At 64.5% G+C, this 57,671-nt stretch carries 39 protein-coding genes and 3 tRNA genes (2 of these 42 only partly in view); 33 read left to right on the plus strand and 9 right to left on the minus strand.

Going from position 1 to position 57,671, the window contains the following annotated elements; translation table 11 throughout:
• From NZU74_02260 to NZU74_02310, 11 genes are all read left to right on the plus strand, one after another.
• A protein-coding gene (locus tag NZU74_02260) for a 3-deoxy-7-phosphoheptulonate synthase (GenBank protein MCS6880131.1) crosses the window boundary here: on the plus strand, positions 1–891 show its 3' portion. Its footprint begins 183 nt before the window's first position; only the last 891 of its 1,074 coding nucleotides appear in the window; its start codon lies off the left edge, out of view; the stop codon is at positions 889–891.
• A 246-nt stretch (positions 892–1,137) separates the two neighbouring features.
• Positions 1,138–1,422: a hypothetical protein gene (locus NZU74_02265; protein MCS6880132.1), complete on the plus strand. Its 285-nt coding sequence runs from the start codon at positions 1,138–1,140 to the stop codon at positions 1,420–1,422.
• 204 nt (positions 1,423–1,626) lie between these two features.
• The gene (locus NZU74_02270) at positions 1,627–3,516 is read left to right on the plus strand and encodes a polysaccharide deacetylase family protein (protein ID MCS6880133.1); all 1,890 of its coding nucleotides are present in this window, start codon (positions 1,627–1,629) and stop codon (positions 3,514–3,516) included.
• 27 nt (positions 3,517–3,543) lie between these two features.
• Positions 3,544–5,445, plus strand: a complete 1,902-nt coding sequence (locus NZU74_02275) for an ABC transporter permease (GenBank protein ID MCS6880134.1) — start codon at positions 3,544–3,546, stop codon at positions 5,443–5,445.
• A complete protein-coding gene (locus NZU74_02280; GenBank protein MCS6880135.1) occupies positions 5,442–6,674 on the plus strand; it encodes an ABC transporter ATP-binding protein in 1,233 nt (410 codons plus the stop codon). The genes NZU74_02275 and NZU74_02280 overlap by 4 nt, the downstream gene beginning before the upstream one ends.
• A 120-nt stretch (positions 6,675–6,794) precedes the next feature.
• Positions 6,795–7,691, plus strand: coding sequence for a class I SAM-dependent methyltransferase (locus NZU74_02285; protein ID MCS6880136.1), 897 nt, complete (start codon positions 6,795–6,797; stop codon positions 7,689–7,691).
• A gap of 18 nt (positions 7,692–7,709) precedes the next feature.
• Positions 7,710–9,518: a glycosyltransferase family 4 protein gene (locus NZU74_02290; GenBank protein MCS6880137.1), complete on the plus strand. Its 1,809-nt coding sequence runs from the start codon at positions 7,710–7,712 to the stop codon at positions 9,516–9,518.
• Positions 9,519–9,598: 80 nt separating this feature from the next.
• Positions 9,599–10,609: a glycosyltransferase family 2 protein gene (locus tag NZU74_02295; GenBank protein ID MCS6880138.1), complete on the plus strand. Its 1,011-nt coding sequence runs from the start codon at positions 9,599–9,601 to the stop codon at positions 10,607–10,609.
• Positions 10,606–13,707: a glycosyltransferase family 4 protein gene (locus tag NZU74_02300; protein ID MCS6880139.1), complete on the plus strand. Its 3,102-nt coding sequence runs from the start codon at positions 10,606–10,608 to the stop codon at positions 13,705–13,707. The genes NZU74_02295 and NZU74_02300 overlap by 4 nt, the downstream gene beginning before the upstream one ends.
• 60 nt (positions 13,708–13,767) lie before the next feature.
• On the plus strand, positions 13,768–16,260 hold the full coding sequence (locus NZU74_02305; GenBank protein MCS6880140.1) for a YfhO family protein: 2,493 nt from the start codon (positions 13,768–13,770) through the stop codon (positions 16,258–16,260).
• Positions 16,261–16,375: 115 nt separating this feature from the next.
• A complete protein-coding gene (locus tag NZU74_02310; GenBank protein ID MCS6880141.1) occupies positions 16,376–18,331 on the plus strand; it encodes a PQQ-binding-like beta-propeller repeat protein in 1,956 nt (651 codons plus the stop codon).
• Between the two features lie 132 nt (positions 18,332–18,463).
• Here NZU74_02310 and NZU74_02315 read toward each other — a convergent pair whose 3' ends face one another.
• A complete protein-coding gene (locus tag NZU74_02315) occupies positions 18,464–19,309 on the minus strand; it encodes an alpha/beta fold hydrolase (protein ID MCS6880142.1) in 846 nt (281 codons plus the stop codon).
• A 158-nt stretch (positions 19,310–19,467) separates the two neighbouring features.
• Here NZU74_02315 and NZU74_02320 point away from each other — a divergent pair, with 158 nt between their 5' ends.
• From NZU74_02320 to NZU74_02345, 6 genes are all read left to right on the plus strand, one after another.
• Positions 19,468–20,646 (plus strand): PatB family C-S lyase, encoded by a 1,179-nt coding sequence (locus NZU74_02320; protein MCS6880143.1) that lies wholly within the window; start codon positions 19,468–19,470, stop codon positions 20,644–20,646.
• Between the two features lie 225 nt (positions 20,647–20,871).
• A tRNA-Trp gene (locus NZU74_02325) sits at positions 20,872–20,947 on the plus strand.
• 25 nt (positions 20,948–20,972) lie between these two features.
• Positions 20,973–21,059: transfer RNA gene (locus tag NZU74_02330), tRNA-Ser, on the plus strand.
• Positions 21,060–21,079: 20 nt separating this feature from the next.
• Positions 21,080–21,169, plus strand: a tRNA-Ser gene (locus tag NZU74_02335).
• A gap of 86 nt (positions 21,170–21,255) precedes the next feature.
• A complete protein-coding gene (locus NZU74_02340; GenBank protein ID MCS6880144.1) occupies positions 21,256–22,206 on the plus strand; it encodes a hypothetical protein in 951 nt (316 codons plus the stop codon).
• A gap of 246 nt (positions 22,207–22,452) precedes the next feature.
• Complete coding sequence (locus tag NZU74_02345) at positions 22,453–23,907, plus strand: leucyl aminopeptidase (GenBank protein ID MCS6880145.1); 1,455 nt, start codon at positions 22,453–22,455, stop codon at positions 23,905–23,907.
• 219 nt (positions 23,908–24,126) lie between these two features.
• Here NZU74_02345 and NZU74_02350 read toward each other — a convergent pair whose 3' ends face one another.
• On the minus strand, positions 24,127–24,300 hold the full coding sequence (locus NZU74_02350; GenBank protein ID MCS6880146.1) for a hypothetical protein: 174 nt from the start codon (positions 24,298–24,300) through the stop codon (positions 24,127–24,129).
• Positions 24,297–25,181 (minus strand): methyltransferase domain-containing protein, encoded by an 885-nt coding sequence (locus tag NZU74_02355; GenBank protein MCS6880147.1) that lies wholly within the window; start codon positions 25,179–25,181, stop codon positions 24,297–24,299. The genes NZU74_02350 and NZU74_02355 overlap by 4 nt, the downstream gene beginning before the upstream one ends.
• 169 nt (positions 25,182–25,350) lie before the next feature.
• On the opposite strand from NZU74_02355, the gene NZU74_02360 reads away from it, so the two are divergent.
• From NZU74_02360 to rimO, 3 genes are all read left to right on the plus strand, one after another.
• On the plus strand, positions 25,351–26,193 hold the full coding sequence (locus NZU74_02360) for a DUF4115 domain-containing protein (protein MCS6880148.1): 843 nt from the start codon (positions 25,351–25,353) through the stop codon (positions 26,191–26,193).
• A gap of 158 nt (positions 26,194–26,351) precedes the next feature.
• Entirely contained in the window at positions 26,352–26,849 is a 498-nt protein-coding gene (locus NZU74_02365) for a YajQ family cyclic di-GMP-binding protein (protein MCS6880149.1), read from the plus strand.
• A gap of 154 nt (positions 26,850–27,003) precedes the next feature.
• A complete protein-coding gene (gene rimO, locus NZU74_02370; GenBank protein MCS6880150.1) occupies positions 27,004–28,404 on the plus strand; it encodes a 30S ribosomal protein S12 methylthiotransferase RimO in 1,401 nt (466 codons plus the stop codon).
• A gap of 105 nt (positions 28,405–28,509) precedes the next feature.
• On the opposite strand, the gene NZU74_02375 is transcribed toward rimO, so the two are convergent.
• Entirely contained in the window at positions 28,510–28,935 is a 426-nt protein-coding gene (locus NZU74_02375; GenBank protein ID MCS6880151.1) for a BlaI/MecI/CopY family transcriptional regulator, read from the minus strand.
• Between the two features lie 271 nt (positions 28,936–29,206).
• Between NZU74_02375 and NZU74_02380 the strand changes: the two genes are divergently transcribed.
• From NZU74_02380 to NZU74_02400, 5 genes are all read left to right on the plus strand, one after another.
• Complete coding sequence (locus NZU74_02380; GenBank protein ID MCS6880152.1) at positions 29,207–30,238, plus strand: polyprenyl synthetase family protein; 1,032 nt, start codon at positions 29,207–29,209, stop codon at positions 30,236–30,238.
• 57 nt (positions 30,239–30,295) lie between these two features.
• A complete protein-coding gene (locus NZU74_02385) occupies positions 30,296–31,462 on the plus strand; it encodes a glycosyltransferase (GenBank protein ID MCS6880153.1) in 1,167 nt (388 codons plus the stop codon).
• Between the two features lie 249 nt (positions 31,463–31,711).
• Entirely contained in the window at positions 31,712–33,922 is a 2,211-nt protein-coding gene (locus NZU74_02390) for a GAF domain-containing protein (GenBank protein ID MCS6880154.1), read from the plus strand.
• 486 nt (positions 33,923–34,408) lie between these two features.
• Positions 34,409–37,261 carry an ATP-binding protein gene (locus NZU74_02395; GenBank protein MCS6880155.1) on the plus strand — a complete coding sequence of 951 codons (2,853 nt, stop codon included), beginning with the start codon at positions 34,409–34,411 and terminating at the stop codon, positions 37,259–37,261.
• Positions 37,209–39,299, plus strand: coding sequence for a hypothetical protein (locus tag NZU74_02400; protein ID MCS6880156.1), 2,091 nt, complete (start codon positions 37,209–37,211; stop codon positions 39,297–39,299). The genes NZU74_02395 and NZU74_02400 overlap by 53 nt, the downstream gene beginning before the upstream one ends.
• A 210-nt stretch (positions 39,300–39,509) precedes the next feature.
• On the opposite strand, the gene topA is transcribed toward NZU74_02400, so the two are convergent.
• Both topA and NZU74_02410 read right to left on the minus strand, forming a co-directional pair.
• Positions 39,510–41,900 (minus strand): type I DNA topoisomerase, encoded by a 2,391-nt coding sequence (topA, locus tag NZU74_02405; GenBank protein MCS6880157.1) that lies wholly within the window; start codon positions 41,898–41,900, stop codon positions 39,510–39,512.
• A 418-nt stretch (positions 41,901–42,318) separates the two neighbouring features.
• Entirely contained in the window at positions 42,319–42,783 is a 465-nt protein-coding gene (locus tag NZU74_02410; GenBank protein MCS6880158.1) for a GIY-YIG nuclease family protein, read from the minus strand.
• Between the two features lie 154 nt (positions 42,784–42,937).
• Between NZU74_02410 and purD the strand changes: the two genes are divergently transcribed.
• The 7 genes from purD (at position 42,938) to NZU74_02445 (ending at position 53,179) form a co-directional block, all read left to right on the plus strand.
• The gene (gene purD / locus NZU74_02415; GenBank protein MCS6880159.1) at positions 42,938–44,188 is read left to right on the plus strand and encodes a phosphoribosylamine--glycine ligase; all 1,251 of its coding nucleotides are present in this window, start codon (positions 42,938–42,940) and stop codon (positions 44,186–44,188) included.
• Between the two features lie 233 nt (positions 44,189–44,421).
• Positions 44,422–45,081 (plus strand): phosphoribosylglycinamide formyltransferase, encoded by a 660-nt coding sequence (gene purN, locus NZU74_02420; protein MCS6880160.1) that lies wholly within the window; start codon positions 44,422–44,424, stop codon positions 45,079–45,081.
• Positions 45,082–45,397: 316 nt separating this feature from the next.
• Complete coding sequence (locus NZU74_02425; GenBank protein MCS6880161.1) at positions 45,398–46,264, plus strand: DNA adenine methylase; 867 nt, start codon at positions 45,398–45,400, stop codon at positions 46,262–46,264.
• An 836-nt stretch (positions 46,265–47,100) separates the two neighbouring features.
• Positions 47,101–49,032: a polysaccharide biosynthesis protein gene (locus NZU74_02430; GenBank protein MCS6880162.1), complete on the plus strand. Its 1,932-nt coding sequence runs from the start codon at positions 47,101–47,103 to the stop codon at positions 49,030–49,032.
• Between the two features lie 213 nt (positions 49,033–49,245).
• The gene (locus tag NZU74_02435; protein MCS6880163.1) at positions 49,246–49,770 is read left to right on the plus strand and encodes a TIGR00725 family protein; all 525 of its coding nucleotides are present in this window, start codon (positions 49,246–49,248) and stop codon (positions 49,768–49,770) included.
• Between the two features lie 242 nt (positions 49,771–50,012).
• Positions 50,013–51,806 (plus strand): hypothetical protein, encoded by a 1,794-nt coding sequence (locus NZU74_02440; protein ID MCS6880164.1) that lies wholly within the window; start codon positions 50,013–50,015, stop codon positions 51,804–51,806.
• Between the two features lie 107 nt (positions 51,807–51,913).
• Entirely contained in the window at positions 51,914–53,179 is a 1,266-nt protein-coding gene (locus NZU74_02445; protein MCS6880165.1) for a cellulase family glycosylhydrolase, read from the plus strand.
• Between the two features lie 145 nt (positions 53,180–53,324).
• Here NZU74_02445 and NZU74_02450 read toward each other — a convergent pair whose 3' ends face one another.
• From NZU74_02450 to NZU74_02460, 3 genes are all read right to left on the minus strand, one after another.
• A complete protein-coding gene (locus NZU74_02450; protein ID MCS6880166.1) occupies positions 53,325–54,008 on the minus strand; it encodes a hypothetical protein in 684 nt (227 codons plus the stop codon).
• A gap of 2 nt (positions 54,009–54,010) precedes the next feature.
• Positions 54,011–54,502, minus strand: coding sequence for a crossover junction endodeoxyribonuclease RuvC (gene ruvC / locus NZU74_02455; protein MCS6880167.1), 492 nt, complete (start codon positions 54,500–54,502; stop codon positions 54,011–54,013).
• A gap of 91 nt (positions 54,503–54,593) precedes the next feature.
• Positions 54,594–55,349: a YebC/PmpR family DNA-binding transcriptional regulator gene (locus NZU74_02460; protein MCS6880168.1), complete on the minus strand. Its 756-nt coding sequence runs from the start codon at positions 55,347–55,349 to the stop codon at positions 54,594–54,596.
• Positions 55,350–55,526: 177 nt separating this feature from the next.
• Here NZU74_02460 and NZU74_02465 point away from each other — a divergent pair, with 177 nt between their 5' ends.
• On the plus strand, positions 55,527–57,671 hold the 5' portion of the coding sequence (locus tag NZU74_02465; protein ID MCS6880169.1) for a cyclic nucleotide-binding domain-containing protein. Its footprint extends 51 nt past the window's final position; the window shows 2,145 of its 2,196 coding nt (coding positions 1–2,145); its start codon is at positions 55,527–55,529; the stop codon falls past the right edge of the window.

Here is a 57,671-nt window from a genome sequence, read left to right on the forward strand (position 1 = left end):
GTGGTCATTGGCCCGTGTTCCATCCATGATCCCGAAGCCGCCCTGGAGTACGCCCGCCGCCTGCGCCGCATCCAGGATGATCTCAGCACGCAACTGGTGCTCATTATGCGCGCCTACCTGGAGAAGCCCCGCACCACCGTCGGCTGGCGCGGTCTAATCAATGACCCGCATCTGGACGGTTCGTTTGATATGCAATCCGGACTGCACATCGCTCGCCGCTTGCTGATGGAGATCAATGAACTCGGCATCCCGGTGGCTACCGAGATGCTCGACCCGATCAGCCCGCAGTACCTGGACGACCAGATCAGCCTGGCCACCATCGGCGCGCGCACCAGCGAGGCCCAGACCCACCGGGCGCTGGCCAGCGGCGTCTCGATGCCGGTAGGCTTCAAGAACGGCACCGACGGCGGCATCGAGGCGGCGGTCAACGCCTGCGTCTCCGCCGCTGCATCCCATAGCTTCCTGGGCATTGATGATCGCGGGCGCAGCGCGGTGGTGAAGACCACCGGCAACCCTGATAGCTTTGTCATTCTGCGCGGGGGGCGCCACGGCCCCAATTACTACCCCGAATATGTTGTGCGGGCCGCGCGCCTGATGCGTGAAGCGTCGCTCCGTCCCGCCGTGATGATTGATTGTAGCCACGGCAACGCTGGTGGAGACTACCGGCGCCAGGAGACGGTCTGGTACAACGTCGTCGAGCAGGTAATTCACGGGCCAACCCCGATCATCGGGATGATGGTCGAGAGCAATCTGGAGGAGGGCAAACAGCCATTTGTGGCCGATCGGTCGAAATTGCGCTACGGCGTCTCCGTGACCGATGGCTGCGTGGGCTGGGCCGCCACGGAGTTGATGCTCCACGAGGCGCGCCTGGCGCTGGAACGGGCGCGGTAGCGGCCATCAGGCGGCGGAGGCGGTCGCCCCTGCCTGATCCGGCCCTGGACCACGGGTCGCGGCAAGACAGAAGGCTGCCCGGCATAACTATGTTTTGACATAACGCGCAATCATGTAACTGTCAGGGGTATACTGGAGAGGAATGCAGCACGCAACCGGCAAGTCTGGTTGCACATTTTTTGTTGGAAGAGATTCTCCCAGTACAATCGCAACTTGCAGCGATAAACCATTTGCTTAGAATATGCTATGACCGACGAGCCACGATCGAACAAGCCGCCGGAGAGCAACGCCCTGGCCTACTGGGCGATTATCGGCACCTCGGCGTTGCTCTGCTTCGCCTGGCTGCTTACCGGCAGTCTGATGTTGACCCTGGCGATCATCGCGCTGGGCCTGTTGCACCTGGCGCGCCACTTCCCCGAAGCCGAGCAGTTTGTGCAGTCCGATCCCGTCCTGATATGGTTGCGTCGCATGTCGCCGCTCATCGTGATCGGGATCGCCACCCTGGTGCTGGCAACGCGCTATCTGCGCTAGCCGGCTTCGCTGCGCTGTCGGGAGCAGAAACGAGCGTTCCTGAGAAACGCAGCCCTTGCCGAATCTCCCAGCGGACATCATCCCTTCTTCACCTCGCCCTCAGCCGGGCGTCGTCCGGCGACGCGCTGATCCGTGCTAGAATTGGGCGTTTACGCGAACGGCCCATGGCTGTTCGCGCCTTGAGCACCGATGGCGGCTGATGCCATGGTTTCACGACGACTGCTTCTCGGCGCGACGATGGTCAGTCTGCTGGTTGGCGTCCTGGGCGCGCTGATCTACGTGCAACAACGGGTCGCCCGGTGCGCCTTCGTGCCTATTGTTGCCGCCGAGTTGCTGCCTAATGCCGGCCTGGTCCCCGCTGAGGCCACAGGTATGCCCGCTGGCTGGCAGCGCCGCTCCGGGGGGGTGGAACTGCGCGGCCCCGCGGTTGACGGGCAGGGCTTTGACCTCGACGGCGACGGGCGGGCCCTGCAGTTGCTCGGCATCGCCAATTACGTGCAGACTCCGCCCATTCCGGTGCAGCCCGGCGAACGCTACTGTTTCAGCGGCTTCTCTCTCACCGACTCCGAGCAGCGATCCCCTACCCGCGCGCGCCTGGTCTTCGACTGGCGCGATGCTTCCGGGGCAACCGTCGGCGAGGCGGCGACTCTCTGGCAGCCCGTGACCCTCTGGACGCCGGAGGCGCCACCCCGCGACTGGTCGCGGCTGCAGGGCAGTTTCGTCGCCCCGCCCGAGGCGCGTTCCCTCGTGGTGCGCATCGAGCCGGCTTCGGATGACCGGATCTACCTCGATGCAATGCGCGCCCGCCGTGGGGGCGCCGCCCTCGCCGGTCTGGCCGCGCCCGCGCCCGCGATCGCTGCCGAGCCGCCCCGCGTGGCGGCCTGGCCCCTGGGCCGTCAGGCCGCTGTGGCCTTCACCTTTGACTGGGAAACCGCCATGGGCGGTCTGATCCACTCGCGCTCGGTCGGCGACCCCAACTACGATAAGGACCCCGAGGCGCGCGGGCTAAGGATGCGCGAGGGGGTCACCACCACGCTGCAACTCTTCCGGCCCTACGGCGTGCGCGCCACCTACTACGCTACTGGCTATAACTTCCTCACCGGCAATCTCGAGCGCCGCCGTTTCATGGGTGACCCGGTGTTCGCCTGGGCCAGTCCGGCCAATGGCTGGGTCACCGATCGCTGGACGTATACGCCCTGGTTCGCTGATGATCCCTTCGGCACCTATCGCAGCCATCCGGCCTGGTACTTCGGCGACCTGATCCAGTCCCTGCGCGATGCCGGCCATGAGATCCAGAGCCATACCTTCAGCCACCTCTATGGCGGTCTGGCCGACGCGGCCACCTGGGCGGCCGACCTGCAAGCCTGGAACCAGGCGGCCGCCGAACGTGGCGTCGCCCCGGCCACCTCCCTTGCCTTCCCCTGGAGCGGCAGCGCTGGCATGAGCGACGCTAACTGGGACGTGCTCGAACGGGGCGGAATCCGCAGCGTTACCCGGCTGAGTAACCAGATGCAGTACAATCTGTTTCCGACCGATGCCGACGGCGTGACGCTCGAGCCGCGCTGCCGCTGGCTGCCGGGCCGTGAGGAACGCATCCTGGCCTGTCCCGACTTCTACCTGACCCCTGAGCGCGTTGGCCTGGCCCTGCGACAGATCGAACGCGCCGTCGCCGCCGGGGGCGCGATTGACCTCTGGGCGCACACCGAGGAGGTCACCTCGCCCGAGCAGATCCGGGCATGGGAAGAGGTGGTAGGGCGCGTTGCGCGCGACCGGCGCCTCTGGGTGGCGCCCCTTGGCGAAATCGCCGCCTGGCAGGCCGCCCTCGCCGCCGTGAGGGTCGAACCGGTCGCCGCGCAGCCGGACGAGGAAGGCGTCATTACCGTGCGTCTCATCAATCCTGGCGCCGCCGATCTCGCCAATCTCGCCCTGCAACTGCCCGCGAACACACGGCGCGTGACGGTCAATGGCGATGAGTTGGTCCGCTACGAACAGGGGCTTCCCGCCGGACGGGGATGGTGGCTCGCTGCTGGCCTTGCCGCCTTCGATCTGCCCGCCGGACAGACGGCGGAGGTACGGATATGGGTGACGCCGTGAGTTCGTGTCATCAGCGTGAGGCTCGCCATGGCCAGGACGTTTGAGCAAGGCGCGGGTCCCCTGGCGCGTCTGCGCGCGAGTTTCGGGTTGCTTGGCGCGCCGCTGCTGGGCATGAAGCTGTACCACTGGCTATGGCTCCTGCTGGCAATCACCGGCACCCTCGCCGTCGCCGCGCCACGGGCGCTCTCCCAGCCGGTGATCTACGTCGCCCAGGCCGAGACGCGCTTTGACCTGCAGCGCTATGGCCCGATCTACGAGCCGGTGGCCCCGGGAGTCACGGGGTTGGACATCGCCATCAACGACGCCACCGAGTCCATGCGCCAGGACCGGCTGGCGCGGGCCGATGTGCGCTTCGGGCGCCCGGACTTCCGCGTTATCTTCACGCCGCGCGAACCAGGCGTGGTGGAGGTGCGTGGCCTCGGCCCCACTGCTGCCGAGGCCCAGGACCTGGCCAATGCCGGGGCCGAGGCCCTGGCGCGGCATGTGCGCGCTGCCGGCGGGCGCGAGATCCTGCGCAACATGCTCGGCTGGGAACTCTGGCTGGCCCTGGAACCCGAAGGCCGCCCCGCGCCCGCGCCCTTCGATGCGCTCCTGCGTGACATCCTGCGCCTGAACGCCTTCCCCATGTCGCGCGACCTGGAACCGGTATCTACCCCGCGGCTGATCGCCGACTTGCCCCGCGAAGAACTCAGCGACCTGGCCCGCGCCCTGGAGGCGCGCTACGACCTGTGGCGCTTCGCCATCAATACGCGCAATGCCACCCTCGACGCCCTGTGCGGCACGAGCGGGGCGAGTGGCACCGCGGCGCGCGAGCAGGCCCTCGACATCTGCGCCCAGGCCGATGCCAGGGCGCGTGTCGAACTGATTGAGCGGAACCGCGAAATCGCCCGTCTGCGGGCTATTCAGGCCGCCCTGGATTACGTCCTTGTCACCTACGGGGCGCGCTTCGACCCCGACCAGCCTTCGGCGGCCCACCGCGTCGCTGCGACCCTGCCTGCGGCGCCCGAACCACGTTACGTGCCCCACCTCCTGGCCCTGGCGGCCCTCTTTGGCCTGGCCATCGGCGTGGCCGGCGTGGCGATGGACCGTAGCGCCGGCATCGCTGCCCGCGTCAGCGAGATCCTGGGCTACCGTGAACTGATCCGCAACCTCGTCCTGCGCGACCTGCGCGCGCGCTACAAGGGCAGCGCCCTCGGCTATCTCTGGACGCAACTGGCGCCGCTGGGAATGATGCTGGTGTATGTGCTGGTCTTCAGCCTGCTGCTGCCGGGCAGCATCGCCATGTTTCCGATCTTCCTCATCGTTGCTCTGCTGCCGTGGAACTTCACCGCCGAGGCGGTGACGGCCGGCGCCCGCAGCGTGATTGATAACGCCGCCCTGATCAAGAAGGTCTACTTTCCCCGCGAGGTGCTGCCTCTGACGGCGGTCTTTTCGAGCATGGTCAACTATCTGCTCTCCCTGCCGATGATGCTGCTGCTGATGATCGTGGTGCAACTCCTGACCATCGGCCGGCTCAACTTCGCCTGGACCTTCGCCTACCTGCCGGTGCTGCTCATCATCCAGGTGATCATGCTCTCCGGCATGGCCCTCTTCCTGGGCGCCGTGGCGGTCTTCTTTCGCGACGTGGTGCATCTGGTGGGCATTCTGGTAAGCATCTGGTTCTTTCTGACGCCCGTGATCTACCCGCTGGGCGTCTTCGGCGACGGCCTGGCCGCTCGCCTGGTGCGCTGGCTGAACCCCATGGCTTCGCTGATCGAGTTCTACCGCGAAATCCTCTACGGCAACCCGGTTCCCACAGGCCAGATCCCCACGCCGGGCCTGCCGGCCCTCGATAGCGTACTGCGCGTGAGCATCACCGCGGGCCTGTTCCTGGTGATCGGCATGTGGGTCTTCCAGCGCGCTGCGCGCAACTTCGGAGAGGCGCTGTGAGTCCGGTGATCGAGTTCGAGCAGGTGAGCAAGTACTTCGTTCGCCACCGGATTGAGCGCCGGACGGTGCAGGAGTGGGCCATCGGGCTGTTTCAGCGGCGCCCGCCGGGCGCCGATGCCTTCTGGGCGTTGCGCGATGTCAGCTTCTGTGTCGAGCAGGGGCAGAGTTTCGGCCTGATAGGTCACAACGGCGCCGGCAAGAGCACGGCCCTGAAGCTGATCATGCGCATTCTCGAGCCGAACAGCGGCGCAGTGCGCACGCGGGGTCGCATTGCCGCGCTGCTCGAACTGGGGAGCGGCTTCCACCCGGAGTTGACCGGCCTGGAAAACGTGTTCCTCTACGGTTCGCTGATGGGCCTGAGCCGGCGCGAGATGGAACGCCGGCTGCCAGAGATTGTCGCGTTTGCCGACATCGGCGATTTTCTCGAGACTCCGATCAAGCACTACTCGTCGGGGATGTACACGCGCCTGGCCTTCTCCGTAGCCACCGCGGTTGACCCCGATGTGCTGATCACCGATGAGGTGCTGGCAGTGGGCGATGAGGCCTTTCAGCGCAAGTGCCTGGAGCGCATCTATAACTTCCGTCGCGCAGGCAAAACGATCATTTTCGTCTCGCACGCCCTGGAAGTGGTGCGCTCGCTGTGCGATGTGGCCCTCTGGCTCGATCACGGCGAGGCTCGCGCCTGTGGCCCCGCCGGGAAGGTGATCGACGCCTATCTGGCCGACGTGAACCGCAAGGAGCAGGAAAGTCTTGCAGCGGAGCATCCCGACCTGCGCGCGCCTGCAACGGAGGAGGAGGTCTTCCGGCGCGGCAGCCGCGAGGTGGAGATTGTCCGCGTCCAGCTCCTCGATGCTGCGGGGGAAGAGCGCAGCGTTTTTCACACGGGCGATTCCATGACTATACGGATGTATTATCAGGCCCATGAACGGATCAACGAACCGGTGTTCGGCGTGGGCATCTTTCACGAAAATGGCACCTGGCTCAGCGGACCCAACACTGGCTTCGACGAGGTGCCAATCCCTGCCATCGAAGGGTGCGGGCAGATTGACTACCATCTGCCATCATTGCCACTGAACACGGGGCGCTTTCAGATCAGCGTCGCCGTGGTTGACCGGACCCAGACGCACGTCTACGACTTTCACGATCGCCTCTATCCGTTCGTTGTGCATGGTTCGGGCCGCGATCGCTATGGGATGGTCGCCATTCCGGGGGAATGGCGTGTGCATTAAACGATCGGCAGCCGGACGATGTAGCGCAACCCTCCGGGTTGAGCCCACGGAAAGCCTATGGAAACCGGGTGCCCCTTCACCGGATTTTGAGCGAGCTTCAACCAGGGGAAAAGGCCAGAAGTGAACCTTCTTGACTACGGGCGCCTGTTTGACGCGCATTACTTCGCCACCGGCCTGGGCGCGCCTTACCGGCGCGACGAGCACTGGATGAGCTTCTTTGCCGGCATCGCCGAGCGCATCGTCGCCGAGATCGGCCCGGCCTCGGCCCTCGATGCCGGGTGTGCGATGGGGTTGCTCGTCGAGCAGTTGCGCCTCCGCGGGGTGGCGGCTGAAGGGGTGGACATCTCCGCCTATGCCATTGCCAATGCTCCTGAGGCGGTGCGCGAGCATGTGCGCGTCGCGTCGGTGGTTGAGCCATTTGGTCGGAGCTACGACCTGATCATCTGCATCGAGGTGCTGGAGCATCTGCCCCGCGCCGAGGCCGAGCGGGCCGTGGTCAATCTGTGCCGCCATAGCGACGACGTGCTGTTCTCCTCCTCGCCGCTCGACTACAAGGAGGCCACCCACTTCAACGTCAATCCGCCCGAGTACTGGGCCGATCTGTTCGCCCGCCAGGGCTTTTTCCGCGACCTTGACTTCGATGCCGCCTTCATTACGCCCTGGGCGGCGCGCTTTCGCCGCCGCGCCGACCCGTCCCACCGGATTATCCGCGACTACGAGCGCCATCTGTGGGAACTGCGCCGCGAGAATGCCGACCTGCGCCGGTTGGCCCTCGAACAGCGCGAACAGCTTGCCGTGGCGCATGAGCGGGCCACCGAGGCGACCCGGCAGCTCCAGCGGTTCGAGCAGTCTACCGGCGACCTGGCGGCCTACGCCGCGCGTCTGGAAGCTGAACTGGCCCGCAAGAACGCCCACATTGCCCATCTGGAGCGCCTGATTGAGAGGATCGAAAACGGACGGGTCCTCCGCCTGCTGCGGGCGCTGACCGGGGCGCGTGGCGGACGCCGGCAGGGATAGCGAGGGAGCAAAGGCTCGATGCGTCTGTTGCTTGTCAGTCACGATGTCGTCGGCGCGCGCATGGCCGGTCCGGGCATCCGCTACTGGGAACTGGCCCGCGCTCTGGCTGCCCACCACGAGGTGCGCCTGATCGCGCCGCAGCCGGTTGACCTGCAGCATCCGGGAGTCGCCACCGGCGCCTATCGCTGGGGCGAGGCGGCTTCACTGGCCGCCCATACCGCTCAGGCCGAGGCGGTGCTGGCTAACGGCTACGTGCTGGAGGCTCACCCCGAGCTGGCTGATGTTTCCGCCCGGCTGATCCTCGACCTTTACGATCCCACGCTGCTGGAGAACCTGGAACTGCTGCGCGACCGGCCCGAGAGCGAACGGCTGGCGCGACACCAGCGCGATGTGGCTCTGTTGCAGCGTCAACTGGCCGCTGGCGACCTGCTGCTCTGCGCCACCGAGCGCCAGCGCGATCTGTACCTCGGCGCGCTGATGGCTGCCGGGCGCATCACGCCGGCCCTGACCGACCGCGATCCTCTCGCGCGGACCGTGATTGACGTCTTGCCCTTCGGCCTGCCCGCCGAGCCACCTGCGCGCGGCGGGGAGGCGCTGCGCGGCGTAGTCGCCGGCATCGGGCCTGATGACCCGCTTATCCTCTGGAGCGGCGGCCTGTGGGACTGGATGGACCCCCTGACCTTGCTGCGGGCGATGCCCGCCGTGGTGGAGCGGCACCCCCGGGCCCGGCTGGTCTTCCTGGCCGGACGGCATCCCGGCGTCACGGACCATCCGCGGGCGGGGGCGCAGGCGCGGGCCCTCGCCGCTGAACTGGGACTGCTTGACCGTCACGTGTTCTTCTATGAGGAATGGGTCCCCTACTTCCGGCGGGCCGACTTTCTCTTCGAGGCCACGGTGGTGGCATCACTGCACCGCCAGCACCTCGAGACCGCGTATGCCGCGCTGCGTTCGCGCTTCCTCGATTGTCTCTGGGTGGGTGTGCCGGTGGTGTGGAGCGACGGAGATGCTGCCGCCGCCCTGGTGCGCGAACATGACTGCGGCCTGGTCGTTCCTCCTGAGGACCCGACTGCCGTGGCCGCGGCGCTGGAAACGTTGTTGTCCGACGACGCTTTGCGGACTGGCAAGGCCATGCATGCTCGCGCGCTCGCTCCGCGTTTCGCCTGGCCGGAGCTGATCCGTCCGCTGTTGGAGTGGCTTGCGGCGCCGCCCCCGCGCGCTGCAACGAGGACGCCCCCACTCGCGACTGCGCCGCCCGAAGCGGCCCCGCCGCCCACCGATGTCACCCTGGTCGAGCGCGGCAACCTGATCCTGGCAACCCGTAACGCCGCGCTCCAGGCCCTCGATGCCACCTGGCGCCTCGATGGGCTGAGCGACTCGCTCGCCGGGCGCTTCGCCGCCCTGCGCCGCCGGTTGCTGGATCAGGTGGTCTGGCCCATGCTCTACCCGCTGCTCGCCCGCCAGCAGGAACAGAACGCCGCTGTAATCCGCGCGCTGTACGCCAGCGCCGAACACGGCGACTATCTGGCCCAGAGCATCGCCCAGCTCAAAGGTCAGTTGGATCTCACCGCCCGGCGCCTGGATCACCTCGATCTTCTCGATCTCCGTATCGATCATCTACGAGAAGGGTTGTCCGAATTGAGCGAGCACGTGCGCGAAGTTGTGACGAAACTGAGCGAACAGACGGTTCGTGAGCGCCACTTGCTGAGCCAGCAGGTGCGCGATTTTGCTGAGCAACTGGCGGGCCTGGAAGAGTCCGAGATGCAGTTGCGGGCCCTGCTCCGCGGCGATACGCCTCCCGCTCCCAGAGACGAGGAAGCCCGGCGATAGGATTTTGGATTTTAGATTGGTAGAGCGTACTGATGAGACCTGGGGATGATGCGCGTGGACGGTGGACAACGGGAACTGGTATGAGCAGCGCGGTGCTGGTGCTAACCTGGAACGGCGGCGAGGCGGCAATGCGCTGCCTGGAGGCCGTGGCTGCCCTCGACCCGCCGCCGGCGCGCGTGCTAGTGGTTGACAACGCCTCGTCCGACGGCACCGCCGCGCGGGTGGCGGCGCGCTTTCCCGCCTTCGATCTGATCCGCAACCCGCGCAACCTGGGCTTCGCCGCGGGCATGAATGTCGGGATCAAGGCGCTGTTGAGCCTTGATCGGCCTCCTGAGAGCATCGCGCTCCTGAATCAGGATACGCTGGTTGATCCCGGCTGGCTGGGGGCCATCACCGCGCCGCTGGCCGAAGACGCGCGCGTCGCCGCGGTGGGCTGCAAGATCCGCTATGCCGACGGGAGCATCCAGCACGCGGGGGTGCGGCTCGACTGGCCGCGGGCGGTTGTACACCACATCGGCTGGCGCGAGGCCGACACTGGCCAGTACGATGCTCCCTGCGACGCGGAGTACCTCACTGCCGCGGCCATTGCCCTGCGCGCTGCCGCCCTCGCTGCGGTCGGGCTGTTCGACGAGGGCTTCTGGCCGGCCTATTTCGAGGATGTTGACCTCTGCTGGCGCCTGCGTCGGGCGGGCTACCTGCTTCGCTACGAACCGCGCGCGACGCTGGTGCACGCCGAGTCGCTCTCGCTGCGCGACCCGCTGACCCGTAGCGCCTACTACAATCGCGGGCGGCTGCGCTTCGTGTTGAAAAGTTATGCCCTGGACGATCTGGAAGGGCCGTTCGTCGCCGCCGAGCGCGCCTTCCTGGCCGAGCACGGCCACAACCCTGAGGGCCGCGCTTTGCGCTACGCCTACAACGAGGGTCTCGCCGCACTGCCCGACATCGTTGCCGCGCGCCGCGCGCTGGAGCCGGATCTGCCTCCCGAGGCCGCCGAGCGCCTGCGCGACATGCTGCTTTCCCTGCGCCGCGAACTGGCCGGCGTGCTCTACCGGCGCGCTGCCGCCTGCGCCGCCGAACTCTACAGTTTATGACCGCTCTGGTTGATCCTCCGTTGCTTGACGCTGCGTATCATCTGGACGCGCCGCTGCCCGCCGGGCTGTACGCTGGCGAGGCGCTGATCGTCGAAGTGACCCTGCGAAACACCGGGCGCGCCCCCTGGCTGACCGGCGGGGCGCATCCTGTGCGCCTGGGCTACCGCTGGCTGAACGAGCTTGGCGCGCCGGTGGTGGCCGACGGGGGCCGCGCCCTGCTCCCGGCCCCCGTGCCGCCGGGCATGGTCGCGCGCGCCGAGATCCGCGTCGAGTCGCCACCCGCAGCAGGCCGCTACGTGCTGGAGGTTGAACTGGTCGAAGAAGGCGTCGCCTGGTTCAGCCAGCGCGGCGTGGCGCCGTTGCGTCTGGAGGTGGCGTTCGCTCCTCCCGCTGCGCCCCGCGTGGCCATTATCAACGGCAACGTCGTCGCCCGCGACGCGGTCGGCGGCCACATCATCGCCCAGCTCCAGACCCTGCGCGCCGCCGGGTACCACACGCTGGTGCTGACCGGCTTCGTTGATAGTCGTCTGCCCGCCGATTTGCGCCGCAGCATGGCCATGGTCAGCCTCGAACACCTGCGCGATCCGGCGAGCGCCTCGCCAGCCGCCGCTCACTTTCGCCAGGCTGACCTGGTGATAGTGAACTATTCCAACTACTACGACCTGGTCGAACTCATCCGCGAGGTGCGCCGCGGCATAGTTATCTTCGATTATCACGGCGTCACCCCGCCCGAACTGTGGGGGCCGGAGTGGCCTGGCTACCAGGATGTGGTGCGCGGGCGCGACAATCTGAACCTGGTGCGCTATGCCGATTACGCCATCGGCCATAGTCGCTTCACCTGCGATGAGCTGATCGCCACCGGATGCATCGCCGCCAGCCGCGTGCGCCTGATGCCCTACGCCGTGGTCGAGAACAGTGGCTATGCCGGGGCGCCCGACCCGGTGGTGGTTGAGCGTTTCGGCCTGGCCGGACGGCACGTGCTGCTCTACGTGGGCCGCATCGCGCGGAACAAGCGCGTGAGCGACCTGGTCGAGGCGCTGCCGGCGATTCTCGAGCGCCACCCTGCGACTGTCCTGCTGATCGTCGGCGACGACCGGGCGCCCGCCTACCGCGCCTACGCCGACGAGGTGCACGCCCGCGCCGCCGCCCTGGGCGTCGCCGAGCACGTGCGCTTCACCGGCCAGGTTGACGACGCGACGCTGGAAGAGTTGTACCGCGCCTGCGCGATCTTCGTCAGCGCCAGCATCCACGAGGGCTTCGGCATGCCCCTGGTCGAGGCCATGGCCCGCGGTCGTCCGGTAGTGGCCGCCGACAGCACCGCCGTGCCGCACACCCTTGATGGCGCCGGATTGCTCTTCCCGCCCGGCGATTGCAAAGCGCTGGCCGCCCAGGTCTGCCGCCTGCTCGATGATCTGCCGCCACCTGACGAGCACCGCGATCCCCTGGCACTGCACCGCCTGGCCCCCGCTGGCGCGACCGAGCTGGCGGCGCTGCGCCGGGGCAAGATTGCCGTCGTGACGCCGCGCTATGGCCCTCAGGTGCTGGGAGGGGCTGAAACAGGCCTGCGAAGCTGGGCCGAGCAACTGGCCGCCCGCGGCTATCAGGTCGAAGCCCTGACCACCTGCACTGTGGATATGGCCGACTGGAGCAATCACCTCGCCCCAGGCGTCGAACAACTCAATGGCGTTACGGTGCGGCGCTTCGCCACGATGCCGGTCGAGGCGTCTGTCTTCCATCGCCTGTTGCAGAAGGCAAACCGTGGCGAACGCCTGCGTTACGCCGAGGAGCAGCGTTTCATCGTCAATAGCCTGCGCAGCGCCGACCTCGAACGCTACATCGCCGAGCATGCCGAGGAGTATGTCTGTTTTATCGCCGCGCCGTACCTCTTCGGCACTTCGTACTGGCCGGCGCTCAACGGCGCCGCGCCGTGGCTGCTGGTTCCCTGCCTGCACGACGAGCCGGTGGCCCACCTGACGATCTTCCGCGAGTTGCTGGAGCGCAGCGCCGCGTTGCTCTTCAATACGCCCGCCGAGAGCGACCTGGCCTCGCGCGGGCTGGGGGTCGCCAATCCCTATCGGGACTGCCTGGGCTTCGGGTTCGCCGACGACCCGCCCGTGGGCGATGCGGCGGGCTTTCGCGCCCGCACAGGCCTTTCCGGGCCGTTCATTCTCTACAGCGGGCGGCTGGAGCCGGCGAAAAACGTGCCCCTGCTGCTGGAGTGGTTTGCGGCCTACAAGACTGAACGCCCCGGTCCCCTCACTCTGGTGCTTACCGGCACGGGCAGCGTGACGCTGCCGGAACGTCCTGATGTGCTGAGCGTCGGCCATCTCGACGACGGCGACCTCCACGCCGCCTACGCCGCAGCTACGGCCCTCTGCCAGCTTTCGTTGAATGAAAGCTTCTCAATCGTTCTGATGGAAGCCTGGCTTCAGGGCTGTCCGGCGATTGTCCACGCCGGCTGCCCGGTCACTCGCGAGCACGTCGAGCGTAGCGGCGGCGGCTATGCCGTGGACGCCTACCCTGCCTTTCGCGCCGCCCTGGACGCGCTGCTCTCCGACCTCGAGCGGCGCGCCGCGCTGGGCGCCCGTGGACGGGCCTACGTGCGCGCCGAGTATAGCTGGAGCGTGCTCCTGCCGCGCATCGAAGAGGCCCTGGCGCGCTTTAGCCGTCCCCGTGGGCTGTACGCGCGCCTGGCCCAGCGCGGCGTGGCTCGCGCGCTCGCCTTTACCCGGCGGCGCTTCGCCGACGAATTGCTGACCCTCGTGGAACAGGCGCTGGCGGAATGGCCCGCCTCGTTCATCGCCGTGCGCCAGGAGACCCTGCGCCACGTGGCCCGCGTCGCGCGCCCGGATTACCAGGTGCGCTCGCGTGTGCCCGTCGTCGGCCCGCTCATTGTCTGGGCGCGTCGCCAGCTTACCGCGCATCTCAAGGAGCCGTACCTCGACCCGGTGATCGCCAGCCAGGAACGGTTTAATCGCGACCTGCTGGAGACCTTGCTGCCCCTGCTGGACGCCAGCCTGCGTGAACAGCGCCTCCTGCGCGCTGAGGTCGAGCGATTACGTGAACGGTTGAATGACCATCAGCGAGAAGAGATGTGACACATCCGCGCCCTTACAAAGGTGTCCAGGAGGGGGCGGCCCTTCCAGGAAAACGTTGCTATGACCACCCGCTCTGCAACACGCCAGGCCATCTTCTGGCAGGACATCGTCTCCTGGCGGCGTCGGCTGGCCGCGCCTCTGGCGGTGCTGCTGGTAGTCGCGACGTGCTGCGGCTGGTACCTGAGCACGTCGCCACTGGCCAGCCGCGAAATCCTGCGACTGGGGGGCATATCATCACTGCGTCTGAGCGGCTTCTTTTCGGCAGAGACCAGCGCCGAGGGCCGCGGCTTTCGCTGGACCGACGGGCAGGGGACGATCACCCTCGATGCGCGGGGATCGGGGCCGCATCTGCTGGCGGTGACCCTGAGCGCACCGCGGCCCGAGGGGCCGCAAACGGTGCCGGTTACCATCGCGATGAATGGGACGGCCCTGGTGCAGGTAACCCAGGACGGCGCTCCGCGCCGCCATCATCTGCTGGTCGCCGCCGATCAGGTGCGCTGGCGCGACAACCGTCTGACCCTCGCCAGTCCCACCTTTGTCCCCGCGTCCGTCGCCGGACCAGCGGATCGCCGTAGCCGGCTGGGCCTGGCGGTCTTCGAGGTGCGCTGGGAAAGCATTGCGACGCCGCGCTGGCTGGCGCCCCTGCAGGCGCTGGCGATCGGTCTCGCGGCGATGCTGCTGACGCTGCTGCTCCGGCGGGCCGGAATACCGCTTCTGGCCGGCCTGATCGCCGTCTTCCTGTTCGTAGCGATCCAGGTGGCGATGCGCCACAGTGATCCACGCTTCAGTTACCGTATCACTGCGTTGCTCCTCACGGGCGGCCTGGCGGCGCTGGCGGCCCTCGCGGCGGCGCTGGCGCGCCCGCAGCCCGCCGATGGGCCGCTTCCTTGGCGTGAGTGGTGGCGGGCGCACCGGGCGGCCCTTGCCAGCTTTGTGGCCCTGACCGCGCTGATGCACCTGCCGCTGCTGCTGCGGTTCTCGACCCATATTCCCGGCCATCCCGGCGACGCATTTGAGTATCTTTGGAAGTTAGAGATCTTCAGCGACTACCTGGTTGATCGACGCCAATCACCAACGTTCCTTCCTGAATTGATGCACCCTGAGGGATTCGAACTGGCCCTGAGCGAAATCACCCCGGCCAATACGCTGCTGGGCCTGCCGATCACGCGCGTGTTCGGGCCGATTGTGAGCTTCAACAGCCTGAACTTACTCTCCTACGTCCTGTCAGGCTTCTTTACGTACCTGCTGGCCCGGCGCCTGGGCGCGCGGCCCCTGGCCGCCTGGGTGGCCGGCATCATCTTTGCCTTTGCCCTGCGCCGCTTCTTTCAGATGAGCGCGGGCCATCTGCCGCTCATGCCCACCCAGTACCTGCCCCTCGCGCTCTACGGCCTGCACGGGCTACTGACCCGCCAGCGCAACTGGGACGCCTTCGTGGCCGCCGCCGGTCTGGCTCTGGCGACGTGGGCCTCGCTCTACTACGGCACAACCTTCGCCCTGTTCATGGCCGGGTATGCCCTGCTCCTCATCGGCCCGCGCAGATTGCTCGGTTTCATACGAGCGACGTGGCGCCCGCTCACCACCGGCGCAGTGGTCCTGCTCGCCCTGGTTGTTCCCTTTGCTCAGCCATATCTGGAGGTGCGCGCCCAGGGAATGGAGATGACCCACAGTATCGTTCACCTGTACGTGCACGCGGCGCGCCCGGGCGATTTTCTGCTTCCCAATCCCTACCATCCTCTCTGGGGCGCCTGGGCGGGACCGTTCCAACGCCGCGATGGGGGAGAGCATATAGTTTTCCTCGGCTACACGGTCATCCTGCTGATGCTGATGAGCATCTGGGCGTTGCGTCGCCAGCGCCTGACACATACCCTGGTCGTGCTCAGCGCGATTGCCTTCGTGCTTGCCCTTGGTCCTGAGTTACGGCTGCCTGGAGGGGCCGCGCTGCCGCTGCCGACGCTGTTCATCTACGAGCACGTGCCGGTTCTGAACGGGATCAGGATCTGGAACCGCGTCATGCTCTACATCGTGCTCGCTGCAGCCCTGCTGACCGGCCTGGGACTGAGCACCCTGGCCCCCCGCCGCCGGTTCTACCGCGCGGCGACCCTCGGCGCCGCGTTACTGCTGATCGGCGAACTGGCCGCAGTGTCGCGCTTTACCACGGCTGAACCGCGAGCGGTCGATCTGTGGTTGGCCGCGCAGCCCGGACAGGGCGCGGTGATCGAACTGCCCATCGGCACGCCCGATTACCCGCTGCCAGGCGGCAGCAGCCTCTACTACTCGCTCTTTTATCGCAAGCCAAGCAACATGTGGTACGGCACTTTCAACCCGCCCCTGTACGCCGAACACGTCCACGCCCTGCGCGAGTTTCCCGCGCCCGATGCCGTGCGGGCGCTGCAGCGCCTCGAAACCGAATACCTGATCGTCCATGCGCCCGCCCTGACGGCGATCTGGTCCGATTGGAAGCAAGCAGTTGCTGCCACGCCCGAACTGGAGCAGGTGTATGACGATGGATATTACACGGTTTTCCACTTGCGTCAGCGATTTCGTCCATGGTAATTCGCCCATGGTAAGATGTCAAAGCTTCTGATGCCATCCATTAAGGTGTTTCGTCACAGTCTCGAAGGTCCTACATCTGAGCAACCATGCACCAGTACACCAACAGGGCAGCTTTATGCGAACAATCAGCCTCCTGTTCCTTCTGCTCATCTGCTGCGTGCTGATCGCCCCACCTGTGAGCGCCACCATCCGCGACCCCTTCCCGGCTCTCCCGGGCTGGACGCGCGCGACCCCTTACCAGGACGACTCGCCGGATCGCAATGGCATCTTGCTGTCGGGCCGGCCGATTGGTCGTGGCTCGCCGGTAATCGCCGATCTTGACGGCAACCCGGCCAATGGCAACGAAGTGGTCGTCGGCGGCGAGGATGGTCGGGTCTACGCCTACCGGGCCAATGGAACGCTGCTCTGGGAACGGGATGTGCCGGCCGCCGGCTGCCATCCCTCGGCCCTGATCAACGGCAGGGCGTCCGTGGGCGATCTCTTCGGCAACGGCGTGCCCCATGTCGTGATCGGTTACGGCTCGATAGAGAATGTCGGGCGGGCCTGCGACGGCGGGGTCATCGTGTATCGCGGCCCCGACGGCCAGCCGGTCTGGAACTTTAGCCAGCGCGACTTCGATGCCAGGACCGTGGAAGGCCCCGAGAACATCTACGGCGTGATCACTGTTCCGGCCCTGGCCGACGCCGATGGCGACGGGCGCCTGGAGATCGCCTTCGGCGGTCTGGATCGCAATGTCTACCTGCTGAATGCCGACGGGTCGTTGCGCTGGTACTACCACGCCGCTGACACAGTCTGGTCCACCCCGTTATTTCTAAACATTGACGCCGATCCGGCGCTCGAACTGATCGTTCCCACGGATGTCACCGCCAACCGTAACCTCGTGCCACCGACGCAGGATGGAGGATTCCTTCACGCCTTTAAGACAGCGCCGGTCCCCGGCGGGCGTATTCCGTTCCAGACCGGCTTCATCTGGCGCGTTTTCTTTGATCAGGTGCTGCACTCTTCGCCGCTGGCCGCCGATCTGCTGCCCGACAACCCCGGCCCGGAGATCGCTATTGGCTCGGGCTGCTTCTTCCCCGTCGGCAGCGCCGACAAGCGCGGGCGCTGGATCAAAATCGTCCGCCCCAGCGATGGCGCGGTTCTCCAGACCCTCAACGCGCCGGCCTGCGTCCAGTCATCGCCCGCGGTTGGCGATATAGACAACGACGGGCAACTCGAGATCGTCGCGACAGTGAACGGCGCGAGCGCGATCGGCGGTGACGGACAAAGCCGCATCGTCGCCTGGGATCCCGCCAACCCGCAGCCAAAGTGGTCCACGGTCCCCCGTGACCCGAACTCCGGCTCGAACGACCCCTACGGCGGCGATGTGCAATCTGCGGTGATCGCCGACCTCGACGGCAACGGCTCGCTGGAGGTCATCGCGGCGAACTTCTGGTCGGTCCACGTGCTGGATGGTGCAACCGGCGCGCCGTTGACCTGCCAGAACCCGCAGTGCGGCCCGCTGCCGACTATGTTCGCCTGGTTTACCTTGAAATCAACCCCCGCCATTGGTGATATCAACGGCGACGGCCAGCTCGACCTGGTGATCGGCGGGAGCCATGTGTATAATCCCTCCCGCGGCCATCTCTACGCCTGGACGGGCTTTGCCGGGAGGTTGAACAGCCCCGCGGGCCCGCAGCCTCCCTTCAGGGCCCCCTGGCCGCAGTTCCGCCGTGATGCTCGCGGCAGCGGCGTTATCGTAGCGCCCGGCATCCTGACCTCCACGCGCGACCTTACGGCTATGATCAGTTGTCATCAGTCGCGCAGCGTCATGATCGGAATAAGATCTCAAGACGGCCAGCCGCTCGATTGGCGCGTGGCGTCAATAACCGGTGCGGCAAGCCAGCTCCTCTCGGTTCGAACCGAACGTGACACCCTGCTGGTCAGCTTCAACGGCTGCGGCGCTAATCCGGGAAGCTACACCGGCAGCCTCGAACTTCAGGCCCAGGGCGTGCCCCCGGTCACCATCCAGGTGACAGCCATTGTTGTGGACAGAGTGTTTGAGGTCGCGGCGCCGTTGATCAGGCGCTGAGGCCGGGTTCGGACCTGGATGTCCCGCCCTGGCTATTCCCCCACGGGGTCTCACGTCACCAGTATGTGGAGGTGTAGAGGTGTGGAGGTGTGGAGATGTGGAAAAACACCTCCACACCTCCACGCGAGCCGGTCACCTATCGAGAAACTCCCGTAGCAGGCGATGGTACTCCTCGGGCTTCTCAACCATGGGCAGGTGACCGCACTGTTCGATCCACACCAGCCGGCTGTTGGGCGCCAGACGGGCCACCTCCGGAGTGCCGGGAGGGGGCATTATTTTATCCTGGCGCGCGCCGATCACCAGCGTGGGGCAGCGCACGGCCTGGAGGGCCTGATTGATGTGCGGATCGCCCGCATTGGCCGCGGTCTCCAGGGCCGTGCGGCGATCCATCTTCAGAAAATCCTCGAAACTCTCGCGCAGGATGGCGTCGTCGGCAGGGAGGCGATGAAAGAAACGCGAGGCAATCGCCCGATAGATGAAGCGCCGCCGGGCCATCCAGGGGCGCCGCAGGGCCATCCACAGGGCCAGCACGTTGTGGATCTGTTCGACCACCCGCCGCTCGAACTCGCTGCGAAAGGTGCTCATGCAGGTCAGCACCAGCCGGCGCACCCGCTGCGGGTAGCGTTCGGTGACATAGACGGCCACGCTGGCGCAGAATGAATGGCCGTTGAGGTCGAACTGCTCCAGGCCCATGGCATCGGCAAAGGCGATGACCAGTTCGGCCAGGCGGTCGGCGCTGGCAGGGCCGCGCAGCGGCGGTGACGCGCCGAAACCGGGCAGATCAGGGGCCAGCACGCGGCGATCAGATCCCAGGGCCGCCAGGGTGGCCCGCCAGTAGCGTGATGAACCGCCCCAGCCGTGGAGCAGCAACAGGGGCGGGCGCGGCCCCGAATTCGCTTCCCGGTAGAAGACCGGCCCATCCCAGATGGTCACCGGCCCTTGCAGCGCGAAGTTCTCGAATGTGGTGGCTGTATTCATTGCCTTGCACTCCGTATACGGTACCCGGGCGGAACGGCCTCGCTGCGTTGACTGATTGTAGCACACGCGGGCAGAGCTCTTGACTATGCCTGCCCCGTAGCTACAATTGTGGGAGTTTCGGAGGGGGCGGCTCTCCCGACATATTTGAAGGTTGTCGCATGGATTACGACTTCGACACCATCATCCCCCGCCGGGGCGCCGGCAGCGCCAAGTGGGAGCGTTACCCCGCCGATGTGTTGCCCATGTGGGTTGCCGATATGGACTTTCGTTCGCCCGAACCGGTCATCCGCGCCCTGCGCGAGCGCGCCGAACAGGGCACGTTCGGCTACACGCTGCCCCCGCCGCGCCTGGCGGAGGTGATCTGCGAGCGCCTGGAGCGCCTGTATGGCTGGAAGGTGACGCCCGAACAGATCGTATATGTGCCGAGCCTGGTAGTAGCGATCAATCTCCTCTGCCGCGCTTTTGGTGAACCGGGCGACCATGTGCTGACGCTTACCCCCGCCTACCCGCCTTTTCTCAGCGCCCCTGGCTTCCACGACCGCGTCTGCGACACCCTCGAACTGACCTGCGAGGTGCAGGAAGATGGGACGCTCAGGTATCGTCTTGACCTCGAGGCTTTCGCTGGCGCGCTCCATGCCCGCACCCGCATGTTCCTCCTCTCAAACCCCCACAACCCCGTCGGTCTGATGTACGACGCGGCGACCCTGCGGGGCATGGCCGAGGCCTGTCTGCGGAACGGCACGCTGATCTGCTCCGATGAGATCCACTGCGATCTGCTGCTGGGGACGAAGCGCCACATCCCGATGGCCACCCTCGGCCCCGACATTGCCGCGCAGACGATCACCTTGCTATCGCCGAGTAAGAGCTTCAACCTCCCCGGTCTTGGCTGCGGGTTCATGGTAGTGCCCGGCGCGGAGTGGCGCGCGCGCCTGGCCCGGGCAGGCGCGGGGATCGTGCCCTTCGTCAATGCCATGGGCTATGCTGCCGCCCTGGCCGCCTACGAAGAAGGCGATTCCTGGCTGGAGGCCCTGCGCGCCTATCTCGGCGCCAATCGCGATTATTACCTGCGTTACCTGCGCCAGCACCTGCCCCGGCTGCGCACCACCGTTCCCGAAGCCACCTACCTGGCCTGGATTGATTGCCGCGAAGCCGGCATCGAGGGTAATCCCTACCACTTCTTCCTTGAACGCGCCAGAGTGGCACTCTCGGATGGAACGGCCTTCGGACCAGGCGGCGAGGGCTTTGTGCGGCTTAACTTCGGCTGCCCGCGGGCGCTGCTGGTCGAGGGCCTGGAACGCATGCGCAACGCTCTGGAGGGCCAGGACGCGCTATCTTAGGCGTTGTTTCTGAAAGATTGATGCAACGGCGCAAAGGCGCAACGTGGTTGCGGTAGACGTCATTCTTGACACAATCATTTTTTCGCTGGTGTTGATGCTGTAGACGCCAAAACCAGCGAAAAACGCGGGGTTTGGGCCAGGTCCCGGAGCCCTGGCAGCAGCCATGTCGCGTCGCGCGCGGCGGTTGCAAAGCGCCGTCGGGTGTGGTATTATCGAAAGGTGTGAAGGCGGGTAGCTCAACTGGCAGAGCAGCGGCCTCCAAATCCGCAGGTTGCAGGTTCGATTCCTGTCCCGCCTGCCAATTTTTATGCTCGCCGGCACACCAAGGGGGCGTGGCCGAGCGGTTGATGGCAGATGTCTTGAAAACATCCAGGCGATGAGCCTCGTGGGTTCGAATCCCACCGCCCCCTCCAGTACAGGTGTTCCACCGCACGGGGAGGTCGCATAGTGGCCTAGTGCGGCGGTTTGCTAAACCGCTACAGGGGTGACCCTGTCGAGGGTTCGAATCCCTCCCTCCCCGCCACAATCAGGCCTTCGCATGCGACCGGCGCCCTCCATTCGCGGCGCCGGTCGTGGTTTCAAGGGCTCAACGCGCCTGTAATACCGGCTATGCTCTCATTCCTGCTTATCGGCGCACTTGCCCTCGTTGTTGTCAGCCTCGCCCTGGCGCCGTTCGAGTCCCTCGGCTGGTGGGCCGGCTGGTTTGGCGATGAACACGCGCTCGAGCCCGCGGCCCGCGCCCTGCGGCAATCCCAGGAACGCGGGAAGTCCGCCGCGCAGCACTATGTCGTCTTCCTCTCCGGCGTGGGCAGCCCGCGCAGCGGCGAGGCGCCCCTGGAAGAGCGCCCCTTCATCGCCTACTTGCGCGCGCACCTGCCCGACAGTATCGTTATTGATGGCGTGCTGCCCTACACGGTGCTGGGCCTGAGCCTCGATGACCCGGAACGGCCGCTCGGGCGGTTCTGGCGCCAGGCTGTCGAGCGCGGCGGGCTCTGGCAGCAGTTCATTAACGCCCGCAACCTCTTCCAGGTGCTCGTCTCGTCTGACCGGCGCTACGGCCCGATCATCGGTCTGGGGCTGGCGCAGCAGATCCTGGTTGAACTCACCCGCCATGGCTATGTCGCCGGCAGCGGGGCGCCGATCACCATCGTCGGCTCGAGCGGCGGCGGGCAGATGGGCCTGGGGGCGGGGCCGTTCCTCGCCAATGCCCTGGGGGCTCCCGTGCGCATGGTCTCCCTGGGCGGGGTGATGAGCGGCGATCCCGCCATCCTCCACTTCACCCATGTTGACCACCTCTATGGAACGAAGGACCCGGTTGCAACCATCCTGCCGCAGATCGTCTTCCCTGGCCGCTGGCCGCTCAACCGCTGCTCGCCCTGGTGGCGGGCCCGCGAGCGTGGCATCTACCGCGAGCGCGCCATTGGTCCGCTCACGCATATGGGGAAGGGCGGCTACTACGATAGCGGCGCCAGGTTGCCCGATGGAACAATCCACTGTATCCACTCCGCCCGCGAGGTGATCGCGAGCATCCAGGAGTGGGACCGTATGCCGATGCGGTGAAAGATTGTGCCTGTCGTCCTTGCGAACACGCTCTCTGGCAGTGGCGAACGCGCGCCCCCGGAGGCCCGGAACCGCGTTATAGTCTTCGAGAAAGGCATCCGCTCTGGCCCGCGCCAGCAGGCTGCGGATCCGCCAGTCCGCAGTTTTAACCGCCGGGCGTGGAGCGGAGAGCGGATTATTCATTCGAAGGCCGTCACCTCGTGCGCTTATGCCGGCATTCGCAAACGCTACGGAAAGGAGCAGTTCATGGAGATCGCCATTCGGACGGGGAATGTGCTGGGCGAGCCGGCGGAACTAGCCGTCCTGATGAGCCTGGAGGACGCCACTCTCCCCGAGCCAATCGCCGCGCTGGTCACACCGTCCGATTTTCGTGGCCGGGCAAAGCAGATCCGGCTGCTGTTCGTGCCGGGCGCCGGGCCAAAACGGCTGCTCTTGATCGGCCTCGGCAAGGCTGAGAAGTTCACCGCCGATCACCTCCGCCAGGCGGCAGCCACCGCCGTGCGCCAGGCTCAGGAGTTGCAGATCGCGGCCTTCACCCTCGGCATCAACGGCGATCTGCCGCTTGGCGCGGAAGTCGCCGGGCAGACAATCGCTGAGGGCCTTGAACTCGGCGCCTATCGTTACCATCGCTTCCGCACCAACCTTACCGAAGAACAGACCTTCACTGTTGAGCGGGCCACCCTGTATGGGGCCGATGCCGCTGCGCTCCAGGCGGGCGCGGCTGCCGGCCAGACAATCGCCCGCGGCGTCATTTTCGCGCGCGACCTGGTGAACACGCCGCCGAACGTGCTCACCCCGGCGGCTCTTGCTGACGAGGCTGTCGCCCTGGGCAAGCGGCTGGGTCTGAATGTCACGGTGCTGGACAAGGCGCAACTGATCGAGGGCGGCTTCGGCGGGATCATCGCCGTGGGCCAGGCCTCGGCCAACGAGCCGCGCTTCATCGTGATGGAGTACGGTCAGGCATCCACGGCAACGCCGACGATCTGCCTCGTCGGGAAAGGGCTGACGTTCGACTCAGGCGGGCTCTCGATCAAGCCGGCAGACGCTATGACCACCATGAAGGCGGATATGGCCGGCGCAGCGGCGGTCTTCGGCGCGATGCAGGTGGTGGCCGAGCTCAAATTGCCGCTCCACGTTGTCGGGCTGGCGCCAGCAGTCGAGAACGCGATCAGTGGCAGTGCCTATCGCCCCGACGATGTGATCACCACCCTCAGCGGCAAGACCGTCGAGGTGCTCAATACCGATGCCGAAGGGCGGATCGTTCTCTCCGACGCGCTGCACTACGCCCAGCGCTACAATCCGGCCGCCATCGTCGAGCTTTCGACCCTGACCGGGGCCATCGTTATCGCGCTGGGGCCGCATGCGATCGGCATGATGGCCACTGACCAGGCCCTGGCCGAACGGATCAGCCGCGCGGGCGAGGCGAGCGGTGAGCGCGTCTGGCAACTGCCGCTGTGGGACGAATACCGCGAGATGATCAAGAGCGAGATCGCCGACATCAAGAATATCGGCGGCCGCCCGGCCGGCTCGATCACCGCCGGCGCTTTCCTCGCCACCTTCACCGGCGATGTCCCGTTCGTGCACCTCGACATCGCCGGCACGGCCTTCGCCGAGAAGCCGTCAAAGTCCTACGACGCCCCCGGCGCCACCGGCGTCGGCGTGCGCCTCCTGAGCGCGTTCCTGCGCGCGTATGGGGGGTGAGCGACAATGCTGACGCGGAGACAAGGTTTGATCCGCGTTCCTGCGCGCGTATGGGGGGTGAAGCGAGCCGGTGAGCAGCGCGACGTGGTAGAGGCGCGTTCCTGCGCGCGTATGGGGGTGAGGTTAATAAACGTCCGGGGTTCGCACTTCCGCGGGACGCAGAGGATCTGGAAGGGCCTCAACCCTCCCAGACCCTCGCGTGTCGAGCCTATGTTCACCTCAGCGAGGCCAGCGCGTCAATCCGTACTGCACCAGGCACAGAGCGGCGCCCGCGAGCGCAAGCGCCGCCACTCGCAACCCCCAGCCGGCCCCGCCTACCCACCGTTCGAGGAGCACGGCCGCGATGCCGATCAACAAGCCCATCACCACAGCGAAGGTGTAGCTTGCTTTCATGGCAACGTTGCACTCGTTCGTGTTCCCGGAATCCACCATACGATCCCTCCGTAACGTTGTTGCTCCCTGGGCGCCAGCATCCCGTCGTCGGTCGGCGCGAACACCTCGGCGATCGCCGCGCGGATGCGCGCGTCGCGCTCGGGATCGGGCGTCAGGCGCAGCCGATCGCGCAGATCCACCAGGGCCTCCTCGGCATCGGCGTAGCGCATCATCGTGGCAGTGGGAACCAGCTCGAGCCGCGCCGGTAGTCCGAGTTGATGGCAGGCGCACAGCGTCTCCAGCGCCGCCGGGAGCGACAGGCGCGGCTGCCCGTGCACGCGTTCCCACACCGGCTTCAGCGCCGAAGTCGGATGACGCAACCCCAGGAAGAGCACGCACAGCCGGCGCGCGGCCCGGTCCATCCCTTCAAGAAACGGCCCGATCTCGCGCACACCATAGACCACGTGGGCCGAGAGGGCCACGTCAACCGCCGGCGGGTCCTCCATGGGCCAGTTGCTGGGGATGATCGTAACATTACTCAGACCTGCTTCGCTCACCGTGGCTTCCAGTTGGGCGCGCATCGCGGGCGACGGCTCCACGGCGATGACGTGAGCCACGCAACGGGCCAGATGCGGCACATAGCGCCCGGTTCCCGCGCCAATGTCGAGCACCGTGTCATCCGGACGAAGCTGCGGCAAAAGCCATTCCATCGAAGAGTCAGGCTGCGGTTGGCGCCGCACCGCCGCCGCGAAGCGCCCGGCGCGATGGGCCCAGTAATCCGCGCTGCGTGCAAAAGCCGGATCCATCGCGGCCTCGCCCTGGGCGCGCTCCTGGTCATACATCCGCCGCCACGTCTCCAACCAGTCGTAGCCGCCAGCCAGGATTGGTTCGCGTGTCACCATTGTTCGTGCTTCTCCATCGAACTTTCTGCTTTTGGTATAATAGGTCGGGCGGTGGTGAGCCGCAACAACCGCGATTTAACTTCTTGCCCCCGCTGTGTGATGGTCCCGCAGCGGTGTGGCGGCCCTGATGCAGAGCATCTGACCGGCGCAGTAGAAAAGGTGCGCGTATATGAGCGAGCTAGGGGAACGGCTTCGGCAGGCGCGGGAGCGACAGGGGCTCTCGCTGGCTCAGGCCTCAGTAGATACCCGTATCCTTCAGGCGTCGCTCGCGGCCCTGGAAGAGGGCGCCTATCAGCGCCTCCCCGGCGATGTCGTGGTACGTGGCTTCATCCGCAATTATGCGCAGTATCTCGGACTGTCGCCTGACGAGATGATAGAACTCTATCGCCGGGAACGGGGAGGCACCGATCCCATTCGCATCGTTCCCGCCACCAATCCTCCCCGGACCCGCACCTATGTCCTGCCGAGCTTCCTCGGCGTCTTTTTTGTGACCATGGCCCTGGTCGGCCTGGCCTATGTTACCCTGAACGCTATCGGGCGCATTGGCGATCGCTCCGGGGGTGTCGTAGCCGAGGCCACAGCGGTGGCGCCCCCGCCCTCGCCTCTGCCAACGATGACCCTCGAGGCGGCCCCAACGGCGGCGCCCACGGTGCAACCTGCGCCGCCGCTCCCGCCAACGGCTGACGCCCCTGCTGCGGGGGGTGGCATCGAGCCGGTGGAACCGGTGGCGCCAGAGCTGACGGCTACGCCATCGGCTCCTATCGTGCTGGAGATTGTGATTCCCAACAGCCGCGGCACCGAGAACTCGTGGGTGCGCGTGCAGACGGATGGCAGCACTGCCTTCGAGGGGATCATGCGCTCGGGCGAAAAACTGGTGTTCGAGGCGCAGCGCCGCGTGTTCATCCGCGCCGGTAATCCGCCCGATGTGCAGGTGATCGTCAATGGACTGCAGCAGGGTCCCCTCGGTCAGGCTGCCGGGCAACCCGTTAACTGGTACTGGCCCCCGAATTGAGACCATTTTCGTCCTCGGCAGAGGCGGGGAATCCCGGGTTTCTTTGCTTTATGCTACACCGTCTGGAGACGTGCGGGGAGGCTGTGTCTCCCCGCACACTTCCGTTCCGTACCGCCCCCCCAGACGCGATCGCGTGGTAGTGTTCATCAGGAACGCCTATGGCTACTGAGCACAGCTTTGATATTGTTTCCGATTTCGAGTATCAAGAACTGGTCAACGCGGTTGATCAGGCCCGGCGTGAGATCCAGACCCGCTACGATCTGAAGGACACGCAGACCACCCTTGAACTCGCAAAGAGCGAACTGGTGATAACCACCGATAGCGAATTGTCGCTGCGCAGCGTGCGCGATCTGCTCGAGACGCGCGCTCTGCGTCGCCAGTTGTCACTCAAGATCTTCGACTATGGAAAGGTCGAACCGACCAGCGGTGGACGAGTGCGGCAGGTGGTTGCTCTTCGCAAAGGCATCAACGCCGACCTGGCGAAAAATCTCGCCAGGCTAATCCGAGACGAGTTTCCTAAAGTGCAGCCCCGTATCCAGGGAGACAGCCTGCGTGTCGTCTCGAAGAGCCGTGACGAGTTGCAAAATGTGATTCGCTTTCTCAAAAGCAAAGAGCAGCAGATTGAGGTTCCCTTGCAGTTTACGAATTACCGGTGATGCATAGAGGCAGGCGGGTCTCCCCCTTACCGACCCGCGGGGCGCTAAATACTCCGACACCGGGTGGAAACCTGGTTGCTCCGCTCGCCTGCTTGCCATTCTGTAACGCAATGCGGCGGATTATATGCCTCCGCAGCGCAGGTCGCCGAATTCTATGAAGTACCATATTCTCACCCTGGGTTGCCCCAAGAACGCTGTGGACAGCGAGGGCATGGATAGCCTTCTCGCCGCCGCCGGGCATGCGCCCGTCGCTGCGCCCGAAGACGCCGATGTGATCATCGTCAATACCTGTAGCTTCATCGCCGCCGCGCGCGAGGAAAGCCTCGGCGTCCTCCATGATCTAAGCGCTCGCAAGCGCGAGGGCCAGCGCCTGATTGCCGCCGGGTGCATGGCCCAGTCCCACGGCGACCTCCTGGCGGCCATCGAGGGCGTTGACGAGGTGCTCTCCACCCGGCGCTGGATGCAGATCGGCGACCTGGTCGCTCTCGACCCGCAACCCCTTGCTTCCCGGCGCCCCGTAATCCCCTTGCAGGCAAACAGCACCGCCGGCGCCGCGGAGCAATATTCATCCCCTGCGCCGCCGCAGCCGGCCAGCTACGCCGACTGGCGCACTATGCCCATCCGCCGTAATCGCGCCACCCCCTCGGCTTATCTCAAGATCTCCGATGGTTGCAACCTCCGCTGCGCCTTCTGCACCATTCCCAGCTTCAAGGGCGACATGGCCTCCAAGCCCATCAGCGCCGTCCTCGGCGAGGCCCGTGAACTGGTTGCCAACGGCGTGCGCGAGATTGTGCTCGTGGCCCAGCACCTCACCGACTACGGGCGCGATCTTGGGCTGAAAGACGGCCTGGCCACGCTGCTCGACGAGTTGTGCCAGGCGCTCCCCGAGCAGGTGTGGGTGCGCCTGATGTACGCCTATCCCCACGGCGTCTCTGAGCGTCTGATCGAGGTCATGGCGACCCGCCCGCAGATCGTGAAGTACCTGGATATGCCGCTCCAGCACGCTCATCCAGCCGCCCTGCGCCGCATGCGTCGCCCGCCCGACACCGAACGCACCCTGGCCTTGATTGACGCCCTGCGCTCCGCGATGCCCGACATCGCGCTGCGCTCGACCTTCATCGTCGGCTTTCCTGGCGAAACGGTGGAGGAGTTTCGCGCGCTGCTCGCCTTCCTCGAGCAGGCTCAACTTGACCGCGTTGGCGCGTTTCGGTACTCGCGCGAACCCGGCACCCCCGCCGCCGACCTGCCCGACCAGGTGCGTCCCCAGGTGATCGAAAAGCGCTGGCACACCCTGATGCAACTCCAGCAGGGCATCTCACGCGCCCGTACCGCCCGCTGGCTCGGGCGCACCCTCCAGGTGCTCATCGAGGGCCAGGGCGCTGCTGATGACGGCCGTCCCCTGGCGATCGGGCGCTCGTTCCGCGACGCGCCGGAGATTGACGGGCAGGTGTTTGTCTGGGGTGAGGTCCCGGTGGGATCGTTCCTAAGCGTTCGTGTGACGCAGACCACCGATTATGACCTGTGGGCCGTGCCCGAAGGCGGAGAAGAAGTGTGAGGGAAGAAGATGACCGCGCGAACGGAAGCGCGCCCTCGCGCACGGTGTATGAAAGGGGGAAAGGAGTCGGCTTCGGGGCGAGCCGACTGGTGCACCCCGGCCCGGCTATCCCTCGCCGGTGCGGGCTCGGATGGCCTGCTGCAGGCGTTGCAGCTCCGCCGGATTGTTCTTCGCCAGGTATTCAACGATGTAGTCAATCGCCGTGTCGCGGTAATCGTCCAGCAGCCCGTCCAGGACCTGGCGCACCACCAGTTGCACGAACTCGGTCTCCGAAATTGCTGGCGTGTAGACATAAGCAAGCCCCTCGCGCTGCCGGTTGAGTACGCCCTTCTCTGCCAGGCGACTCATCGTGGTCATGACCGTAGTGTAGGCGATCTCGCGCTGCTGCGAGAGACGACGGTGGACCTGCTTGACTGTGCTGCGTTCGCTCTGCCAGAGAATCTGCATAATCTCCGTTTCCAACGGGCCAAGCACCTTGACCAGGCCATCCTTGGCAGGGCTAAACCGAAAACGCAGGTTGAGCGGCATCATGAGCACTCCTTCGTTACGTTGTGGGCTGCGGCTGAAGGCTGGCGCTGCCGGGGCAACGGCGTCGTCGGGTTGGACGTTGGCCCTGCTCCTACTGCCTTACATATGCAGGAGTGTACTAGTTACACCCGGCGTGCGGCAATGTCTTCAGATTACACTGCGGTGACAGTTGCAGCGAGAGTCAGGCGTTCTTTCTGGCTCTAAGGAGCGAAGAAACTATGGAACGTCGTACTATGTATAACGGTATTTGTAAGCGCTTTTAGGTGATACGCCGATGACACTCTCTGATAGCGCGCGACTGATCCGGCAGGCGATGGGCGAAGCGTTTCCAGCAGTAGAAGCGCGCGTGGCGCGCTTCTACCACATGCAGGAGTACCACCTGGGCTGGCGCGATGAACGTCTGCAACCTGCGACCGCCGATCCTGGCAAACTCATCCGTCCCCGGTTGGTGTTGCTGGCCTGCCAGGCAGCCGGCGGCGACCCGCAGCAGGCCTTGCCCCTGGCCGCAGGGGTGCAGTTGCTCCACGACTTTACTCTGATCCACGATGACATCGAAGATAACAGCGCGACCCGGCGCGGACGGCCCACCGTCTGGTCGCTCTGGGGTGTGGCCCAGGGGATTAACGTGGGCGATGGCATGTTCGTGATCGCTCATCTGGCCATCCATCGCCTGGCCGATGCGGGTGTGCCCGCCGAGCGCGCGCTGCGTGTGCTGCGCCGCTTCGACGAGATCATTCTGCAGGTCTGCGAGGGTCAGTACCTCGATCTGAGCTATGAGGGCGATCTGACGATCACGCCGGAGGATTACCTGGCGATGATCGGTCGCAAGACCGCGGCGCTGATCGCCGGGGCCTGCGAACTGGGGGCCCTGGTTGCCGGCGCTGCGCCTGACACGGCGGCGACTCTGGCCGATTTTGGCCGCAGCATGGGCCTGGCCTTCCAGATCGAGGATGATCTCCTCGGCATCTGGGGCCTGCCCGAAGTGACCGGCAAACCGGCTGCCGCCGATCTCTACCGGCGCAAGGTCAGCCTCCCGGTGGTGCACGCCCTGGCCACCAGCGCCGATCGGGACACTCTGGCGTCCCTCTACGCCCGGCCGGAGCTGGATGAGCAGGCTGTGAATGCCGCTCTGGCGATTCTCGACGCCGCCGGTTCACGCGCCTACTGCGCCACGGTGGCCGCCCAGCACCATGCCGCCGCCGTTGCCGCGCTCGACCGCCTCGGCCCCGGCGAGGCGCCCGAAGCGGCTGCAGCCCGCGCTCGCCTGCGCGCCCTGGCTGAAAGCCTGATTGGAAGACAAAGTTGAAATAATCCGGAACAACCGGTTTTCTGGCAAGGCTCTGCCGTTGACGATCCATCTCGAATGCGCATCGCCCTTGTGAGTGGCGAATACCCGCCCCAACCTGGCGGCGTCGGCGACTATACCCGCCGTCTGGCCGGGTCTCTGGTCCAGCGCGGTCATGTCGTTACAGTGCTGACCATTCAGGATCGGCGCCTGCGCGCGTATCGCAATGGTGACCTGACGGCGCCCCTGCCCTGGCGCTCCTCTACTGATCTCGACTGGTCGCCGCGGTGCTGGCCGGCCCTGATTGGCGTGCTCGATCACCTGCGGCCCCATTGGCTGCACATCCAGTATCAAACCGGGGCCTATGCCATGCGTCCGGGTATCAATCTGTTGCCGTGGCGCCTGCGCGCCCTGCCCGGGCGCCCACGGATCGCCGTCACGTTTCACGATCTGCTGGCGCCCTATCTCTTCCCCAAAGCCGGGCCGCTGCGTCGCTGGGTCAACTGGCGCCTGGCCCGCGACGCCGATGTGGCAATTACGACTACGGCGGCCGACGCGGCGCTCCTCAGAGAGGCGGGGGTGGAGTCCCGGATGATCCCCATCGGCTCGAACATCCCTGTTGCGCCGCCAGAGGGCTTCGAGCGGGCTGCCTGGCGAGCGCGACTGGGTCTCGGAGCCGCCGATCGGCTGGTCGCCTACTTCGGGTTGCTGGCCCCCAGCAAAGGCGCCGACGTTCTCCTCGAGGCCCTGGCCCGCCTTGATCCCTTCTGGCGACTGATTATCATCGGCGGCGCCGCCACTGCACCCCAGGACGTGGCCCACGCCGAGGCGGTGCGCGCCCTGGCAGCGCGTCTGGGGCTGGCCTCCCGCGTAACGGAGACCGGCCACCTGCCAGACGAAGAGGTCTCGGCGTGGTTGCTGGCCGCCGATCTGGTTGTCTTGCCCTTCCGCGATGGAGCCTCATTTCGTCGGGGGAGCCTGCTCGCCGCCCTGGCCCATGGCTGCCCGGTGGTCAGCACCACACCCGCCGATGCGGCCACCCTGGAGGCTCTGCGTCCGGCGGCGCTTCTGGCCCCGCCAGACGACCCGGCTGCCCTTGCTGCGGCAATGGCAGCCCTGGCCGCCGATGCCGCCGCCCGCGCACGGCTTGCCGCCGCCGGTCGCGCGCTCGCTGCTCGCTTCTCCTGGAGCGCCATCGCCGTCCAGCACGAGGCGCTCTATGAGGAGTGTTCGCGTGTTGGCTAACCGGGCGCAAAGGGTTTCAAAAGGCGCATCCTCTGCGCCCTCTGCAGGAGATCTGCACATGCACCCCGGCGCTCTGTTTGCTCTTGCAGGCGAGTGTCGTTATAATACGATGAATATCAGCGCCGTTCCAGGCGTAGCTTTGCGTTGTCCTGTGCGGTGCCAGGCCGTCAGAGCCATAAGTGTTCGGAAAGCCGCTGACGCTCGCGGGTGTCCTGCTTCTACGACCGCCGCTCACACGAAAGCAAGCGCATGACCGATCACGAGCACCGGATAACCGATCAGTCCCTGCTCGAATTGCGTAATGGAGCTCTGCTGCGCATCGCCGGGGCGATAGAAACGGCTACCAGTCTTGACGAACTGCTCTTCCTCAGTCTCAACGAGTTCGCGCACCTCTTCAGTCTGCACAATAGCGGCGTGGTGCTCCTGAGCGAGGATGGTCGCCTGGCCCAACTCGTCAATACCTATCCGCCCCAGGTGCGCCTGCCGCCGCCTTTCCCCCTCGCCGAAACCACTGTGATGCGCCAGGTGGTCCTTAACCGGCAACCGATGCAGATTAGCGATGTCGCCGAACTCACCCAGCTCGTCACCAATCCCAACCTCTCCGGGGTTGCCGCACTGATCAGTGCGGGGCGCATTCGATCACTGCTGCTGCTCCCGTTAGTGGCCCAGGATGCCTGCATCGGGGTGCTGATCTTTGCCAGTGCGGAGGCGCCGCGCCATTTCTCCGACGACGAGATCGGCTACGTGCGCTTGCTGGCCGGGCAGATAGCCGCCGCAATCACCGCCTTTCGCATTACCGAGAAGGCGCAGCGCCGCACCGCCGAACTGGAAACCCTGAATGATATCGCCGCCGCCGTCGCTTCGTCGCTTAATACGCGTGAGGTCTACCATCTGGTGATGGAAAAGCTCAACGAGTATTTTCGCGTGGAGGCCGGCTCGCTCCTCATGCTCGATGAAGAGACGGATGAACTTGTCTTTGTGATGACCCTGGAGGCCGGCGAGGAGAAGTTGTTCGGCGTGCGCATCCCCCGCGGTCAGGGGATCGTCTGGAGCGTGGCTGAGTCGCAGCGCTATGAGATCGTCCACGATGTCGCCAGTGACCCGCGGTTCCTGCGGAATGTGAGCGACTCGGTCGGCTTTGCGGTGCGGAACATCCTCTGTGTGCCGATAGTGGTTAAGGGACGCACCATCGGCGTCATCGAATTGCTCAACAAGATTGAAGGGCTGTTCACCGAAGAGGAAGCTCAGCGTCTGGCGCGTATGGCGGCCACGATCGGCGTGGCAATCGAAAACGCGCGACTCTTCCAGACAGTGACGACCGTTCGCGACCGCTTCGAGGCGATTCTTAATTCCACCAATGATGGCATCCTGATGGCCGATATGCGCGGTTTAATTGTGACCGCTAACCCTACCGCGGCCCGGCTGCTGCAAACCCGCCGCGAGGCCCTCATCGGCCGCCCTCTTGACACCGTGCTGGCCGAACTGAACGCTCGGGCTACGGCGGTGGAACGCCCATCGTGGCTGAATGACGGCGACCGTGCCGAGGCGGTCGTCGAACTGGAGTTCAGCGGCCCGCCCCGGCGCTTCATCCGCCATTACACACTGCCGGTCCACGAGACCAGCGGCGCCGTAATCGGTCGCCTGGCACTGTTTCAGGATATCTCGAAGGAGCGCGAACTCGCCCAACTGCGCGAGGATTATACCGGCATGCTGGTCCACGATCTGCGCGCGCCCCTGACCTCGATTATGAACGGCATCTCGATGGTCCGCCGCGGCCTGGGCGGTCCGGTTACTCCGCAACAACAGGAGTTGCTCGGCATCGCCTATCAGGGCAGCCAGACGATGCTGGAGATGGTCAACACCCTCCTGGATATCGCCAGGATGGAACAGGGCCGCATACAACTTGACCGGCAACCGCTCTCGCCCTACGAACTGGTGGACCAGACGCTGGATCGCCTCAAGGTCTCCGCGCAGGGGCAGAGGGTCAATCTGGCACAGGAACTGGCCGCGGAGTTGCCGCCAGTCGAGGCTGATCGCGATACAATCGTGCGCGTGCTGCAGAACTTGCTTGATAACGCGATCAAGTTTTCGCCGACCGGTGGTACGGTTATCCTGGGAGCGGCGCTAGCGCGGGTCGGCGCCGAGGGCCAGGTGGAGGCCGAACTGCCCGTTAGTATGCCGGCCCTCGCCCCTGGCGACTGGCTCGTCTTCTGGGTGCGCGACGAAGGTCCGGGCATTCCCGCTCAGTACCACGAACGCATCTTCGAGAAGTTCGGCCAGGCCCATAGCGGGCGCAAAACCCAGGGTACCGGCCTGGGGTTGACCTTCTGTAAACTGGCGGTCGAGTCGCACGGCGGTCGGATCTGGCTGGAAAGCATTGAGGGCCAGGGCAGCACCTTCGCTCTGGCATTGCCGCTGACGCTTGATCCCTTGCCAGATGATGCCAGCGGTTCGCCTTAATGCCATCCAGGCGTCGTGGCCTGGCCGGCTGGGACAGTATGTTTCAAAGTCGCTTGACGGGTTCATTGATTGCCTCTCCCAGACAGGTGAACGCCCGGAGCAATCGGCAAGCTGGAATGTCGGGACGCGAAGCCGGTCATAGCAATATGCCGCTCGCTGACAATGCTGCCCTGTTGTGGCCAGATGATGTGCACCGTGGCGTCTTAAAAAAATGTCATACACGATGTGTGATTGTCTAGTCACCAATGTTTTATAATAAAACCGTCCTTCGAGATTGCTACATAGTGTAAAAAATGCAGAAGCCCTTCTGAGTCCTGTCGCGGGAAGGCATTGAATGCTGCTGTACAATGCTGTGAAGTCAATAAGAAAGTTTCTCTAAGAGTCGGGTCTTGCCTTCTTAATCTTCAAGCGGTTCGCTCCTGATGGGCGTAGCTGCGCTGCATCTTGTACGACTGGTCACGCCAGGCTTTCACACGAGTCACGACGATGCGGCAGTTTCTCAATACCTACCGCTCGCAACTCAAGTACACCGTCATCGGTCCGTACCTGGCGCTGATGATCCTGGTGATGCTTGTCGGCTCGTTTATCGCCATTACCCTGGTGGCCGATAGCTGGCAGGAACGCTTCAATAATCAACTCGGTCAGGTGGCGCGCAACTTCTCTGAGTCCTTCGCCCAGCGCGAGATCGGCAATCTTACCTTCCTCTCCCAGATTATCTTCACCGCGCCGAATGCTGAGACCGGTGCTCCCGCTGTCCCACAGGCCATGCGTGACCGCAACGTCAGGGGCCTCGAACAGACCCTTGAGGGGTTGTGGCAGCTCGCTCAGGTGAATGACAATGTCAAGCCGGATCGCTTGATTGTCTTTGATCCCCAGGGTCTGGCCCTGGTGGATTGGGAACGCGGTCCCGATGATAGCGGCGCCCCTATCCGTTATCTAGGCACTAATCTGGCTGGCATCCCGCTGGTCGAGAGTGTGCTGCGCGGCGAGAGCACGCCTATACCCGGCACCGATGAACTCGGTGATAAGTTCAGCGGTCTGGTCTCTTTCCGCGACGGGGAAGGGAAGGATCATCTACACTTCTTTACAGTTGCGCCGGTGTATGTAAGTAGCCGCACTGGAGAGAACGAACTGCTGGTTGGTGGATTGCTCGTCGCCCAGCGCATTGATGCCCTCCTTGCCGATTTGCAGCAGCGCAGCCAGTCTGCCATCAGCACGATTTATGACGTCAGAGGCATCGCCTATGCTACAACCGTCGCTGGCGTGGATCTCGCCTCGCTTGATATGAGCGAGCGGCTGCTGAACCAGCTGCGTGCTCTGAATGCCCCTGGCGCGGGCGCGGAAAGAGCGCGTCCTGCAAGCGCCTCCGAGATGGAGGACCCCTGTCTCGATATCGGCATGCTCTCGGGGCGCCTGGTCTCGCCGGTCGAGACGGTTCGCCCGCCCGCTTGCTCCGTTAATACCGTGTCCATGGTGGCCGGACGGGAGTTTCAACAACTCTACGCGCCGTTGATGATTCGCGGGGTGCAGTCGGGCTACTTCTCCGTTGGCCTTTCCACCGATTTCGTGGTGAGCGCCTGGTCTTCGAGCCGTTCCGCCGTGCTTGGCATTACCGCCGCGCTCGCGCTGGCCACAGTGATCGTTGGCGTGGTGGTGGCGCGTCGCATTACCCGCCCCCTGCACAACCTGGTTGAGACGGCGGAGGCGGTCACCGCGGGCGATCTGGAGCGGCGCAGTACGGTCACGGAACCAAATGAGCTTGGCAGGCTGGCCCTGGCCTTTAACCAGATGACCGAGCACCTGCTGCGCTTGTATGTGACCAGCCGTGAACTGAACCGCACCATTGATATTGACCAGGTGCTGACGGTCGCCTCAGAGGCGGCTGACGCGTTCGTGCCAGGCACGGAAGCCATCGCCCTGCTGGCAACGCGTGAGGGGTTTGGCTATCGCGCTCGCCCCGCGGCGCCGGATAACCTGCGCGCCCTCTCCCGTCAGTTAATTCCACCTTCCAGTGTTGCGGCATTGAGCAACTTCGAGACCCAAGAAGTGCGCCTGCTGCCCGTCGATTCCGAAGTCGCTCAGGCAACTGGCCTGGCCCACGCCGGGTTGCAAACGGCCTGCTGGATGCCGATTTTCCGGCAACGCCAGCTCGCCGGAGCGCTGCTGATGGTTCACGCCGAGCCTGAGGCTTTCGATGAGTCGACCCGGCAACACCTGGCGGTGGTGGCAAACATGGCCAGCGCCGTGCTCGCTAATGCGTTGCTCTACAATCAGGTACAGCAGGATGCCAAACAACGCCAGGCCATTCTGGCCTCGATCGGCGACGGTGTGGTCGTCTGCGATGAACTGGGGCGGATCATTCAACTGAATCGCGCTGCCGAAGAAATGCTGGGCCTGACCGACTGGCGCGAGACGCGCCCGCGCTTCGATGACTTGCCCCTCGAACCGGCGCCGCAGTCGCGTGAAGTGTTTGGTCGCAGCGACCCTCAGTTCCGCCTGGGCCGCCGCTTTCTGACGCTCACCCGCTCGCCGCTGCTCGCCGACGAAGGGTGCATCGCTGGCGAGGTCATCGTGCTGCACGATGTTACCGAGGCCGTGGCAATTGATAAGGCCAAGACTGATTTCATTGCGACCATCTCTCATGAACTGCGCACCCCGCTGACGGTGATCCGTGGCTTTACCGAGTTGCTCCTGCGCGGTACCGGCGGCGAACCGCCCACGCCTGAACAGGCCGAACTGCTCGAACAGGTGCGCCTGCGGGCAATGGATATGACCGATATGGTCAATAACGCCATTTTGATTGCCGATATCGAGTCCGGGCGGCTGCGCACCGATCTCCAGCCCCTGGATCTCGATAGTGTGCTTAACCGCGCTCTGGCGCCACTGCTCCCAGCTTTCGAGGCCAAACATCTCAGCGTTACGGTGGAGATCCCGCCTGATCTGCCTCCTGTGCTCGCTGATCGTGAGCAGCTCCAGCGCGCGCTCGGTTACCTGCTCGACAACGCTCGTCGTTACACCGATGCGGGCGGCGTGACCATCAGAGCCTTTCCGCTCCACGGGCAGGTGCAGATTGATGTCATTGATACTGGCCAGGGCATACCGACGGCGATGTTGCCCCGGCTGTTCTCGCGCTTTCAGCGTATTGAGGGCAATAGTTCGAGCCAGCGAGGCGGCGGCCTCGGACTAGCGATTACACGGCAGTTGATCGAGCGTCAGGGCGGTACGGTGCGTGTCGACAGCGCGCCTGGACGTGGTAGCACCTTCAGCGTCACCTTGCAGCAGGCCAATGAACAAACCCTCGCCGTTGCCCAATCCAACGAGTCAACGTCGTCGCCCTGACAGCCTTGCTGGACTCGTGCTGCTCGCCCTTTTGCTGGCCTTGCTGCCGATAGGCTGCATTGCTGAAGTGGCCCTGCGCTTGATTATGCCTGATCACGATCCTTTCAAGGACGTGGGGGCGACGTCGGGGTTCGGCTTCTACCGCCCTTTTCCGTCAGGCGTTAGCTTCGCAGCAGTTGATCCTGCGATTAGGGACCTGCAAGCCACTGAAGTGGCTCGCCGCGCTCAGACGCCCGTTGGCATCTCGGCGGCCGTTACGATTGTTCCCCTGGTTGAGGTTGACCCTCCGGTGGCTTCCATCGTTCCTCCCACTCCGACGCCGACCGTCCCGCCAACGCCGCGTCCCACTGTTACTTCGCCCCCCTCTGTCACCGCCGTTGCCGGAGGCGCCTCACCCTCGCCCTCCCCAACAACGCTGGTGATTATTCCGGGCGTAACCGCCACGCCTGATACGGGCGCAACGGTGACCGGTACACCTACCACCACGCCCAGCAGCACGCCCGGCGGTGAGCGCGCTCCCAGCCCCACACCGACGCTGGTGGTCATCATTATTCAGCCAACTGCCACTGCCACGCCTGTTCCGGCGCCATCCACGCCGACCGCCACCCTGCCGCCAGTGATAGCGCCATCCGTACCCCCGGCGACCAACCTGCCCACCACGACCCCGGCGCCTACGCGAACCAGCACTCCTCGCCCGAACACGCCCACGCCGTCGGCGACGGCTATCATTGGGCTCACCCCAGTGCCGGCGCCGCCGACGGCGACGAGTACGCCGGCGCCGCCGACGGCGACGAGCACGCGCACGGCCACCCCCGTGCCGCCTACCGCTACCAGCACCTCCACGGCGACGCCGGCGCCGCCGACGGCGACAAACACGCCCGTGCCGCCGACGGCGACGAACACGCCGGCGCCGCCGACGGCGACGAACACGCCCGTGCCGCCGACGGCCACCAATACGCCGACCCCGACCAGCACGCCGACGGCCACCAATACGCCGACCCCGACCAGCACGCCGACCTCGACGCCGGATAATCTGGTGACGGTCAGCAAATCGGGTGCGCAGGCGCGACCCAATGAACCGCTGCCCGATTACGATGGATTAACCTGGATCATTGTCATCACGAATCGGTCAGGTCAGACGGTAGCAGTGGAATTCGTGGATAGATTGCCGGCTGACACCTTCGGCACACCTGTGGTCAACCCTGCTACCGTCGTGTACAACGCCAGCGCCCAGACGCTCACCTGGAACGGCGCCCTGCCTCCGGGCGGAAGCATTACAATTACCGTGTATATCATTCTGCCACTCGGCGATCCGCCCCAATGCCGCACCGTTCCTAATCCGAGCTACCAGGTGACGGTCAACGGCACGGCCTATCCGCCGGTTACGAACGACGCCCCGGTTCGGATAGGTCCTTGCGACCCCATTACCCCTACTGCGATGTCATTGAGCGGAGCGGGGGTCAAACGGGCCGAGGAATTGACGCTACCTACTGCAACGACCAGCGTAACGCCGCCGTCGGCCACGCCATCGGCGACGGCAACTCTCGCGCCGACCGCAACCGCAACCAGCGCTCTGCCCTCTCCTACCGCCGCGCCGACAGAGCCGCCCTCTCCCACCGCCCCGCCAACGGCGCCGCCGGCGCCCCCAGCCAGCGGCACTCCGGCGCTAACCCCGCCCGCCGCGACGGAGACCGGCACGGTCGAGCCGCCAACGGCGCCGCCCGCCACAACGGAGACCGGCACGGTCGGGCCGACAACGGCGCCGTCTCCGACGGAGGAGCGTGGCACGGTCGGGCCAACGACTGCGCCGCCCGCCACCGAGGTCCCCTCACAGGCCCCGACGTCTATTCCACCTGGACCCCCTGGAACCGTTGAGGTTCCGGAGTTGCCGCGTCCCACCGAGGCGGTAGGGCCGTATCCGGCGCCGCCCGCCGACAGCGCCGCCCCCACGGTGACGGCCCGGAGCTTTGGCGGCGGTGCGCTGGCGCCCTACGTGCTGATTGCGACTATCGTTCTGGCGCTGTTCCGCTGGCGCTAGACGTCTGTACGGTTGCTCTGTACAGCAAAAGAGCAGGTCTTCGTTCCCGGGACGGCTATGTCCTCCCAGACGCTCCCATGCGGAGCCGGTGTTCACCTCAGGCATCTGCGCGGTTGCGCCGCGCGGCAGCAGGAATGACAGGACAGGGTCCGGGAGAGCGCAGCTCTCCCGGACCCTCCCAGGCGGAGTCTGTACTTACGCCGGAGCGCCTCACGCGCTCTTGCGAGGAGCGCGTTTTCTGGGCGCTGGCGAGGGGGCGACCTCGGCTTCGGTCGCGTCCTTGCGGGCCGCTTTTTTGCCGCCCTCGACCACTGCGGGCGCAGCCGCGGCGGTCTCGGCCGCCGGGGCCAGTTCCTCCAGGCTGTTGGTCAGATAGTCGCACTTCGGATAGCGCGAGCAGCCGAAGAACGGTCGCCCGAACTTGCCGCGACGCCGCAGCAACTCGCCCTCGTGACACTTCGGACAGGGCACGCCGGTCGGCTCAGGAAGCGGCGCCGGCTTGCCGTCCTTGCCGATCCGCCGCGTATTGTTGCACTCCGGGTAGCCCGAGCAGCCCAGGAAAGGGCCAAAGCGACTCTTCTTGATTACCATGGGCCGCCCGCAGACGTTGCAGATGACGTCGCTGGTCTCAGGAGCGGAGGCTTTATCAATAACGATCTTGCCTTCGCTATCGCGATGGAAGTCACTGGTAAAATCACACGATTCTGGGCCGCCCTCTTTGCTATAACGAGTGCAGGCCAGAAACTCGCCATTGCGTCCGAACTTGATCGCCAGGAAGCCCTGGCCGCACTTCGGGCACAGCAGGTCGGTGACAATCTCTTCCCGTTTGAGGTTGCGCATCTCACGGCGGGCCTCGTCGAGGGTTTGCTGGAAGGGATCGTAGAAAGCCCGCAACACCGGCACCCACTGCTTCGATCCCTCGGCGATGTCATCAAGTTGCTGTTCGAGGGCCGAGGTGAAGTCGTAATCCACAATCTTCGGGAAATGCTCGACCAGCAAGTCGGTCACCACTCGCCCCAGGGTGGTGGGAACGAGCTTCTTCTCCACCAGTTCGACGTACTCGCGCTCCTGGATCGTCGAGATGATTGAGGCGTAGGTGGAAGGGCGGCCAATGCCCAGGGCCTCCAGTTCCTTGACCAGACTGGCCTCCGTAAAGCGAGGCGGCGGTTCGGTAAAGTGCTGAACGGGCAGCAGTTGCACCAGCGTGAGGCGCTCGCCCTCGGCCAGGGGCGGCAGACGACGCTCGCTATCTTCGTCTTCCTCACCCTCGTCAAGACTGACGTTATAAATAGCGAGAAAACCGGGGAACTTCAGGACGCTGCCGGTAGCGCGGAAGAGGTAGGGCGCGCTGGCGGCTGCCTGGCTGCCAACGGTCCAGGCGTCAATATCGACTATGGTGCTGTCGAACACTGCGGGCGCCATTTGCGAGGCGACGAAGCGCTTCCAGATCAATTCGTAGAGACGTGCCAGGTCGCGATCCAGGCGATTGCTCAGCGTTTCGGGGAAGCGGGCGCAACTGGTCGGGCGAATGGCCTCATGGGCTTCCTGGGCGCCTTTGGCCCTGGAGCGGTAGATGGGCGGCTTCTCGGGCAAGTAGGCCGCACCATAGCGCGCGGCGATCACCCGGCGCGCCTCGGCCTGGGCCTCGGCGGCCACGTTGGTGCTATCGGTGCGCATGTACGTGATCAGGCCGACCGGTCCCTCGTCGTCACCCACGTCTACGCCCTCGTAGAGCCGCTGCGCCAGGGTCATCGTCTTCTTGGCGCTGAAGCCCAGCTTGCGTCCGGCCTCCTGCTGGAGCGTGCTGGTGATGAAGGGCGGCGCCGGACTGCGACGCTTGTCTTTGCGCGTAACCTTGCGCACTGTGTAGCGCGCGCCCTCCAGGTCGGCCACAATTGCGCGGGCCTGCTCCTCGTTCTGTATCGCGAACTTCTCCAGGCGCTTGCCATCGCGCTCTACCAGGGCAGCGCGGAACATGTCGCGCGCAGGAGATTCGGAGGCCTCGCTCTTGAGCAGATCGGCCTCGATGCTCCAGTACTCGACCGGAACGAACGCCTCAATTTCTCGTTCGCGTTCAACGATCAGGCGCACCGCCACCGACTGCACGCGGCCGGCCGACAGCCCGCGTTTGACTTTGTCCCACAACAACGGGCTGAGCTGGTAGCCCACCAGCCGGTCAAGCACCCGGCGAGCCTGCTGCGCGTCTACCAGGTTCTTGTCAATGCTGCGAGGATTGGCAATCGCCTGCTCTACGGCATTGCGGGTAATCTCCTGGAACACCACCCGGTGTACGGGGGTGCGTGGCGGAACCTTCACCGCCTCGGTGATGTGCCAGGCAATGGCCTCACCTTCGCGATCCGGGTCGGTCGCCAGATAGACCGCGTCGGCGTTCTTGATTGCCTGCCGCAGTTCACTGACCACCTTGGCCTTGGTAATCTCGTAGACTGGCTGAAAGTCGTGCTCAATATCAATCGAAAGTTCATTCTTGGGCAGATCGCGCACGTGCCCCATACTGGAGGTCACGCGAAACCCGCGGCCAAGATACTTCTGGATGGTCTTCGCTTTTGCCGGCGACTCAACAATAACGACTTTGTCTCCCATACGTTTTTGCTTACGGGCAGAGGAAGGTTTGCGCTCCTCGGCCCACTCATCTCTTGCGAACAGCGGTGTCTGGCACCTGCGAGGCGCCGGGGCAACTACCTTCTTGCCTCGACACCTCTAGAAAAAGCAAATACTCGCCCTGGAAAGGCATTGCCCTCCCGGAGCCTGCCACCCGGTAGCGGCTGCCGGCCGCGCCAGGTGTGTTGCAATGCTTTTGCACTATACGCGGGCGACTCTTCCTTGTCAATAGCCATGGGGGGGCGAAGGGGGCATCTGGTTTCCTTCTGACCGGGTTCTTGGGGAACCCAGGTGGGCGCCACCCTCAGGGTTGCACCCAGGGCATACGCCCGGTAGTTGTCGATGGAGTCTCGGTTTCCCTTCACCTGGACATCGGTGGCAGGGCCGCCCGGGTCTGCCGTCACTCATCAAAGGCATGGACCTCGATCCGCAGATGGAACCTCTGCTCCTGAAGGGCCGGCTCCAGGATAATGGAAGTCAGCACCTGGCAGCGGAGGAGGTGAGGCGAATAAAAGAGGTGGGAACGGCAACCGCTATCGCGCGCGCCAAAGCCTGGCGCTGGTATGCTCAACGCCGGCATGGCGGCCAGGGCGCGGCACCAGCGACATTCAAAACGCTCAGGGCCGCCCACCGTCCAGGCTTCGCGCAGGCGCGCCACGGGGCGTAGATAATCAATGTGCCAGTGGGGGCGAGGTTTCTCGATGCGCCGGTGATGGGCCAGACGCCCTGCCAGCCCGCCAGCGCCGAAGGCGCTGCCTACGTACAGGTACAACCCGGGGGCGAAGTCAAACACACCCAGTTTGCCGATCCGCAAGCCGGGCGCTGGGCGATCCAGTTGCAACACCAGAATGTATGTGCCCTTCACAGCAATCCATGTCAGGGGGGGCCATCGCACTGAACCAGTCCCGGCGACAAGAGTAACCTGGCCAGCCGATCTGGTCAAGGATGAAGCAGGGAAGGTTAGCCGAGTGTGTTATACTTTTCCCGGCGGCATATCTCCAACCTTTTGCGACAGCACTATGAACGTTCTGCTGATCGGCTCTGGCGGCCGCGAGCACGCCCTCGCATGGAAAATGGCCCAGTCCCCCCATTTTACCCGGCTCCTCAGCGTCCCCGGCAACACCGGCACCGGGCAGTACGGCCAGAACGTCCCCTTTCCCCTGAGCGATTTTGACGCGATTGTGGATCTAGCGCAGCGTGAAGCGATTGATTTGGTAGTCGTCGGCCCGGATAATCCCCTCGCGGACGGTATCGTTGACGCCTTCAAGGCGGCAGGCATCCCCGCTTTTGGGCCGACCGCGGCAGCGGCGCGCATTGAAAGCAGTAAATCGTTTGCCAAGGAGATTATGGCGGCCAGAGGCGTACCGACGGCGCAGGCGATGATCTTCGACTCTCCAGTCGAGGCTACAGCCTTTGTGCAACAGAGCGGGAAGCCCTGGGTGGTGAAGGCCGATGGCCTGGCGCTTGGCAAAGGTGTGGTGGTGCCCGACGATGTTGAAGGCGCCATTGCGGCGATCGCGCGTCTCTCCGCTACCCGCGCCGGCAGACGCCTGCTGCTCGAAGAACGGCTCGAAGGGCGCGAACTCTCGGTCCACGCCCTTTGCGATGGCGAACACCTCCTGGTGTTACCCACCGCTCGCGACCACAAGCGGTTTGGCGAGGGCGACACCGGCCCCAACACCGGCGGCATGGGCGTGATCGCTCCAGTGGATGAGGTGACCCCCGCCATGCTTGACCGGATTGTCACCACCTGCATGCAACCGGTGGTGGATGAACTGGCCGCTCGTGGCACGCCCTTTCGGGGGCTGCTCTACGCCGGAGTCATCCTGACCCGTGACGGACCGAAGATCCTGGAGTTCAACGCCCGTTTTGGCGACCCGGAAGCGCAGGCGATCCTGCCTCTGCTCGAAGGCGATGTGCTGGAAGTCTTCTATGACTGCGCCGTGGGCCAGCTCCATCCCGAGAAGCTCCGCAAGCGCAAGGGCTATGCCGTCTGCGTGGTGCTCTGCGCCCAGGGCTACCCGGGCAAGCCCCGCGTGGGCGACCCGATCCGCGGGGTCGAAGCCATAGATGACGATCAGGTGCTGATCTTCCACGCAGGCACGGCCATCGGCCCTGCCGGCCTTTGCACCGCCGGAGGGCGCGTCATCGGCGTCACCGGACTCGGCGCAACTCTGGCGCGGGCGCGAGCGCGCGCTTACGAGGTCGCCGAGCGGGTGGCCTTTGAAGGCAAATATTTCCGCAGAGACATTGGCAAGGAGAGCGGGTGAGGGGGGCTGTTCTGGTCGGGGCGTGTAACGGCGAAGTCCTCACCAACCATCGATCACCGCCAGCTTGTTAGACTAACAGATTCTCGATAGTGTTTACATCTGCCGAACACGTTCACACCGTAGATGGCGCGGAGAGACGTGAAGGGCGTCAAAAAACTCTACGCTCCTCTGCGTGTTCTGCGGTGATCGGAATACATACAGGTTCTGAAGTCCCCATCGGGCAAGGTGCAACAATGTATCGGGTTGCCGTGCTGCTGAGCGGCTCCGGCTCCAATCTCCAGGCATTGCTAGATGCCGAGGCCGCCGGGGCGCTTGAAGCCGAGGTAGTGCTTGTCGTCAGCGATCGCGCCGACGCCTTCGGCCTGCAGCGCGCCCTGGCCCGCCGGGTTGCCGCTGCGTACGTGCCGCTGCCCGCCACGCCCCGAGGCGCTGATCGCGCCGCCGTGCGCACGGCGTGGGAACGACGCCTCGCCGACGTGGTGGCGGCCTTCGCGCCTGACCTGGTGGTGCTTGCAGGTTTCATGCGCATTCTCTCCCCCGCCTTCCTGGATCGCTTTCCCAACCGGGTGATCAACCAGCACCCCGCCCTGCTCCCCGATGACGGCGGCGACACCTACGTGACCAGCACGGGGCTGGTCATCCCCGCGCTACGGGGCGCCCACGTAGTTGCCGAGGCCCTGGAACGGGGTCTGCCTATCACCGGCTGCACCATCCACCGCGTTACCCCGCGGGTGGACGACGGCCCGGTCCTGGCGCGCGCCGAGGTGCCGGTGCTGCCTGGCGACACCCCCGAAACGCTTCACGAACGCATCAAGGTCGAAGAACATCGCCTGATCGTCGCGGTGGTGCGCAGCCTGGCCCTGGAACACGTCGGTTTGCGACAACCGATGTAGCCCACACGTGGGAAACGCGGGTTTCCGCACGCTCCTGCCGCTGATGAGGGTCGTCAGGCCCCAGTCGCACTCCCTGCGCCCCTCCGGCAACTGGCGCCGGCGCGAGCGCCTGCTAGTATAAAACCTTCGGTAGGGACCGGAAGAGCAAGGCCCTCTCAGAGAACTACGGGATGCGCTGCATGTTCGGTTAGCCTCTCCGTGGCGCTTTCCTGGCGTGACCGATAGGCGAGCGTCATATGCTATAATCCTGCTTCAGTATCGCTTGTTGCTCAGGCTGGCGTGATGGTATGCCGGCCCGGGGCACGGGGAGCTTACGGTGCCTGCGCGTCCATTCTTGAAGTGGGCTGGCGGAAAGGGCCAGCTCTTACCGGAGTTGACCCTGCGTTTGCCCGCGCAGTTCCAGCGCTACCATGAACCGTTTGTCGGCGGCGGGGCGCTCTTCTTTCACCTGTGGAACAGTGGCCGGCTGCGCCATTCGGCGGTGCTGAGCGACTCCAACCCCGAGTTGATCGCCTGTTACGAGGCCGTGCGCGACGAGGTTGAAGATCTGATCGAGCTTTTGCTCAAGTTGCGCCCTCATTTTAGTGATCGAGAGTTCTTTTACGAGATCCGCGGATGGGACCGGCGCCCTGACTTCCAGCAGCGGCCGCGCGTAGAGCGGGCCGCGCGCACGATTTTCCTGAACCGCACCTGTTATAATGGATTGTACCGGCTTAACAACCGCGGCCAGTTCAATGCCCCCTTTGGCGATTACCGCAACCCGCTGATTGTCGATCCCGACAATATGCGTGAAGCAAGTCGCGCCCTGCAGCATGTAGATCTCTTCGTAAGCGACTTCAGCGCCGTGCTGCAGCGCGCTCAGCCAGGCGACTTTGTCTACTTTGATCCGCCCTACGTTCCCCTCAGCACCACCGCCTCCTTCACCGCCTACACCCACGAAGGCTTTTCTGAAGCCGAGCAGCGTCGCCTGGCCGACGTGTTTCTCGCTCTGGCCGCACGGGGTTGCTTCGTCATGCTGAGCAATTCTTATACCGAGCTTGCCTGTTCCCTCTACGCCGGGCAGCCCGTTCATCACGCTGTTCCAGCCAGCCGGAAGATCAACTGCGATGGGCGGAAGCGCGGGGCCGTTGCTGAACTGATTGTTTGCAGCTACGAACCGGCCGCAATGGCCTCGTCGGTGTAGCACTTGGTGATGACGTCTTGTTCATCAGGGTGGTTTCTTGGTCTTAGGCCTCTGCCGCCCACGTTGATTACAGTTTATTCATTTTAATAACGCTCGACGCCTGTGATGAGATCCCATTCCAGCGCGCTGGAATGGGATTTTTTATTCTTTGCAAGATCATGGGCGTAGTTTTTTGATTTTATTTTCACCTCTGCAGCTTACACTTTTTTGCTTGCAACTGTCGTAGATAACTGCTATACTAAGCTTGCCTCGCACATCTTGGATCTGTAATTCGGCGTAAAAAACCATGTTTCAAACCTGGCTCCAGGTTGACCGCCGAAATCCTTGTTCATCCATCTCGGTGTCTTAATGAATAATGCCGGTCTTGATTTTGTATGATGGATTTCTCTTTGAGAGGCTTTCTGCCTCGCCGGACCTGTGCATTCCATTTCCGATGAGCTCCTGAGCAGGCGAGTTAGGTGCGCCATTCAACCCGTATGCGTAGTGTTGTCCACTACCTGAGGAGTATAGGATTGAGCATGCAACTATAAAGTGCGGAGCGGAATGTGTTGCCGCACATTCCGCTCGTAACCACCGCACGATAATTCCAATGCCGGGCAGCAAAGGAACGGTGCCTGGTGGTCGCCTCAGTATACCTCATCTCAACCCTCTACGCCAGAAGCGACCGGCAGGCGGCAGAACGGAAATCCTCATCCATACGCCATGTGCTTCAACGGGCCGTTGTAAGCAGTCCGTCACGGCTGAATTGCCGCGGGGATACGCTGACAGGTGCGTTCAACCATCCTTCCTGCGGGTCTGAGCCGCGCAATTGAGCCAACTAAGGGGGGTCGCTTTCTATGATTTCAGCTATCCGAAATCGGTACCTGCTTGGCGCTGATCTGCTGCTGTTGCCCCTCGCCGCGTATTCCAGCTTCGTGCTGCGCCTTGAACAGCTTGATCTCGGCCAGTTTGTTGCCGGTTTCTTTCTCTTTGTTGCTCTGGTGGCGCCCCTCACGATACTGCTCTTCTGGCTCTCGGGCAGCTACGCGCGTTACTGGCGCTACGCCTCGTCACAAGAGTTCCTCACCCTTTACGCTGCGCTGACCATCGCCACCCTCCTGATCGGCGCGCTCCTATCCTTTCAGCGCGCTATCAGCGGGACCGCGCTGGTGCCCTTCTCCATCCCGTTCTTATTCGTAGTGCTTGCTGCTGGCCTGATAACGCTGCCGCGCCTCTCAATCGGATTGTTCTACAATCTCCGGAGCCGTCGCGCTTCTGCTTCGGGCGTGCCGCAACGCGTGTTAATCATGGGCGCAGGGGGCGCCGGCGCGCACCTCGCGCGCCAACTGCGCGATCATCCCGAGTTTGGTTTGCAGGTGATCGGGTTTCTGGACGACGATCCTCTCAAGCACCATATGCACATTCACGGCGTGCCGGTGCTCGGCTCGCATCAGGCCATCCCTGAGATTGCCCGGGCGACGGGGGCCAGCGCCGTGATTATCGCCATCTCCGGTCTTCCGGGGCGCAAGGTGCGCGCTATCGTTTCCCTCTGTGAAAGCGTCGGCCTGCGCACCAAGATCATCCCCGGCCTCCACGACCTGCTCGACTCGCGGGTCAGCTTCACCCAGATCCGCGATGTGCAGATTGAGGACCTGCTGCGTCGCGAACCAATCGCCACTGATACCACTGCCGTGCGCCAGTTGCTCCACGGGCGCCGGGTGCTGGTCACCGGCGGCGGCGGCTCTATTGGCAGCGAACTCTGCCGCCAGATTCTCGCCTGTAACCCGGCGGAACTGGTGGTTCTCGGTCATGGCGAGAACAGCGTCTTCGAAATCCATCACGAGTTGCTGCGCCGGGTCGCCGCGCTGCCGGCTGATGGCCCCCGGCCCCGCATCCACCCGGTCATTGCCGATATTCGCGAGCCGGATCGCCTCGATGAGGTCTTCGCCGCCCATCGTCCCGAGGTCGTCTTTCACGCAGCGGCCCACAAGCACGTTCCCTTGATGGAGTGCAATATCCGTGAGGCCTTCAGCAACAACGTCTTCGGCACCCGTAACGTCCTGAACGCCGCGGAACGTTACGAGGTCGACCGGCTGGTGATGATTTCTACCGACAAGGCCGTCAATCCCACCAGCATTATGGGCGTCAGCAAGCGGGTGGCGGAGTTGCTCGTTCACCAGACGGCAAAACGCTGCCGGCGACCCTACGTTGCCGTGCGTTTTGGCAATGTCCTCGGCAGTCGCGGCTCGGTGTTGCATACCTTCAAGAAGCAGATCGCTGCAGGCGGACCCGTCACCGTCACCCACCCAGAGATGCGGCGCTTCTTTATGACCATCCCCGAAGCGGTGCAACTGGTGCTGCAGGCGGCTGTGCTTGGCCGGGGCGGGGAAGTCTTCACGCTGGATATGGGCGAGCCAATCAAGATTGTTGACCTGGCCCGCGACATGATCGAGCTTTCCGGTCTTCAGGTGGGCGAGGATATCGAGATCGTGTTTACCGGCCTGCGTCCTGGTGAGAAGCTCTACGAAGAACTGTTTGTGCCTGGCGAAGAGTATCGGCGTACCAGCCACGCCAAGATCTTTATCGCCGCCAATGCCAGCAGCCTGGTGCCGCAGAACCTCGACGCGCTGGTGAACGCCCTGGAGCGAGCCACCCTGCGCGGCGACCGTTCGGCGATGCTGGCCGCGGTACAGGAACTGGTGCCCAATCACTGTCTGGAGCAGGCCATCCCTCCCGTGCAGCCCGTGGCCGCCACCCATCCTCTTATCGCTCGCGCTGTTGGCGACTGAAAGAACAGCCGGCGCTCCCCCGGCGTCCCCTCACTCCTGTGATCTGCGAACCTCACAGATTTTGCGAACCTGTGAGGTCTGCGTTATTTGACGGGCGCCGCCAGCGCCCGTATAATCAGGCAGGTCTGATCCGAAGCACGGCAACGGCTGGTTCAGGCAGTGTAGCCTGTCTATCCTTTTCCCCTGATGTCAGAACACATCTCCGAGCCAGGTATGCCCCGCGCGCCTCGCGCGCCAGTGATCGCCGTGTGCGGCAGTGGTGTCGAGAACGAGCGTCTGAACACCCTGGCCGAAGTTGTTGGCGAACTGATCGCCCGGCGCGGCGCAGTGCTGGTGTGCGGGGGCCTTGGCGGCGTTATGGCCGCGGCATGCCGCGGTGCAGCGCGCGCGGGCGGCCTGACCGTTGGCATACTGCCCCAGGCTGACCCGGACGCGGCCAATCCCTATGTCACTCTCGCCATCGCCACGGGCATGGGCCAGGCGCGCAATGTGGTGCTGGTGCAGAGCGCCGACGCGGTCATCGCGATTGGCGGCGAGTACGGCACCCTGAGCGAAATTGCTCTGGCACGCAAGATGGGCCGGCCCGTGGTAGGGTTGATGACATGGGATCTCGGCGCGTCGCATCTGCACACAGTCGCCGGCCCCGAGGAGGCCGTTGAACACGCGCTGCGCCTGGCAGCCGAGGCGCGTGATGCCAGGCGTCGGCCCGGCAGCCCGTCACTCGCTCACGAGTCGTGACAATCGTCATCGAACGGTAACAGTCGGATCAGCATCGTATCAGGAGCGTGTCAGCGCCCGCCACTAGAATCCAAAGCAAAGCCGATCCGAGCGCCGCGTCGCCCTGGTGATACTAGTCACGCGAGAACGTTGGAAAAGGGACGATAGTTTCCCCCTGATCGGGAGGGTGTAGGTGATCGGGAGGGTGTAGGCGCGCTACGATCTTCCAAGACGCTGACATCAAGCTGAGGAGAACTATGAACATGGCCAGACGGATGCTAGTCCTTCTGCTGCTGGTCGCTACTCTGGCCACCCTGGTTGCCTGGCCGGCGCCCGGGGCGGCCCAGAGCCGGGTCGCCGACACGTTTCCTCCCTATCAGGCGCGTTTCTTCCCTGAGACCGGGCAGACCGCGGTCAACTGGTTCCTGGAGGCCTGGAAGAATACGCCCAACGCCCTCTTCGTGCTGGGTTACCCGATTTCGCAGCCCTTTATCGAAGAGAGCTTCACCAGCCCTGGCCAGTTCTACCGCGTGCAGTACTTTGAGCGGGCCGTGCTGGAGGAGCATCCGGAGAACTTCGGTCAGCAAGGCAACCGCTACTACATCCTCGGGCGCCTGATGGGTACGCAACTGGCCAGGGGCCGCGAAAATGAGGAGCCGTTCCGTCCTGTTCCTAATCCCGGCGATGGCACGTGGTTCGCTGAGACCGGGCATACCCTCCGCAACAACCCGGCCCCCTTCCGCGATTTCTGGCTCAACAATGGCGGGCTGGCCACCTTCGGCTACCCCCTGAGCGAGCAGTTCCAGGAGGTGAACTCGCAGGACGGCCAGGTATACTGGGTGCAGTATTTCGAGCGCCAGCGCATGGAATGGCACCCCGAGCAACCCGATCCGCGCTACCGCATCCTCCTCGGCCTGCTGGGCAACGAGTACCGTGACCGTTTCCACCGTGACAATCCCGCCTTTCGCCCGCGGAGCGCCGCCGAGGCTCTGCCGCGTCCGTTCATCTATGGCTTCAATGCCCATCTCTATGGCCAGGGCACGCCGTGGCAGGATCGCAACCGGGTGCTGACGCTCTCGAAGAATGCCGGGATATTCTGGATCCGCCAGCAGATCCGCTGGCGCGATCTGCACGACCGCTCCGGAGCGATCTACTGGGCCGAACTTGACGATATTGTGAATGACGCAAGCCGTCAGGGGGTCAATCTGCTGATCAGCGTCGTCTCGGCGCCGGACTGGGCCGGCGGGCCGGGTATGCCCCGCCGCGAGAACTTCCGCGATTTCGGGTCGTTCATGGGCCAGATGGCCGCGCGTTATCGGGGTCGCGTCCAGGCCTACCAGATCTGGAACGAGCAGAACCGCGCCTGTGAAAACGGCGGCGACTGCGCTCGCGATGGCGGCGTCGGCGGGCGTGTGGCGAATGCCAACTACTATGTCGATCTGCTGGAGGTGGCATACCAGGCCATCAAGGCTGCCGATCCCTATGCGATTGTGGTCAGCGGCGCGCCCACGAGCACGGACACGAACCGCCAGGATATCGCCATCAGCGACCTGGAGTATATCCGCCAGATGGCGGTTAATCCGAAGTTCCGCAACAATGTGGATGCCATTGGCCTGCATCCCGGCGGCCATTACAATCCGCCCGATAGCCGCTGGCCGGAGCGACCCGGCCCGGGGCCAGGCTGGCGCACCAGCAATGAGTTTTATTTCCGCCGCATCGAAGACACGCGCAACATCCTGGTCGCCAACGGGATGGCCGACCGGCAGATCTGGGTCACCGAGTTCGGCTGGGCCACGCGGAACAATACGCCAGGCTATGAGTACGGCAACAGCATCTCCTTCGAGACGCAGGCCGCCTGGTTGACGCGGGCGCTGGAGATCGGGCGCTACGAGTGGGCCCCGTGGGTGGGCGCGATGTTCATCTGGAACCTCAATTTCGCCATCCCCTGGCGCTACTATGGCAATGAGTTGCACGAACAGGCGTCCTTTGGCGTCCTGAACGGCGACTGGAGCCCGCGACCGGCCTTCAATGCCATTCAGGCCTTCCCCAAGCGGTAGCGTCTCGTCGGGGCGCCCAGAATAACCGGCACTCCAGGGTTTAGCATACGGCGGCAGGAGGCGGGAACCCCGCCTCCTGTCCGTGCGTCCAATCAGGAGAGTGAACGATGATCCTCAACCTCCAGCGTCATGCCCTGACCTTCGTGGCACTGACGCTCATGCTGGCGCTGGTCGCGTGTAGCGGCCCGGCCCGGCCCGGTCCCGACCAGCAAGTGAGCGCGACCACCTTGCCCGCGCCAACGGCTGCCCCTCAGCCGACAAACGTTCCGCCTGCCACTGCCGTTCCAGCTCCCACCCCCTCCGTGGTCGCCCCGGTCAATCCAGATTATCTTGAGTTCGGGGTCGTGGTGCATCTCTACTATACTGATCGGGCGCGCGTCATGCAGCTTGTGCAAAATGCCGGGTTCGACTGGGTGCGCCAGCAGATCTACTGGCGCGATATTGAAGATCCTGAGAAAGGCATCTGGGCCTGGGACGAGATTGACCAGATTGTTGAGGCGGTCAATGCCTACAATCGCAAATTGCTGGTGAACGTGGTGCGTTCTCCGACATTCTATAGCGCCACCAATGGTCTGCCCGACGATCCCGAAACCTTTGCCAACTTTATGGCCGTGCTCGCCGAGCGCTACAAAGGACGTATTCACGCCTATGAGATCTGGAACGAGCCAAACCTGGCCCACGAGACCGGCGGCGTCATTCGTTCCGAAGATGTCGGGCGCTACGTGGAGATGTTGAAACGCGCCTATGAACGCATCAAGGCGATTGACCCCGAAGCCCTGGTGCTGGCGGCGGCTTCATCTTCCACCGGGGTGACCAACGAGAGCATTGCCCTCTCCGATGAAGACTTCTACCGTACTATGTATACTTACAATGGCGGCGAAGTGCGCAACTACTTCGATATCCAGGCCGTACATCCTGGCGGCTCGGCCAATCCGCCTGATACCCTGTGGCCGGACAATCCAAGCACCGCCCAGGGTTGGACCGACCACCCCACCTTCTACTTCCGACACGTGGAGAATGTGCGCCGGTGGATGGAAGAGTACGGGATGGGCGATAAGGAGATCTGGATCACCGAGTATGGCTGGGCTACGGCCAACAATACGCCCGGTTACGAGTTTGGCAATCAGGTGAGCTTCGAGCAACAGGCCGAATACATCACCGGGGCTATTCGCCGCGCGTATGAGTTGTATCCCTGGGTCGGCAATATGTTCCTCTGGAACATGAACTTCGCTGTCACCAAGGCTGAAAACGGCCTCGATACCATGCACGAGCAGGCTTCCTTCGGCATCCTGAATCCCGATTGGAGCCCCCGTCCCTCCTATCTGGCGGTGCAGTCCCTGATTGCGGAGTTGAAGCAGAAGCAAGGACGGTAAGGCACTGACTGGAAGGATTGATCCACCGAGGACGCCGAGTCGTGTGGCTCGCTGCGTCGCGCCGCCAACATTACGGGTCAATCATTTCGAGCAACGCTACAGGGCAATTGACGGGCGCGTAGAGGCTGGCCCCGCCGGGCCAGTTCTACTCGGTGCGTACACGCAAGCCCAGACGGGCAAGCAGGGCCGTGGCCAGGGGCAACGCCGTAGCGGGCGTCAGCCATCCTTCACGGGTATGGGTGGCAAAACGCCCGAACAGACGCCGGTGTTCGGGTGGTAAGGGCACATCAGGTAGTCGCCATCCTTCCCCAGCGCGCTCGGCGATGACCGACGCGCCGCCCTGCCGCGCGACGAGGGCGTACCCCAGGCGCAGGGCCGTCGTTTCGTCGAGCGGTGTCAGCGTACCTCGATCAGCGTAGTAGTAATCAGCAGCGCCGCGCCCTCTGCGGCGGCGGATGATCCACCCCTCGCGCAAGGTTACGCGGTCGGGGGCAAGGTGAGGAACGGCATGCCAGCCGGGCGGATTGCCGGCGAAGTAGCTGATCCGTTCGCCGGGCGCAAGCTCGCGCGTGAAGGGTTCGCCCGGAGGCGCGGCGACGGGCAGCGGCGGCAGCGCTGCGATCTGATCGGCCAGGGTCAGCACGGTGAAGCCCCGGTCGCGCAGCCGCGCGAGAAGTCCCTCGCGGCGCCAGGTGGTCAGGCGGAAACGATCGCCCTCACGCTGTCCCTCGCCGCGCAACACCGGCCCGGCGGCGGGGTTATGCACCACGAAGAGATCGGGACGAACTTCTTCCAGATCGGCAGGAGCGCCAGGACGCCGTTTTGACATAATTACTGCCGGAGGCGCTGCAGGGTCGGGGCAGTATAGGCATGACAGATGGCTACGGCAAGGGCGTCGGCGGCATCATCGGGGCGGGGAACAGACTCAAGGCCAAGGGTCAGTCGCACCATCTCTTGCATTTGTTTCTTGTCGGCCCCGCCGTAGCCTGCGACGGCCTGTTTGACCGCCAGGGGTTTGTACTCGTGGATGGTGAGGCCGGCCTGCGCCAGAGCCAGCAGGGCCACGCCACGGGCCTGTCCCACTGACAACGCGGTGTTTACATTTTTGCCGAAGAACAGTTCCTCAATTGCCGCGGCGTCTGGCGCATAGCGGGCGATCAGGTCGCGCAGGCCGTCGTAGAGGAGACGTAGCCGTTCGGCTTGCGGCGTGCCGGCGGGGGTGGTGAGGGCGCCGCTGCCGATCAGGGCGAGGCGACCATTGCTGATCTCCACAATGCCCCACCCCATGATCGCCGTGCCGGGGTCGATGCCCAGGGTACGCATCGCTTCCTTCCCCCGCTCACCTGCAGGCTGGGGGAAATCCGGGTCGCTTTGTTCCGCCTCCAGGTGTCTGGTCGCGCATCAGGCGTCGGGCCTACTCGAATTTGGCGGCGATGGCGTCGGTAATCAACAGGTTGGAGTAGACCTTCTGCACATCATCAAGGTCTTCCAGTTTCTCCATCAGCCGCATGGCTGCCAGGGCGTCCTTCTCGTCAGGCTCGATCTGCGTTTTAGGGCGCATCGTCTTCTCGGCGCTGATAATGGGAATGCCCTGGTCGAGCAGCGTCTGGCGCACGGCGTTGAGTTGCGTCCACTCGCAGTAGATCTCCAGCACGTTGCCTTCGACCTCGACATCATCGGCGCCGGCGTCAATCGCCGCCAGTTGCACTTCATCGGGGTCCATCCTGGAACCCGTGAGATCCACGGTAATCAAACCCTTGAGTTCAAACATCCAACTGACCGACCCTGGTTCGCCGGGACTGCCGCCAGCCTTGTTCAGAGTGGCGCGGATATCGGAGTTGGTGCGGTTCCGATTATCGGTGGCCGTCTGGATCAGCAGGGCGATGCCGCCGGGCGCGTAGCCCTCGTAGTACACCTCTTCAAGGGCGGTCTCATTACTCTTGCCGAGACCGCGGTCAATCGCGCGCTGGATGCTCTCGCCCGGCATATTGTTCGACTTCGCCTTTTCTACGGCCAGGCGGAGGCGAAAGTTCAGATCCGGGTCGCCGCTGCCGCCCTCCTTTACTGCGAGAGTGATATCACGGGCGAGCCTGGTGAACAACTGCCCACGGCGCTGATCGGCAACGCCCTTGGAACGTCTGATCGTATGCCATTTGGAATGGCCGGACATACTCCCTCCTGAATGCGAGCTGATCTCCGGATATTATAGCATAGTGGGGGATGGTCAACACGATATGCAAACATCTGGTGCGGCCTCGTTTAGTATAGTACCCTTTGTAATGGGGGCGCGCCAGCGGGAGTCTTCGTTGGCGTGGGAGACCTTGCGCCTGTGAAAGGACGCCCGTCGATGTCCATCGCGAACACGCAGCCCGGCGACTCGGAGCGGATACGCAGGTTGCCCAACTCGATCACCGTGGTGACCACTGCGGCCGGTGACGTGCTGGTCAACTGCCCGCCCGAGACGCTCAAGTACCTCCTCGCGAACCATATCAGCCCGCCAGCGACGATCCTGATCCCTCCCGATATTCCGCCTGGAAGTGAGTTAGGCTCCGGCGGTTTTGTGCGCCGGGGTATTAACTATGCCAGCGTTGAGTTTTTGATCTACTCCAACTATTTTGTCAACGGGCGCAAGGCGCGCCTGATCACGGTGACCGAGGCTCAGGCGCGCCGACTGCGAATGTTGCTCGAGGAAACGATCAACGGTCCGACTGATGCGGCTGCGTATGGCCCTTACACCTGGCTTCAGGCCGAATGCGCGGCAGTGGCTTATTATCCGCCACTGGGCCGCGCCCCTACGCTTGAAGATATGGCCGAGGTTGTGAGCCTGGAAGCCGGTGGCGGTACGCTGGGTCCGGTGAGCATCAACCTGGAGGGTGACGCATTTGTCTTTCGTGAAGGGGCAGTAGAGCTGGCGCGCGTGAGCGCGCGCGTCAGCGAGGTGGCCCTGCCGCTGACCCTGGCGCCGCCCCGACCATTGCAACGCCAGGAGGTGACGTTGCAGTTCATCGGTGGCAGCGATGGTTTCGATCCTGATGGCATTACGACCTGTTTTCTGGCCTACCTCGGTTCTTCTGTGGAAACCCAGGCTACGCTCTTCGATGCTGCCGCTTACGCCTACGTGCGTTTGAGCCATCTCGGCCTTTCCACGAGCCATATTGCCGAGGTCGTGCTCTCACATCTGCATGAGGATCATCTGGCCGGACTACCCGAGTTGATCCTGATGGGCAGCCACCGGGTGCGATTGCTGACCTCAGATCTGATCTATCGAGGCTTGCTGCGCGTGCTGAGCGCCATGCTCGACCTGCCGATCCCCGACGTGGCGGCGCTCTTCGATTATGTGCCGTTGAATCCGGGCACGCCGCTGGAGTTAGAAGGCCGGCGCTTCGAGGCGATCTACGCTGTCCACTCGGTGCCGACGCTGGCCGTGCGGGTCAATGGGGTGTGTTATTCGGGTGATATGCGCTACGACGAGGAGTGGTTCGATGAACTGGTCGCCCGGGGCGTGCTTTCAGAGCAGCGGCGCCAGGAACTGGTACGCTTCGCCGAAGGCGCGAGCGTGCTGGTGCAGGATGTGGGCGGCGGCACGATCCACAGCACCCTGTCGCCGCGTCTGCTCAAAGCGCTGACGGCCAAGAGCCAGCGCCTGGTGCTGGCCCATACGCGCACTCATGCCCTGCCGGAGACCAGTTCCGAGATGGCCGGACGCGTCGAGTTTGCCGCCAGCGGTTCGGTGGTGGGCCTGGGTGCGCCCCTGCCCGATGATGAGCAGATCGAACTGGTCGAGACCATCGCTGCCTGTCCGCTCTTCGCGCGTCTGTCGTCCGCCGAGCGGCTCGCTCTGGCCCGGCAAGTAGAGGTTGTGAGCTTCTCTGAAGGGGAAGTGATCTTTCACGAGGGTGAACCTTCAGATGGGTGCGCCTACATTGTCCATTCGGGCATCGTAACCATTAGTATTGGCGAGGCGCCGGTGCGGGTGCTCGGGCGCGGCAGCAGTCTTGGCGAGCGAGGTGCGCTGCTCGGTGGCGCGCGCACCAGAACCCTGGTGGCCCGGGGTCAAGTAACACTGTTATGCCTGAGGCCCGAGGTCTTCTGGCCGGCGGCGGAGCGACTGGGGCTGGCGACAGCCTGCGCCCGCGCTGATTGGCTCGCCGAGACGCCGGTGTTAGGCGCGTTGCCCTGGGCCAGTCTTCTCGACCTGGCGCTTGACTTTGAGCCTCGATCGCTGAGCGTCGGAGAGCGTTTGTTTGTGAGTGGCGAGCCGGGCTATGAAGGCTACGTGCTTGTCGAGGGCGCTGTGCAATTTTCAACCGCCGAAGGTCTGGTAGTTGACGAACTCCGGCAACCAGGACGGCTTTTTGGCTACCAGGCCGCACTCTACGGCTCATCGCACCGGCTAACTGCCAGCGCTACCGCGCCGACTGTCGTCTGGGCATTAGCGGCGCCGGCGCTCGAGCGTTTCAACCTCCTGTACCCCCAGTTGCTCATGCATCTG

Source organism: Chloroflexaceae bacterium (assembly GCA_025057155.1).
Lineage (GTDB): Bacteria > Chloroflexota > Chloroflexia > Chloroflexales > Chloroflexaceae > JACAEO01.

What these genes read in the sequence shown, in the direction of transcription:
- NZU74_02265 (MCS6880132.1), top strand. Translation starts at nt 1,138, where the DNA reads ATGACCGACGAGCCACGATCGAACAAGCCGCCGGAGAGCAACGCCCTG.
- NZU74_02270 (MCS6880133.1), top strand. Translation starts at nt 1,627, where the DNA reads ATGGTTTCACGACGACTGCTTCTCGGCGCGACGATGGTCAGTCTGCTG.
- NZU74_02275 (MCS6880134.1), top strand. Translation starts at nt 3,544, where the DNA reads ATGGCCAGGACGTTTGAGCAAGGCGCGGGTCCCCTGGCGCGTCTGCGC.
- NZU74_02290 (MCS6880137.1), top strand. Translation starts at nt 7,710, where the DNA reads ATGCGTCTGTTGCTTGTCAGTCACGATGTCGTCGGCGCGCGCATGGCC.
- NZU74_02295 (MCS6880138.1), top strand. Translation starts at nt 9,599, where the DNA reads ATGAGCAGCGCGGTGCTGGTGCTAACCTGGAACGGCGGCGAGGCGGCA.
- NZU74_02300 (MCS6880139.1), top strand. Translation starts at nt 10,606, where the DNA reads ATGACCGCTCTGGTTGATCCTCCGTTGCTTGACGCTGCGTATCATCTG.
- NZU74_02305 (MCS6880140.1), top strand. Translation starts at nt 13,768, where the DNA reads ATGACCACCCGCTCTGCAACACGCCAGGCCATCTTCTGGCAGGACATC.
- NZU74_02310 (MCS6880141.1), top strand. Translation starts at nt 16,376, where the DNA reads ATGCGAACAATCAGCCTCCTGTTCCTTCTGCTCATCTGCTGCGTGCTG.
- NZU74_02315 (MCS6880142.1), bottom strand. Translation starts at nt 19,309, where the DNA reads ATGAATACAGCCACCACATTCGAGAACTTCGCGCTGCAAGGGCCGGTG.
- NZU74_02320 (MCS6880143.1), top strand. Translation starts at nt 19,468, where the DNA reads ATGGATTACGACTTCGACACCATCATCCCCCGCCGGGGCGCCGGCAGC.
- NZU74_02340 (MCS6880144.1), top strand. Translation starts at nt 21,256, where the DNA reads ATGCTCTCATTCCTGCTTATCGGCGCACTTGCCCTCGTTGTTGTCAGC.
- NZU74_02345 (MCS6880145.1), top strand. Translation starts at nt 22,453, where the DNA reads ATGGAGATCGCCATTCGGACGGGGAATGTGCTGGGCGAGCCGGCGGAA.
- NZU74_02350 (MCS6880146.1), bottom strand. Translation starts at nt 24,300, where the DNA reads ATGAAAGCAAGCTACACCTTCGCTGTGGTGATGGGCTTGTTGATCGGC.
- NZU74_02355 (MCS6880147.1), bottom strand. Translation starts at nt 25,181, where the DNA reads ATGGTGACACGCGAACCAATCCTGGCTGGCGGCTACGACTGGTTGGAG.
- NZU74_02360 (MCS6880148.1), top strand. Translation starts at nt 25,351, where the DNA reads ATGAGCGAGCTAGGGGAACGGCTTCGGCAGGCGCGGGAGCGACAGGGG.
- NZU74_02365 (MCS6880149.1), top strand. Translation starts at nt 26,352, where the DNA reads ATGGCTACTGAGCACAGCTTTGATATTGTTTCCGATTTCGAGTATCAA.
- rimO (MCS6880150.1), top strand. Translation starts at nt 27,004, where the DNA reads ATGAAGTACCATATTCTCACCCTGGGTTGCCCCAAGAACGCTGTGGAC.
- NZU74_02375 (MCS6880151.1), bottom strand. Translation starts at nt 28,935, where the DNA reads ATGATGCCGCTCAACCTGCGTTTTCGGTTTAGCCCTGCCAAGGATGGC.
- NZU74_02380 (MCS6880152.1), top strand. Translation starts at nt 29,207, where the DNA reads ATGACACTCTCTGATAGCGCGCGACTGATCCGGCAGGCGATGGGCGAA.
- NZU74_02385 (MCS6880153.1), top strand. Translation starts at nt 30,296, where the DNA reads ATGCGCATCGCCCTTGTGAGTGGCGAATACCCGCCCCAACCTGGCGGC.
- NZU74_02390 (MCS6880154.1), top strand. Translation starts at nt 31,712, where the DNA reads ATGACCGATCACGAGCACCGGATAACCGATCAGTCCCTGCTCGAATTG.
- NZU74_02395 (MCS6880155.1), top strand. Translation starts at nt 34,409, where the DNA reads ATGCGGCAGTTTCTCAATACCTACCGCTCGCAACTCAAGTACACCGTC.
- NZU74_02400 (MCS6880156.1), top strand. Translation starts at nt 37,209, where the DNA reads ATGAACAAACCCTCGCCGTTGCCCAATCCAACGAGTCAACGTCGTCGC.
- topA (MCS6880157.1), bottom strand. Translation starts at nt 41,900, where the DNA reads ATGGGAGACAAAGTCGTTATTGTTGAGTCGCCGGCAAAAGCGAAGACC.
- purD (MCS6880159.1), top strand. Translation starts at nt 42,938, where the DNA reads ATGAACGTTCTGCTGATCGGCTCTGGCGGCCGCGAGCACGCCCTCGCA.
- purN (MCS6880160.1), top strand. Translation starts at nt 44,422, where the DNA reads ATGTATCGGGTTGCCGTGCTGCTGAGCGGCTCCGGCTCCAATCTCCAG.
- NZU74_02430 (MCS6880162.1), top strand. Translation starts at nt 47,101, where the DNA reads ATGATTTCAGCTATCCGAAATCGGTACCTGCTTGGCGCTGATCTGCTG.
- NZU74_02435 (MCS6880163.1), top strand. Translation starts at nt 49,246, where the DNA reads ATGCCCCGCGCGCCTCGCGCGCCAGTGATCGCCGTGTGCGGCAGTGGT.
- NZU74_02440 (MCS6880164.1), top strand. Translation starts at nt 50,013, where the DNA reads ATGGCCAGACGGATGCTAGTCCTTCTGCTGCTGGTCGCTACTCTGGCC.
- NZU74_02445 (MCS6880165.1), top strand. Translation starts at nt 51,914, where the DNA reads ATGATCCTCAACCTCCAGCGTCATGCCCTGACCTTCGTGGCACTGACG.
- NZU74_02450 (MCS6880166.1), bottom strand. Translation starts at nt 54,008, where the DNA reads ATGTCAAAACGGCGTCCTGGCGCTCCTGCCGATCTGGAAGAAGTTCGT.
- ruvC (MCS6880167.1), bottom strand. Translation starts at nt 54,502, where the DNA reads ATGCGTACCCTGGGCATCGACCCCGGCACGGCGATCATGGGGTGGGGC.
- NZU74_02460 (MCS6880168.1), bottom strand. Translation starts at nt 55,349, where the DNA reads ATGTCCGGCCATTCCAAATGGCATACGATCAGACGTTCCAAGGGCGTT.